40 protein-coding genes, 2 tRNA genes, 2 rRNA genes, 1 other RNA gene and 1 pseudogene (1 of these 46 running past the window's edge) are annotated in these 44966 nt (G+C 42.0%); 7 read left to right on the plus strand and 39 right to left on the minus strand.

Going from position 1 to position 44966, the window contains the following annotated elements:
* The 5 genes from OVN21_RS08300 to rlmD form a co-directional block, all read right to left on the minus strand.
* A 23S ribosomal RNA gene (locus OVN21_RS08300) occupies positions 1–127 on the minus strand (it extends 2774 nt beyond the left edge of the window).
* Between the two features lie 121 nt (positions 128–248).
* Positions 249–321, minus strand: a tRNA-Ala gene (locus OVN21_RS08305).
* 51 nt (positions 322–372) lie between these two features.
* Positions 373–1920: ribosomal RNA gene (locus OVN21_RS08310) — 16S ribosomal RNA — on the minus strand.
* The 16S and 23S rRNA genes sit together here with 2 tRNA genes alongside, the layout of an rRNA operon.
* A 230-nt stretch (positions 1921–2150) precedes the next feature.
* Positions 2151–2222: transfer RNA gene (locus tag OVN21_RS08315), tRNA-Glu, on the minus strand.
* 59 nt (positions 2223–2281) lie between these two features.
* The gene (rlmD, locus tag OVN21_RS08320) at positions 2282–3652 is read right to left on the minus strand and encodes a 23S rRNA (uracil(1939)-C(5))-methyltransferase RlmD (protein WP_267248032.1); all 1371 of its coding nucleotides are present in this window, start codon (positions 3650–3652) and stop codon (positions 2282–2284) included.
* Between the two features lie 37 nt (positions 3653–3689).
* Between rlmD and recX the strand changes: the two genes are divergently transcribed.
* Both recX and OVN21_RS08330 read left to right on the plus strand, forming a co-directional pair.
* Complete coding sequence (gene recX, locus OVN21_RS08325) at positions 3690–4466, plus strand: recombination regulator RecX (RefSeq protein ID WP_267248033.1); 777 nt, start codon at positions 3690–3692, stop codon at positions 4464–4466.
* Positions 4467–4554: 88 nt separating this feature from the next.
* A complete protein-coding gene (locus OVN21_RS08330) occupies positions 4555–5088 on the plus strand; it encodes a DUF402 domain-containing protein (protein ID WP_247928945.1) in 534 nt (177 codons plus the stop codon).
* A 356-nt stretch (positions 5089–5444) separates the two neighbouring features.
* On the opposite strand, the gene OVN21_RS08335 is transcribed toward OVN21_RS08330, so the two are convergent.
* From OVN21_RS08335 to zapA, 16 genes and pseudogenes are all read right to left on the minus strand, one after another.
* A complete protein-coding gene (locus OVN21_RS08335; RefSeq protein ID WP_267248034.1) occupies positions 5445–6302 on the minus strand; it encodes an Rgg/GadR/MutR family transcriptional regulator in 858 nt (285 codons plus the stop codon).
* An 11-nt stretch (positions 6303–6313) separates the two neighbouring features.
* Entirely contained in the window at positions 6314–7087 is a 774-nt protein-coding gene (locus OVN21_RS08340; RefSeq protein ID WP_267248035.1) for a class I SAM-dependent methyltransferase, read from the minus strand.
* A gap of 398 nt (positions 7088–7485) precedes the next feature.
* Positions 7486–8253 (minus strand): epoxyqueuosine reductase QueH, encoded by a 768-nt coding sequence (locus tag OVN21_RS08345; RefSeq protein ID WP_267248036.1) that lies wholly within the window; start codon positions 8251–8253, stop codon positions 7486–7488.
* Between the two features lie 113 nt (positions 8254–8366).
* Positions 8367–9989: a chaperonin GroEL gene (gene groL / locus OVN21_RS08350; protein WP_267248037.1), complete on the minus strand. Its 1623-nt coding sequence runs from the start codon at positions 9987–9989 to the stop codon at positions 8367–8369.
* 15 nt (positions 9990–10004) lie between these two features.
* The gene (gene groES, locus OVN21_RS08355) at positions 10005–10289 is read right to left on the minus strand and encodes a co-chaperone GroES (protein WP_267248038.1); all 285 of its coding nucleotides are present in this window, start codon (positions 10287–10289) and stop codon (positions 10005–10007) included.
* A 284-nt stretch (positions 10290–10573) separates the two neighbouring features.
* Positions 10574–10843, minus strand: a complete 270-nt coding sequence (locus tag OVN21_RS08360; protein ID WP_323744054.1) for a group II intron maturase-specific domain-containing protein — start codon at positions 10841–10843, stop codon at positions 10574–10576.
* 3 nt (positions 10844–10846) lie between these two features.
* On the minus strand, positions 10847–11842 hold the full coding sequence (gene ltrA, locus OVN21_RS08365; protein ID WP_267246954.1) for a group II intron reverse transcriptase/maturase: 996 nt from the start codon (positions 11840–11842) through the stop codon (positions 10847–10849).
* Between the two features lie 537 nt (positions 11843–12379).
* Complete coding sequence (locus OVN21_RS08370) at positions 12380–12775, minus strand: single-stranded DNA-binding protein (RefSeq protein ID WP_166731206.1); 396 nt, start codon at positions 12773–12775, stop codon at positions 12380–12382.
* Between the two features lie 77 nt (positions 12776–12852).
* Positions 12853–13614, minus strand: a pseudogene (locus OVN21_RS08375) (SDR family NAD(P)-dependent oxidoreductase).
* A 39-nt stretch (positions 13615–13653) separates the two neighbouring features.
* Complete coding sequence (gene ytpR / locus OVN21_RS08380; RefSeq protein ID WP_267248069.1) at positions 13654–14280, minus strand: YtpR family tRNA-binding protein; 627 nt, start codon at positions 14278–14280, stop codon at positions 13654–13656.
* 15 nt (positions 14281–14295) lie between these two features.
* Positions 14296–14613 carry a thioredoxin family protein gene (locus OVN21_RS08385; protein ID WP_267248040.1) on the minus strand — a complete coding sequence of 106 codons (318 nt, stop codon included), beginning with the start codon at positions 14611–14613 and terminating at the stop codon, positions 14296–14298.
* Complete coding sequence (locus OVN21_RS08390; RefSeq protein WP_267248041.1) at positions 14610–14909, minus strand: DUF4651 domain-containing protein; 300 nt, start codon at positions 14907–14909, stop codon at positions 14610–14612. The genes OVN21_RS08385 and OVN21_RS08390 overlap by 4 nt, the downstream gene beginning before the upstream one ends.
* Before the next feature lie 164 nt (positions 14910–15073).
* The gene (locus OVN21_RS08395; protein ID WP_267248042.1) at positions 15074–16681 is read right to left on the minus strand and encodes a CTP synthase; all 1608 of its coding nucleotides are present in this window, start codon (positions 16679–16681) and stop codon (positions 15074–15076) included.
* Positions 16682–16971: 290 nt separating this feature from the next.
* On the minus strand, positions 16972–19308 hold the full coding sequence (locus OVN21_RS08400; RefSeq protein WP_267248043.1) for an endonuclease MutS2: 2337 nt from the start codon (positions 19306–19308) through the stop codon (positions 16972–16974).
* 101 nt (positions 19309–19409) lie between these two features.
* Positions 19410–19958 carry a CvpA family protein gene (locus OVN21_RS08405; protein WP_267248044.1) on the minus strand — a complete coding sequence of 183 codons (549 nt, stop codon included), beginning with the start codon at positions 19956–19958 and terminating at the stop codon, positions 19410–19412.
* Positions 19955–20257, minus strand: a complete 303-nt coding sequence (zapA, locus tag OVN21_RS08410) for a cell division protein ZapA (protein ID WP_267248045.1) — start codon at positions 20255–20257, stop codon at positions 19955–19957. Before zapA ends, OVN21_RS08405 begins: the two co-directional genes overlap by 4 nt.
* Positions 20258–20343: 86 nt before the next feature.
* Here zapA and rnhC point away from each other — a divergent pair, with 86 nt between their 5' ends.
* From rnhC to OVN21_RS08425, 3 genes are all read left to right on the plus strand, one after another.
* Positions 20344–21231, plus strand: a complete 888-nt coding sequence (gene rnhC, locus OVN21_RS08415) for a ribonuclease HIII (RefSeq protein WP_267248046.1) — start codon at positions 20344–20346, stop codon at positions 21229–21231.
* Positions 21228–21842, plus strand: a complete 615-nt coding sequence (lepB, locus tag OVN21_RS08420) for a signal peptidase I (protein ID WP_267248047.1) — start codon at positions 21228–21230, stop codon at positions 21840–21842. The genes rnhC and lepB overlap by 4 nt, the downstream gene beginning before the upstream one ends.
* A gap of 62 nt (positions 21843–21904) precedes the next feature.
* Positions 21905–24274 (plus strand): ATP-dependent RecD-like DNA helicase, encoded by a 2370-nt coding sequence (locus OVN21_RS08425; protein WP_267248048.1) that lies wholly within the window; start codon positions 21905–21907, stop codon positions 24272–24274.
* A 156-nt stretch (positions 24275–24430) separates the two neighbouring features.
* On the opposite strand, the gene tig is transcribed toward OVN21_RS08425, so the two are convergent.
* From tig to OVN21_RS08520, 18 genes are all read right to left on the minus strand, one after another.
* A complete protein-coding gene (tig, locus tag OVN21_RS08430) occupies positions 24431–25714 on the minus strand; it encodes a trigger factor (protein WP_267248049.1) in 1284 nt (427 codons plus the stop codon).
* A gap of 90 nt (positions 25715–25804) precedes the next feature.
* Positions 25805–26461 (minus strand): DNA alkylation repair protein, encoded by a 657-nt coding sequence (locus OVN21_RS08435; protein ID WP_267248050.1) that lies wholly within the window; start codon positions 26459–26461, stop codon positions 25805–25807.
* A complete protein-coding gene (locus OVN21_RS08440; protein WP_267248051.1) occupies positions 26462–27094 on the minus strand; it encodes a response regulator transcription factor in 633 nt (210 codons plus the stop codon). It lies immediately after the preceding gene.
* A 9-nt stretch (positions 27095–27103) separates the two neighbouring features.
* Entirely contained in the window at positions 27104–28102 is a 999-nt protein-coding gene (locus OVN21_RS08445) for a sensor histidine kinase (RefSeq protein ID WP_267248052.1), read from the minus strand.
* Positions 28099–28797, minus strand: a complete 699-nt coding sequence (gene liaF, locus OVN21_RS08450) for a cell wall-active antibiotics response protein LiaF (RefSeq protein ID WP_267248053.1) — start codon at positions 28795–28797, stop codon at positions 28099–28101. Before liaF ends, OVN21_RS08445 begins: the two co-directional genes overlap by 4 nt.
* Before the next feature lie 166 nt (positions 28798–28963).
* A complete protein-coding gene (gene fni / locus OVN21_RS08455; protein WP_267248054.1) occupies positions 28964–29965 on the minus strand; it encodes a type 2 isopentenyl-diphosphate Delta-isomerase in 1002 nt (333 codons plus the stop codon).
* Complete coding sequence (locus tag OVN21_RS08460) at positions 29949–30956, minus strand: phosphomevalonate kinase (protein WP_267248055.1); 1008 nt, start codon at positions 30954–30956, stop codon at positions 29949–29951. Before OVN21_RS08460 ends, fni begins: the two co-directional genes overlap by 17 nt.
* Entirely contained in the window at positions 30943–31896 is a 954-nt protein-coding gene (gene mvaD / locus OVN21_RS08465; RefSeq protein ID WP_267248056.1) for a diphosphomevalonate decarboxylase, read from the minus strand. Before mvaD ends, OVN21_RS08460 begins: the two co-directional genes overlap by 14 nt.
* Positions 31878–32756 (minus strand): mevalonate kinase, encoded by an 879-nt coding sequence (gene mvk / locus OVN21_RS08470; RefSeq protein ID WP_267248057.1) that lies wholly within the window; start codon positions 32754–32756, stop codon positions 31878–31880. Before mvk ends, mvaD begins: the two co-directional genes overlap by 19 nt.
* A 117-nt stretch (positions 32757–32873) precedes the next feature.
* A complete protein-coding gene (locus tag OVN21_RS08480; protein WP_323744050.1) occupies positions 32874–34100 on the minus strand; it encodes an N-acetylmuramoyl-L-alanine amidase family protein in 1227 nt (408 codons plus the stop codon).
* Between the two features lie 17 nt (positions 34101–34117).
* Positions 34118–35446: a trypsin-like peptidase domain-containing protein gene (locus tag OVN21_RS08485; protein ID WP_267248058.1), complete on the minus strand. Its 1329-nt coding sequence runs from the start codon at positions 35444–35446 to the stop codon at positions 34118–34120.
* Between the two features lie 122 nt (positions 35447–35568).
* Complete coding sequence (locus tag OVN21_RS08490) at positions 35569–36258, minus strand: response regulator transcription factor (RefSeq protein ID WP_267248059.1); 690 nt, start codon at positions 36256–36258, stop codon at positions 35569–35571.
* A gap of 11 nt (positions 36259–36269) precedes the next feature.
* Complete coding sequence (gene gndA / locus OVN21_RS08495) at positions 36270–37694, minus strand: NADP-dependent phosphogluconate dehydrogenase (RefSeq protein WP_267248060.1); 1425 nt, start codon at positions 37692–37694, stop codon at positions 36270–36272.
* Between the two features lie 74 nt (positions 37695–37768).
* Entirely contained in the window at positions 37769–39205 is a 1437-nt protein-coding gene (gene mapZ, locus OVN21_RS08500; RefSeq protein ID WP_267248061.1) for a cell division site-positioning protein MapZ, read from the minus strand.
* A 12-nt stretch (positions 39206–39217) separates the two neighbouring features.
* Positions 39218–40375: a THUMP domain-containing class I SAM-dependent RNA methyltransferase gene (locus tag OVN21_RS08505; protein WP_267248062.1), complete on the minus strand. Its 1158-nt coding sequence runs from the start codon at positions 40373–40375 to the stop codon at positions 39218–39220.
* Between the two features lie 83 nt (positions 40376–40458).
* Positions 40459–40840: RNase P RNA component class B (gene rnpB, locus OVN21_RS08510), an RNA gene on the minus strand.
* 22 nt (positions 40841–40862) lie between these two features.
* The gene (gene gpsB, locus OVN21_RS08515; RefSeq protein WP_323744051.1) at positions 40863–41189 is read right to left on the minus strand and encodes a cell division regulator GpsB; all 327 of its coding nucleotides are present in this window, start codon (positions 41187–41189) and stop codon (positions 40863–40865) included.
* A 69-nt stretch (positions 41190–41258) separates the two neighbouring features.
* Positions 41259–41786, minus strand: a complete 528-nt coding sequence (locus OVN21_RS08520) for an SLOG family protein (RefSeq protein WP_267248064.1) — start codon at positions 41784–41786, stop codon at positions 41259–41261.
* A gap of 66 nt (positions 41787–41852) precedes the next feature.
* Between OVN21_RS08520 and recU the strand changes: the two genes are divergently transcribed.
* Together recU and pbp1a are read left to right on the plus strand one after the other, a co-directional pair.
* Positions 41853–42449, plus strand: coding sequence for a Holliday junction resolvase RecU (recU, locus tag OVN21_RS08525; protein WP_267248065.1), 597 nt, complete (start codon positions 41853–41855; stop codon positions 42447–42449).
* Positions 42446–44605 carry a penicillin-binding protein PBP1A gene (gene pbp1a / locus OVN21_RS08530; protein WP_267248066.1) on the plus strand — a complete coding sequence of 720 codons (2160 nt, stop codon included), beginning with the start codon at positions 42446–42448 and terminating at the stop codon, positions 44603–44605. Before recU ends, pbp1a begins: the two co-directional genes overlap by 4 nt.
* The last annotated feature ends 361 nt before the right edge of the window (positions 44606–44966 follow it).

Raw genomic sequence — 44966 nt, forward strand, 5'->3', positions numbered from 1 at the left:
GTTCCCCCATTCGGAAATCCCTGGATCATTGCTTACTTACAGCTACCCAAGGCATATCGTCGTTTGTCACGTCCTTCTTCGGCTCCTAGTGCCAAGGCATCCACCGTGCGCCCTTATTAACTTAACCTTATTTTTGACCTTTCAGTCAGAAACTCTTTTAATACTACAGCGTTTCGGTTTATTTTCTTGTTACTATTTGATATAGATATTCAATTTTCAATGTGCATTACTTGGTAATCTCTCACCAATGGAGCCTAGCGGGATCGAACCGCTGACCTCCTGCGTGCAAAGCAGGCGCTCTCCCAGCTGAGCTAAGGCCCCACAAGACCTCTCAAGACTAAACAAGACCAATGTGCAGTTCCTTATCCTTAGAAAGGAGGTGATCCAGCCGCACCTTCCGATACGGCTACCTTGTTACGACTTCACCCCAATCATCTATCCCACCTTAGGCGGCTGGCTCCTTACGGTTACCTCACCGACTTCGGGTGTTACAAACTCTCGTGGTGTGACGGGCGGTGTGTACAAGGCCCGGGAACGTATTCACCGCGGCGTGCTGATCCGCGATTACTAGCGATTCCGACTTCATGTAGGCGAGTTGCAGCCTACAATCCGAACTGAGACTGGCTTTAAGAGATTAGCTTGCCGTCACCGGCTTGCGACTCGTTGTACCAGCCATTGTAGCACGTGTGTAGCCCAGATCATAAGGGGCATGATGATTTGACGTCATCCCCACCTTCCTCCGGTTTATTACCGGCAGTCTCGCTAGAGTGCCCAACTAAATGATGGCAACTAACAATAGGGGTTGCGCTCGTTGCGGGACTTAACCCAACATCTCACGACACGAGCTGACGACAACCATGCACCACCTGTCACCTCTGTCCCGAAGGAAAACTCTATCTCTAGAGCGGTCAGAGGGATGTCAAGACCTGGTAAGGTTCTTCGCGTTGCTTCGAATTAAACCACATGCTCCACCGCTTGTGCGGGCCCCCGTCAATTCCTTTGAGTTTCAACCTTGCGGTCGTACTCCCCAGGCGGAGTGCTTAATGCGTTAGCTGCGGCACTAAACCCCGGAAAGGGTCTAACACCTAGCACTCATCGTTTACGGCGTGGACTACCAGGGTATCTAATCCTGTTTGCTCCCCACGCTTTCGAGCCTCAGCGTCAGTTACAAGCCAGAGAGCCGCTTTCGCCACCGGTGTTCCTCCATATATCTACGCATTTCACCGCTACACATGGAATTCCACTCTCCCCTCTTGCACTCAAGTTAAACAGTTTCCAAAGCGTACTATGGTTAAGCCACAGCCTTTAACTTCAGACTTATCTAACCGCCTGCGCTCGCTTTACGCCCAATAAATCCGGACAACGCTCGGGACCTACGTATTACCGCGGCTGCTGGCACGTAGTTAGCCGTCCCTTTCTGGTAAGATACCGTCACAGTGTGAACTTTCCACTCTCACACTCGTTCTTCTCTTACAACAGAGCTTTACGATCCGAAAACCTTCTTCACTCACGCGGCGTTGCTCGGTCAGACTTTCGTCCATTGCCGAAGATTCCCTACTGCTGCCTCCCGTAGGAGTCTGGGCCGTGTCTCAGTCCCAGTGTGGCCGATCACCCTCTCAGGTCGGCTATGTATCGTCGCCTTGGTGAGCCGTTACCTCACCAACTAGCTAATACAACGCAGATCCATCTGGTAGTGATGCATTTGCACCTTTCAATGGATTATCATGCGATAATCCATTTTATGCGGTATTAGCTATCGTTTCCAATAGTTATCCCCCGCTACCAGGTAGGTTACCTACGCGTTACTCACCCGTTCGCAACTCATCCAAAAAGAGCAAGCTCCTCTCTTCAGCGTTCTACTTGCATGTATTAGGCACGCCGCCAGCGTTCATCCTGAGCCAGGATCAAACTCTCATTAAAAGTTTGAGTTCTCACTCATTTCTGTCACTGACAGATTTATTGTTTTTTCATTGTTCAGTACTATAACCTTAGTTATAGTGCCCTGCACATTGGTTCGTCTTGTTCAGTTTTCAAAGGTCTTTGTCACTCACTCTCTCAAGCGACAACTATATTAGTATATCACAGCTCCCTGTCTCTGTCAACAGTTTTTTTAAACTTTTTTCAAGTTTTTTTCTACCACGATACACTCATAGTCCGTACGGGATTCGAACCCGTGTTACCGCCGTGAAAAGGCGGTGTCTTAACCCCTTGACCAACGGACCTTGAGCCTTTCAACTCTTTCTATTATACCTACTTTTCCCCCTTTGTCAAGAACTTTTTTTCAGTGAATTTGATTTTTTATTTTCTTCACTAACTTAACCACTGCTTCTGTCCGTGCTGTGTGGGGAAACATATCGACTGACTGGATATACTGGAGATCATAGACTTTTACTAGTTTAACTAAATCTCGCGCCAAGGTCGAAACATTGCAAGAAACATAGACCATTTTTTCTGGAACATAGGTCAGAATGGTATCCAACAGCTTATCATCTAAACCTGTACGAGGAGGGTCGACTATCAAGGCATCTGCTCGGTAGCCTTCTTTATACCAGCGTGGAATAATCTCTTTGGCTGTTCCAGCTTCGTAATGGGTATTGTCAAACCCCATTCTCTGAGCATTTCGCTTGGCATCTTCTATGGCTTCTGGAATAATATCCATCCCTCTGAGACTCTTGACCTTATTTGCGAAGGCAAATCCGATCGTCCCAACACCGCAATACGCATCAATCAGATGGTCTTCTTTGCTGACATCCAGAGCCTTAACTGCTTCACTATAGAGAATCTCTGTCTGTTCAGGATTTAGTTGATAGAAGGCACGGGGCGAGAGAGAAAACTCATAGTCAAGTACTCCTTCTTGAATACTCTCTTGGCCCCAGATAATTTCCGTCTTTTCACCATAGATTTCACTTGTTTTTGCTGTATTTGTATTGACTGCAACTGTGACGACTTCTGGAAAATCTTTAACTAAGTCTCTTACCAGCTGGGTTAAATTAAGCTGACGATTCGTGACAATGATTATCTGAACTTGCCCTGTTTTTCTTGCTCTTCGTACCATTATAGTGCGAACACCGAGCGTTTTTCTCTCATCTGTAATTGGAATTTGGTGGTAAGTAAGAAGTTCAGCTAGGCGATTAGCGATCACTTGGGTTTCCTTATCTTGCACCAAACAGTCTTTCAACTCTACTAGATAATGAGAGTCTTGCATATACAAACCTGCCTTGACCTGATTTTTAAATTTCCGAGTCTGAAATTGAAGCTTGGCACGGTAGTACTTTGGTTCCTGCATTCCGATAGTTGGACGGATTTCATAGTTTTCATATCCTGCAGGAGCAAATTTTTTCAGGGCTTGATGGAGCAGATCTGTTTTGAACTCTAACTGTTTATCGTAGTGGAGATGCATGATTTGGCAACCACCACATTCATTATAAATCGTACAAGCCGGTACGACTCGAAATTTAGACTTCTTATTAACCTTTAGCAATTTGGCTTCGACAAAGTTTCGTTTAATAGAAGTAATCTGACAATAGATATCTTCTCCTTTGAGAGCGCCAGGCACAAAAACGAGAGTTTTCTGGTAGAAACCGATTCCCTCACCATTGATGCCCATCCGCTTGATTTTTAAAGGTATTTTTTGTTTGACTTTCAGATTCATACCCCTATCTTATCACATTTTAGGCTATAATAGAACTATGAAAATCACAAAACTTGAAAAGAAAAAACGCCTCTACTTGATGGAACTAGATGAGCAGCAGACCTCTTATATCACGGAAGATACCATTGTTCGTTTTATGCTAACTCGAGATAAGGTCATTAGTAAAGAGGAACTTATCGAGATTCAGGACTTTGCTCAGTTTTCTTATGGTAAGAACCTCGCTCTCTACCATTTATCCTTCAAGGCCCGTACTGAAAAGGAAGTGCGAGAGTATCTGAAAAAGTATGATATTGATGAAAAAATCACTAGTCAAGTTATCGCTAATCTTAAAGAAGATAAGTGGATTAATGACCGTCAGTATGCCTACTCTATCATCAATGCCAATCAACTTTCTGGAGATAAGGGACCTTATGTGCTGACTCAGAAACTTGCTCAAAAGGGAGTTGCCAAATCAACTATTGAAGAAGTTCTGAAGGATTTTGATTTTTCAGAGGTTGCTCATCGTGTGGCGGAGAAACTACTTGAAAAATACGCTGGAAAACTTCCCGCTCGTGCCTTGCAGGATAAGATTATTCAAAGCTTGACGAACAAGGGCTTCTCCTATTCTGATGCTAAAAATGCCTTTGACAGCTTGGATAGTCAAGTTGACCAAGAAACGACTCAGGAACTCATTTTTAAAGAGCTAGATAAACAATATGCTAAGTATGCTCGAAAGTATGAAGGATACGAACTTAAACAGCGTTTAACCCAAGTTTTGGCTCGAAAAGGCTATGATTTTTCGGATATAGCTAGCGCTCTCAGAGAATATCTTTAACATTTTCGTGTAAAATTCAAAAAAATTAGACCAATTTATGATATAATAGTAGACGATAAACTTATAAATTGTAGAAAGTTGGTTAGCTATGAAACTTCCAAAAGAAGGCGACTTTATTACAATTCAAAGTTATAAGCATGATGGGAGTCTCCACCGAACTTGGCGGGACACCATGGTACTAAAAACAACAGAAAACGCCATTATTGGTGTCAACGATCATACACTGGTTACCGAAAGTGATGGTCGTCGTTGGGTCACTCGAGAACCGGCTATTGTTTACTTTCACAAGAAATATTGGTTTAATATCATTGCCATGATTCGTGATAATGGAATTTCCTACTATTGCAATATGGCTAGTCCCTACTATCTGGATGAAGAAGCACTGAAGTATATTGATTACGATTTGGATGTTAAAATTTTTACAGATGGGGAAAAACGTCTCTTGGACGTTGAGGAATATGAGCGTCACAAACGCAAAATGAAGTATTCTGATGACTTGGACTATATTTTAAAAGAACATGTTAAAATCCTTGTTGATTGGATTAACAATGGACGAGGTCCTTTCTCAGAAGCCTATGTAAATATTTGGTACAAGCGCTATGTAGAACTAAAGAATCGGTAAAGTTGTCAAAGGTCAGGAACAAAATCCTGACCTTGTTTTTTTGATAGTGTAAAATAAGTTGTGTAGACACAAAAAAGGAATAAATCCATTATAGTAGAGTTACAACACATTACTAGAAAGAGATTTATGCAGAATTCGCGAAATATATAAAATAAATAGACATATTAATATTTTTAATATTTTTGTTCCTTGTAAATTTACAATAAACATATATCGTTTAATGCAAAAATACGGAGATGATTAGTATAAAAATATAGGTCAACTTCGTATCAATTAATTTATTTTTTTATTTCCACATAGCATCAATCATTTAGTACAACATTTTAAAAATAATATCTTTACAGAGAAAATGCTATTTAATCTACCAACTCATTTAATCGTTTTTGAAAATATAAAGCAATATTTTTAGACTCAATAAACTCAAAATATTTAATAACATTTTGCATTTGCTTAATTCCAGATTCTTTAGATTCTGTCAGGTATATTTTATACCCTTCTACAAATTTGAATATAGATTTTTCAAAAACTTTTGTGTCATCTTTTAATAATTTTTTTAATTCCATTTCAAAGTAGTCTGCATATATTAGATGTGAATTTTCATGGCAACAGAACCAAAAATTTAAACAAGCTGACACAACTAAATTTCTATTCTTACCGATTTTTTCGTAATAATGTGTACGCTCTAGTATTTCTTTTCCAACTCTGTAAATATAATCTATTTCAAAAAGATGATATAAATTACCAATCAGTGTTATCTCATAGGACTCCCATCGTTCCTTCTGGAATAAATAGTCATATACTAAATTTAGATCATCTCTACTAACTACATGATTACAATCTATCTGATTTAATAATCCCTGAACCATTATTGTATTTATTTTATGAGTTTTCTCCCCACTCTTCTCAAAAAGTTTTTGTTGCTCATTTTTTATTTCCTCCAATCCTTTAGTATTCAAACTATAGAAATTTGGAGATAAGTTAACCAAAAAATCATCAAGCTCCGATCTTTTATAATGTTCTAGGTAATTACAAAAATTCTCTATCGAAACATTGATATTTGATAATAGTTTAAAGAACGTTGAAAGAGAAATTTCATTTTCTCCCCTTTCAAATCTAGAAAGTTGAGATTTTGATATAGAATTAGCTGCAGCATACTCTAAAGAGAATCCGTTTAATTTTCTAAAATATCGAAAAGCTTCTCCGTAATTTTTCACAATTCTTTCCCTTAACTTTCTTTTCGAGCGATAAACATTCCATATTCTTTAGGAATAATCAACATACCATTATTAAACTTACTTTCCAAGCTTTTACGAATTATTTCCTCTTCTAGTGAACCTATTTCTGAAATTCCTTTAAACGATTGGATGTATTTAACTAGGTCATCTATATTAGTTACCTGTAACTCATCATCATAGAGTAATGTATCGACAGAGTTAAAATACCTACTCAGGTACCTTTTACCATTTTGTAAAGTAAACGTTTTATTTTCTAAATCTTGATTAACCTCATCTTTAAATAAACTTGCCAAATAATTTACAACTCCATTTTCACCAAATGTAGCACAGTAAAAAATTCCTTCGGTTTTTAAGACTCTATTCACCTCAGAGAGCGCTTTAGGAATATCATTCACATGATGTAGAAGCATATTAGCAATAACAATATCAAACGTTTCATTCTCAAAAGAAATCTTTTGAATATCCATTATCTCATAGTTGACATTGTCTCTATTCCCAATCACTGACTTCGTTGATTTTACCATATCTTTAGAAAAATCTGTAACAATCAACTGTTTCATTTTATCTATAGAATCACTATTACTTTTCCACAGTTCTCCTGTACCACATCCCAATTCTAGAACCTTTACTTCATCAGTGATTTGGTAGTTAGAAAATATCCAATTATTAAATCTCAATTTATTTTTTGAATACTTCTTATGCAATTCTACTCGAATATAAAGATTATCATGACTTTTATATTGTTCAATTACTTTATCAATCATTTTAAATGACTTCCACTCTATAATTTGACATTATATCACAAGAATAAAGATAGTGTTAAATAAGTTGTATAAATGCAAAAAAGGAATATTCCATTATAGCAGAGTTGCAACACATTTCTATAAAGAAATTTATTCTCACGACTCAGTTTGGCATGCTTAACTTCCTAACTCAAAAACAAAGCATCGATTAATTTATCCGTTCTTCTTTTGAAACAGATTTGAACTGATAATTGCTCGTTTTGATTTAAAAAGCTCTTTTGAGCAAAACTTCATTTTTTAAGAGTCCAAGGCTTGTTGAAGACTCACAAGCCTTGGACTAGAAATTCAAAGATTGGTCCAACAATTTCTGTCTATCGCTTTTCTACTAGCAAAAAACCTACCTTGAGGCAAGTTTTCATTTATATATCTAATTTCGTAACAGTAAATTTGATGTGGGAATAGTCTTTTTCAACATCCTTATCCAGTAGAAACGCAGTGGCGTCCTTCTTAACTTGAACCAGGTCAATATTCTGGGCTTGGGCTGCATAGACACATCCACAATAACATTGACGGTAGATATCATACTCTTCACACATCTCTACTGAACGTTTGTAGCCCTGATTTTTCTTGAAATCACTTGGAAGATAGTGGGTGGTATAAATCTTTTGTACATCGATTCCGATGTTGTTGATGGTTTGAGAATTCTTATAGGGACTGATGGTCAAAGCTGAACCAAAGTAGTCAAAGCCCAAGTCCATGGCCACTTGTGCTGTTTTATCCAGACGGTAGTCGAAGCAAACCTTGCAACGGTCGCCACCTTCTGGTTCTTCTTCCAGTCCTCGGACCAATTTACGGTATTCACTGGGTTCATAAGGTGCTTCTAGATACTGGACCGTATTTCCTGTTCGCTCATTGAAATCACTGACAAATTTCTTGGTAACATAGGCACGCTTGTGGTATTCTGCCTTGGGATGGATATTTGAATTGGCAAAATAGATGGTCACATCTGCATACTGGGTCAGGTATTCTAAGGTATAGGTACTACAGGGGGCACAGCAAACATGCATGAGAATAGTTGGACGCTGCTCATTTTTCTCCCATACTTGTACCATTTTCTGCATGACACGGTCATAATTAATCTTCTGATTGGGGTTCATTTTGCTCAGAATTTCTTCTACATCGATCATGTTCTTCTCCTTTTTTTCTAGTCTTATTTTATCATATAAGTTAGGAGAGCTCAAATCTATTTAGAATAGAAAACCATAAAAGGAGGGAATACGCATCCCTCCTTTTGTGGTTTTTACATCATGCCGCCCATCATGCTTGAATCCATGGCTGGAGCTGGGGCTACTGGTTCTGGTTTATTGGCTACGACTGCTTCTGTTGTCAATATCAAGCTGGCTACAGATGCTGCATTTTGAAGGGCAGAACGGCTAACCTTAACTGGGTCGATGATTCCTTCTTCAATCATGTTGACCCATTCGCCAGTTGCTGCGTTGAAACCTGTACCAACTTCAGCATTTTTCAAGCGATCAATAACGATAGACCCTTCGAATCCCGCATTGTGGGCGATTTGACGAACTGGTTCTTCCAAGGCACGAAGAACAATACTACGTCCTGTTGCTTCATCACCTGTCAATTCCAAGGCAGCAACGGCTGGAATGACATTTACAAGAGCAGTTCCACCACCTGCAACGATTCCCTCTTCAACGGCTGCGCGAGTAGCGTTGAGGGCATCTTCGATACGGAGTTTCATTTCTTTCAACTCAGTTTCAGTTGCAGCTCCGACCTTGATGACTGCAACTCCACCTGACAATTTTGCCAAACGTTCTTGCAATTTTTCACGATCAAATTCAGAAGTTGTAGTTTCGATTTGAGACTTGATAACCGCAACACGGTGAGAAATAGCTTCAGGATTTCCAGCACCTTCTACGATGACAGTGCTATCTTTGTCCACAGTTACTCTCGCTGCTTGACCAAGCGCCTCAATTGTCGCATCTTTCAACTCAAGACCAAGATCCTCTGTGATGACTGTTCCTCCTGTCAAGATGGCGATATCTTCAAGCATTGCTTTACGACGGTCACCGAAGCCAGGTGCCTTAACTGCTACTACATTGAAGGTTCCACGAATCTTGTTCAATACAAGAGTTGGAAGAGCTTCGCCATCCACATCATCCGCAATAATCAAGAGCGGACGATTGCTCTGGAGAATGCTTTCTAGAAGTGGCAAGATTTCTTGGATATTGGAAATCTTCTTATCAGTAATCAAGATGTATGGATTTTCAAGGTCAGCCACCATTTTTTCATTGTCAGTGACCATATACTGTGATAGATAACCACGGTCAAACTGCATTCCTTCCACAACTTCAAGTTCTGTTTCCATACCACGTGACTCTTCAATGGTGATGACTCCGTCTTTGCCAACTTTTTCCATAGCTTCAGAGATGTATTCACCGACTTTTTCAGAACGAGAAGATACAGCAGCAACTTGAGCAATAGCTTCTTTATTGGCAACTGGGATAGCATGATTTTTCAAGGCTTCTACTGCTGCAGCAACCGCTGTTTCAATCCCACGACGAATGCCGATTGGATTTGCGCCTGCTGTGACGTTTTTGATTCCTTCGCGGACGATAGCTTGGGTCAAGACTGTTGCAGTTGTCGTTCCGTCACCTGCGATATCATTTGTTTTTGAAGCTACTTCTGATACCAACTTAGCACCCATATTTTCAAAATGATCTTCTAATTCAATTTCTTTGGCAATGGTCACACCGTCATTGGTAATCAAAGGTGAGCCAAATGATTTTTCAAGAACAACGTTACGACCTTTGGGTCCCAAGGTTACTTTAACAGTGTCTGCTAGGATATCGACACCACGGACCATAGCTGAACGAGCATCAGATGAAAATTTAATTTCTTTTGACATACTTACTTTCTCCTTCTATTCTTCAATGATAGCCAAGATGTTAGCTTCGCCAACGATGATGTACTTTTCATCGCCATCTTTGACATCAAGACCTGCGTGAGCTTCAACCAAGACACGGTCTCCAGGCTTAACGCTTGGAACAACCAAGTCACCATTCAAGGTACGAACACCTTGTCCAGTAGCTACAACTTGGGCTGTTTTTGTTTTTTCTTGAGCTGAGCCTGCAAGGACAAAGCCTCCAATAGTTTCTTCTTTTTCTTCGATTTTCAAGACTACACGGTCTCCTAATGGTTTCAGCATCTGTTTTCCTCCATGATGAAATACATATTATTAGCACTCTTTGCGTCTGAGCGCTAATTCATAGTTCTATTGTATCACTTGGTCAGAAATAGTCAAGAAAAAAGTTTGAATTTCTCAAGATAAAAAGCCTGAGACCAACTCAGACTTTTCAAGGCTTGTAGAGTAGGTCTCTAGTTTGAATTTATCTCTTCAACGCCCCCTCGTCAAACCGTGCGTAAGGTTTTCCCTTACACGGCTTTCCCAATATCTTCTTTCTTCGACGTTACGGCCTCAGTGCAAGTTCCCTACCTGCGATACCTCTGATTATTATTGTCAAAGTTCGTACATATCTTTTTCAGGCATACAAGCCCGAAATAGTCATAATCCCACGCAGGCGGATGTTCTCGCCATCCCTTGCCAGGTTTCTTGTACTTCTTTCTAAGCATTATCGTCAAATTGTATGTCACATAATTGTCAATACTCTTAAAGTGCTGCTTGGAATTACCAGATTTGAAATAGTTAGCCCAGCCTCGCAAGATAGGATTTAACTTTTCAACCACCTCAGATAATTTCAGATGTTACCCGTGTTGGGTTATATCTTTAATTTTACCCTTGATAGCTTTCATAGACTTTCTCGACGGATAGTAATAGGTTTTATACTTATCTGTCTTGAGTGATTTCCCTTTTCTGAGCGTGTATCCCAGAAAGTCAAATCCCTCGCCCGCATGCACAATTCTTGTCTTGTCTTCGTTCAATGTCAGCCCTAATTTACTAATACGCCGTTTGGCATAGTTATAGTATTTCTTTGGATTGTTTGAACACAGAATAACAAAATCGTCCGCATATCGTATTAGGTGAGCGTCATGACCTCTTTCTACCAGTCTATTGTTAGTCCAGTATCTGTCTAAAGCGTTTAGGTAGATATTAGCCAAGAGCGGTGAGATAACCCCGCCTTGTGGTGTACCAAGGATATTGCTTCTGACTTGATTATCTTCCATGATACCTGCTTCTAGCCATAGACTGAGCAGCTTGATAACTGACTTATCAATCACTCGTTCTTTGACCAGTAACAACAATTTATCATGAGGAATGGTATCAAAATACCCTTTCAAGTCTGTGTCAATGACCCATTCGCAGCCAAAATTTAGATATTTATATATCTCTCTTATGGCTTGGTTTGCACTTCGCTTAGGTCTAAACCCATAGGAGAAGTCCTGAAAGTCAGCTTCAAATATTGGCTCAATGACAATTTTCACTGCCGTTTGAACTACTCTATCCTTCACTGTCGGGATTCCTAAAGGTCGTTTCTTACCGTTAGCTTTGGGAATATAAACCCTCTTGACCGCTTTAGGTTGATACTTCTTGCTTTTCAGTTGCACTTGTATCTCGTCTAGGAAGTTTTGAACTCCTTTGTCTTCGATTTCCTTAATGGTAAGGTCATCTATTCCAGCAGAGCCCTCGTTATTCTTCACATAATACCAAGCTAGTCTCAAGTCTGACTTGGCTGATAGATATATCTTCCGTTGAAATACTCGAACCTTTTCAAAGATGTTTATAGCCTTTTGAGCAATCATCTAGTTCCTCTTTCATCGGTAAGAGTGATACAGGTAAGGCTCCTTCCCTATGCCGAGTTTTGTTGTCTCGTGCAATTATCGGTACTATGAACCTCTCCGACTCCCTGTTCCTACGTCAGTTAGAACTTCGGTGTTTGCCTTATATCTAACCTGACCCGCTGGGAAGGCGGGATAGAATAGGGTCTCTTTCGTTCCCCACTCATCTTTCCTAACATTCCATCTTCTATATGCCTATATGCCGGGAGTTCTGACGATAGTGTCCACCAGTTAAAACTATCATCAATTCCAGCTCTCTCAGTTATACCTGCTGGATTGACCTTAACGACACTTATCGGAAGTTCACTTTCGCTACGGACTGCAAGTTTGCTCGCTCCCACAGACTGAGTTAAGACTAATTAGCCACTGGGGACGCGTTAGTCGGCATTGCTTCCACATTTGGATTACTCCGCATATGTATGCCATAGCTACCTAGCCGAACTGGTTAATTGCTAGGACAGGACTTTCACCTGTAAGATTGAGTGAAGCTTGACGGAGCGCTCAAAATGGCAATTCTTCCTCTTCCAAGACCAAATCCGCCAAATCCTGGCCTGCATTATTTTCACGCATAGCACGTTGGGCACGACTTTCCAAGAGTTGGAATCCTGTCACAAGGACTTCGGTTACATAGTTCATCTGACCATTTTTCTCAAAGCGACGGGTACGCAATTCCCCATCAACGGAAATGAGACTACCTTTGGTTGCGTAGCTTGCCAAAGTTTCTGCTAGTCTGCCCCAAAGGACCATATTGACAAAATCAGCTTCACGTTCACCATTTTGGTCTTTGTAACGACGGTTCACAGCGATAGTTGCTCGCGCTACTGACTTGTCATTGCTGGTTTTGTGCAATTCTGGTGTAGACGTCAAGCGTCCGATTAAGATAACTTTATTATACATATTTTCTTCCTCCTACTTATCTATTCGTAGGAAATCAAAAAAAGTTACAGAAATTTGTAACTTTTCGAGGAAATTTTTTACTTTTTATGAACCATGAAACCTGTCGCTTGTTGATTGGCCATAATGGTCATATCTGTAATATGCACACGACGAGGTTGACTGGTCACATAGACCACTGTGTCTGCGATGTCTGGTGCCTGCAAGGCTTCGATTCCCTGATAAACTGTCGCAGCCCGCTATTTATCACCATGAAAACGAACAGTTGAGAAATCTGTTTCGACAATTCCTGGCTGAATGGTCGTCACCTTGATATCCGTTGCGATGGTATCAATTCGCAGACCATCTGAAAAAGTCTTGACAGCAGCCTTGGTAGCTGAGTAAACAGCTGCACCTGCATAAGCATAGATTCCTGCAGTTGATCCCATGTTGATAATATGTCCCTGATTGGCTTTTACCATTACTGGCAAGAAACAACGAGTAACTGCCATCAATCCCTTGACATTGGTATCCAACATGGTCAGCATATCCAACTCTTCATAGTCCTGATAGGGAGCCAAGCCAAGAGCTAGTCCAGCATTATTGACCAAGATATCAATCTGACCAACTTTTGCTAGAATATCGGAGCAGACCGTCTTTACCATGGCCATATTCGTCACATCCAGTGGAAAAGTCCAAACTGTTTGATTTGGAAAAGTTTCTGCAAACTCCGACTTGAGGTCCGCTAGTCTGTCTGTCCGTCGCCCTGTTAGAACGACATTCTCCCCCTGTTCCAGATAAGCACGCGCAATCGCTTCACCTATTCCTGAGGTCACTCCTGTAATCACTACATTTTTCGCCATCTTATCCCCTCTATCTGATCTATCAAATACTGACAATTTCTAGGTAGCCCAGTGTTTGGCTGGGTCAAATGGTGTTCCAACAACTTGGTCTTCTGATAATTCAATAATACCACGTTTTTGCGGAGCATTTGGCAAATGCAATTCACGAGGACTACACATCATTCCAAAACTCTTTTCACCACGAAGCTCGCCTGGGAAAATGAGATTGCCTTTTGGCATCATCGCTCCAGGAAGAGCTACAATGGTTTTCAATCCGACACGCGCATTGGGAGCCCCTGCAACAATTTGCACTGTCTTATCACTTGCGACTGAAACTTGGCAGATGTTGAGGTGGTCACTATCTGGATGGGCTACCATCTCGACAATTTCACCAACAACAAATTTGGAGTCCTTATCATTAACAATTTCTTCTGTAAAACCTTCCGCCTGCAATTCTTGCTTCAAACGAGCGACTTGCTCATCTGTCAAAAAGACTTGACCGCGCTCTGCAATTTCAAACAAACTTGAAACTTCGAAAATATTCCAAGCTACTGTTTCTCCATTTTCTTTGAGGAAAACACGGACTACCTTGCCTTTGCGCTCCACATCCAGTTTGGCATCTCCGCCATTTTTCACGATGACCATAAGGACATCGCCGACATGTTCTTTGTTATATGTAAAAATCATTGTTTCCATTTTCTCCTATTTCAGTCCTGCTAAAAAGTCATTAATTTGTTGCTTGCTTTTACGGTTGCAATTGACAAAACGACCGATTTCCTTGTCCTTTTCTAGCACAACAAGGCTAGGAATCCCGTAAACATCCCAGAGTTTGGCCAGATCCAGATACTGGTCTCGATCCACTCGAATAAAGGTGAACTCTGGATTGGTTTCCTCGATCCCTGGCAAGCCAGGATAGATATGACGACAATCGCCACACCAGTCCGCCACAAAAAGAAAGACCTTCTTACCATCTTGCTCGACAAAACCTGCGAGCTCTTCTATACTATCGGGAGTAATCATAAGACTTCCTCCTCATAGACCAGGTCTTCATTTTCATAGATAAAGGTATAATGGCGGCCATTCTCGAAAATAACTCCTCCAACAAGTCGCTCTAGGCTACTTTCGTAGACTTGAACATAGAGAGTCGCAATCTCACCCATATCTGAGAAAAGTTCGCGCACGATAGCGGTCAACTCTTCTTGAGTCTTCATGAGTTTGTGGTTATCTGCTACTTTTTTAGTCCCCAAAGCAAGGGCACTTAGACCAGCCACAGTCAAGCCAGTCATCCAGAATTTCTTAGCTTTCATACCATTCATTGTAACACAAAAAGGGCTCTAGGACAAATGAGGAAGCAATATATGAGCAAGGAAACTCTCTTCCATTACTGTGGAAAGAAAACTTCTGATTCTTATTGGCAAGCGCCTGAGTTCCTGAATGAATTAAAAAACCTCTGAGATTATTCTCAGAGATTAGAAGATAACTAGTTACTATTTTCAACCGCTGCAGTAACAAAGGCAGTATAGAGTTCTTCTGGACGGTTTGGACGGCTGGAAAGTTCAGGATGATACTGACAAGCCACAAAGAATTTATTTTCAGGAATTTCCACAATTTCGACCAAACGATTGTCTGGAGAAACTCCTGAAAAGACAAAGCCTGCTGCCTCAAACTGTTCACGAAAGTCGTTGTTAAACTCATAACGGTGACGGTGACGGCGTTGCACCACTTCTTGATTGTGATAAGCTGCTGCTGCCTTAGAACCACGTTTCAACTTAGATGGATAGAGTCCCAAACGAAGGGTTCCACCCATATCCTCAACATCAACCTGGTCACGCATGATATCAATGATAGGGTATTTTGTATCTGGTGCAAGTTCTGCAGAATTGGCCCCTTCAAGGCCCAAAACGTGACGAGCAAACTCGATACAAGTCAACTGCATTCCCAAGCAGACTCCCAACATTGGAACATCATTCTCACGCGCATAGCGAATGGCTTGGATTTTCCCTTCCGTACCACGTTGACCGAAACCGCCTGGTACGATGATTCCGTCCGCATCAGACAAGAGTTCTGCCACATTCTCGGCCGTCACATCATTGGCATTGATCCAATTAATCTTCACTTCTGCGTCGTTGGCATAACCAGAGTGTTTCAAGGCTTCAACCACCGAGATGTAAGCATCTTGCAACTCCACATACTTACCGACAAGGGAAATTCTAACTTGTTGCTTGAGGTTCATGACCTTATCCACCATAGCTGACCACTCTGTCATATCCGCTGCTGGTGCGTCTAGCTTCAAATGGTCACAGACAATTTGGTCCATAGCTTGTGCCTGTAAATTCAATGGAATTTGGTAAAGGTGTTCAACGTCCAACGATTCGATAACAGCTTCTGGTGCCACATCACAAAACTGAGCTAGTTTATTTTTAATGCCCTGCCCAGCTGGTTTCTCTGTACGAATGACCAACATATTTGGCTGGATTCCCAAACCACGCAATTCTTTTACAGAGTGTTGAGTTGGTTTGGTCTTCATTTCACCAGCAGCCTTGAGGTATGGAAGCAAGGTTGTATGGATGTACATAACATTATCTGCACCCACATCTGCCTTCATCTGACGAAGAGCCTCTAAAAATGGCAAGGACTCGATATCTCCTACTGTTCCACCAACCTCTGTGATAATGACATCAGAGTCGGTCGTTACAGCGGCACGCTTGATTTTTTCTTTCAAAGCATCTGTGATATGAGGAATGACTTGGACAGTTGCCCCAAGGTATTCTCCACGGCGTTCTTTACGAAGAACTTCACTGTAAATTTTACCAGTTGTCACGTTGGAATATTTGTTAAGATTAATATCGATGAAACGTTCATAGTGACCCAAGTCCAAATCTGTCTCAGCCCCATCATCTGTCACAAAGACTTCTCCATGCTGGTAAGGACTCATGGTTCCCGGATCGATATTGATATAAGGGTCAAACTTTTGAATGGTTACTTTGAGACCACGATTTTTCAAGAGACGGCCCAGGCTTGCTGCCACAATCCCTTTCCCAATAGACGATACCACACCACCAGTTACAAAAATATATTTCGTAGACATAGATTCCTCTTTCTAAAATGCTCAAGGTCTTGTTGACTACGAGGGGACATAGAAAACAAGACCCTACTAATCAGAATAATCTGGGACGACTGCACCAGATTCACAACTAAAATACAAGAAGATAACTTCTTGAAAAAACAAAAATAGCTCCCTAAGAACTAGGGAGCCCCGACCTCTAAAAGAGGTGCCCGAACAATATAATACCTTAAAGAAGAACATTTGTCAACCCGAATTGGTAAAATTTTTAGTTTTCATTTCTTTTTTTCAGAAAGGTTGACTCCTTCTTCTCTCTATCCTTTAAAGGTTACAATGGTGGCACCACTGCCTCCAGCATTCTGTGGGGCATAGCCGAAACTCTTGACATGTTTGTTTCTTTGTAGGTATTTGGTGACTCCTTCACGGATGACACCTGTTCCGATACCATGAATGATATCGACTTGGCCCATATTGTTAAGCAGGGCTTGGTCAATAAAGGCGTCCAGCTCCTTCATGGCTTCTTCGTACCGTTTGCCACGAAGATCCAGTCTCGCTTGTGGGCCACGACCAGATGCACGTTTCACAACATTGACTTGTTTTTTCTTGACTGGAGCCTCTTGCTGAGTCTGAACAAGATCAAATTCTTTCTCTTCCAAGGTCATCTTGATCAAACCGACTTGGGCTTCCCAACGGCCGTCCTTAAGCTGATTGGTCAAGGTACCACGCTGTCCATAACTGAGGACCACAATATCATCCCCCACCTTTGGAGCTCGTTTTTTCTTGGCCTTTTGAAGGACCTTGTTTTTGGACAAGTCCACTTTTTCAGGGGCCAATTTTTTCAATTTGGCCTTGGCTTCAATGATTTCGTGGGGTTTAAGTTGAGATTTACTATGGAGATTTTTGAGAATCTGGTCACTTTCACTTAGGGCTATATCCACAATCTCAGCAGCCTGTTCACGCACCTTGTTAAGCTCGATTTCCTTTTCACGATTGAGCTCGTTGTAGAGTTTTTTGAGAGCACGATTCATCTTGAGATTTTCTTGCTCCACCTCACGGATATTGTCCAAACGTTTACGACTTTCAAGCGTCTGCTCTTCCAGTTGCTCAATGATACGGTTGACGTCATTATCCTGATCAACCTGCTGGCTGGCATCCCCTACGATAACATCTGACAAGCCCAGGCGTTTGGCAATCTCAAAGGCATTACTTCGGCCAGGAACTCCCTGCATAAAGCGATAGGTCGGGCGAAGAGTTACAGTATCAAACTCCATGCTGGCATTTTGCACAAAGGCTGTCTCAATACCGTAGGCCTTGAGTTCTGGATAGTGGGTCGTCGCCATGGTCTTGACTTGACGCAGGCGAAGGTTCTCCAGAATAGCCATGGCGAGGGCTGCTCCCTCTTGAGGGTCTGTACCAGCCCCCAACTCATCCAAGAGTAAGAGTGAATGTTGATTGACCTTGCCAAGAATATCCACAATATTGGTCATGTGGCTAGAGAAGGTAGATAAGCTCTGCTCAATAGACTGCTCATCGCCAATATCAGCAAAAATTTCTTCAAAAATACCAACACGACTTCCCTTATCTGCTAAAATCGGCAAACCAGACTGGGCCATAATCTGCGTCAATCCGAGAGTTTTAAGCATGATGGTCTTCCCACCTGTATTGGGACCTGTAATGACAATAGCTGTTAAATCTTGACCAAAATGGACATCATTTGCGACGGCATTTTTGACCAAAGGATGGCAGACATGGAGCAGTTGAATTTCCTGATTTTCTGATAGCTGAGGCACAACTGCTTGTCTTTCTTGGATGAAACGCACCTTGGCACGAATCAGATCCAGATGGCCGATAATCCAAGCGTCATTAGCAATCTCCGCAGCATGAGGGCGGACCTGTTCCGAGAGCTCCTGTAGGATGCGAATCATCTCATAGCGTTCGTCAGCTCGCAGACTAGCAATTTCTTCGCTCAGTTTCACGACCTCACGTGGCTCGATATAGACCGTGTTTCCACTGGCAGAGATGTCATGAACAACACCTGCAATCTTATTGCGATAGGTGTTCTTGACTGGTAAGACTTGACGGCCATTTCTGCTAGCGATTATGCCTTCCGTCAACATCTGCGCTTTTTGTTTAAGTAAGTCTTGCAAGACATCTCGAACTTGACTCTCGCTATCATGGATTTTCCGACGGATGCGTGCTAGCTCTTCGCTAGCAAAATTTTCGATAAATCCTGCATCATTTAGGGTTTGGAGACTCCCTTGCAAGTGTGGGAAATCATGTAGTTTTTCAAACCATCTCGCCAACTGCTCCAAGCGTACGTTTTCGAGATTGGCATAAAAACTTTGCAACTCTCTGCTAGCAAGTAAGACCCGTTTGAGGAGTAGAAACTCCTCAATATTGAGGTCTGCTCCCATCTCCAGACGATTACAAACCGCTGATATCTCACGCATCGCTAGGATGGTAAAGTGAGGTTGCTCCACAAAAAGCGCCTGCATCTCCTCCATCTCTGTAAAGGCTTGCTTGATCTTATCCGCCTTGGCAGTTGGAGCCAAGCCTTTTAACTCCTCTAGTCCTTGTTCTGTCAAGAGATGAGGTTCAAACAAGGCTTTGATTTTATTGAATTCTAAGGTTTCTAGTATTTTTGTATTCATATTTTTTCCTTGTAATACTGGTTTACAAGATTATAGCAACTAGAGATTTTGACCTAGTCGTCCAATCTGTAAACAAAGGGCTAGGAAAAATCCCGCCCTTTTTATCCGATTAAATTTGTCACCCAGAGTTGTTTGAGAAGGTTTGTCGTAAAAGGGACACTTTGGATGATGTGTTTGGCTACTGTACTTTTTTCGAGTGAATTTTGAATGACTGCCAGAGGCACCGTTGCAAGAATGGTCAGAGCCATTTGCAAGACAAATAAGGTTCCCAATAGCGACAATAGGCCTGATCCGATACGAAACCATTTGATATCTAGCTTTTTAGTTGGAATCAAGTGCAGGAACAAACCGATAAAACGTCCGATAGTGTAACAAATTCCAAAAACTAGAAGGTAGGCTAGGCCCGCATAAAAGACCTTGTCTAGCTGAAACAGCTGGTCTGAAGGGAAGAAAAAGGTTCCCTGTCCTTCCTGAGGATTGGCATAAGGGACAAGCAAGTGGAAGTGATCGCCCAGTGATTTATAAAACTGCCCCGCAACAAAGGCTGAAATCACTGCAAGGAGGAAATAATAAACTTGCAGGACCAAACCTCTACGGTAGCCGATGTAAAAGCCCCAAGCCAGAACCAATAAGAGTAGGATTGAAATCATAGGGAGTCCTCAATCTTACTCTGTTCTTGTTTAACAGCAATCAACTTGTGGCGGAGCTCTATCAACTCTTGCTCCTTGTCATCAAATTCAATCTCACGGTTGAGTTGTGTAGACAGACAATTGATCGCCAAAAGAAGCGCAATGGTTTCATCATCCGCCCCAGGCATTTGTTCTTTAATTGCTTGGTATTTTTCAGTCGCAACCTTAGCAATTTCCTCCATAAAGAGGTTGCCATGCTCGGTTGTCAAGGTTAATGTCTTTTTCCCGAATGTAAACTTATATCGATTTAGATTTGCCATAAAATTCACCTCACGATATTATACCAAATTTCGCTAACTTTGTCAGTTTTTACCAATTCTCCTGCTTTTGTGGTACAATAGAGACTATGGCAAGTATCACACTCACACCAAGTGAACAGGAAATTCAGAGCTTTTTAAGTCAGTATGAGAAGACTCTCAGTCCTAGTAAAAATCCTTATATTCGCTATTTTTTGAGACTGCCTCAGGCAACGGTTTCCATCTATACTTCTGGAAAAGTCCTCCTGCAGGGCGAAGCTGCCGAGCAATACGCCAGTTTCTTTGGCTATCAGGTTCAACAAGAAAACAGTGGACAAGATTTTCCTATGATTGGGACTGATGAGGTGGGAAATGGTTCCTACTTTGGTGGGCTTGCAGTTGTGGCTTCCTTTGTCACACCTGACCAGCATGCCTTCTTGCGAAAACTAGGTGTGGGGGATTCTAAAACTCTGACCGACCAAAAGATCCGTCAGATTGCCCCTATCCTCAAAGAAAAAATCCAACACCAGGCACTGCTTCTCTCACCAAGCAAGTACAACGATGTTATCGGAGAGCGTTACAATGCTGTTTCTGTAAAAGTTGTCCTTCACAATCAGGCTATTTTTCTCCTGCTTCAAAAAGGAGTCCAGCCAGAAAAAATCGTGATTGACGCTTTTACAAATCCTAAAAACTATGACAAGTACTTGGCGCAAGAAGCCAACCGTTTTCCAAATAAGATCACTTTGGAAGAAAAAGCCGAGGGCAAATACCTAGCTGTTGCGGTTAGCTCTATCATCGCGCGGGATCTCTTCCTTAAAAACTTGGAAAATCTTGAACGAGAACTAGGCTATCAACTGCCAAGTGGCGCTGGAACTGCATCTGATAAGGTTGCTAGCAAAATCCTTCAAGTCTATGGTATGAAGGGACTTCATTTCTGCGCCAAACTGCATTTTAAAAACACTGAAAAAGCAAAAAACTTCTATAGAGGTAAACCATGAACTATTTAAAATCATTTATAAAAGAATGGGGAGTTATCTTCCTGGTTATCGCACTGGTAGGCCTTAGCCGCATCTTCCTTTGGAGCAATGTCCGTGTGGAAGGACACTCGATGGACCCTACCCTAGCTGACGGAGAGGTTCTCTTCGTCGTCAAACACCTCCCAATTGACCGCTTCGACATCGTTGTTGCGCATGAGGAAGACGGAAATAAAGACATTGTCAAAAGGGTCATCGGCATGCCTGGAGATACCATCCGCTACGAAAATGACAAACTCTTTATCAACGGTGAAGAAACGGATGAACCCTACCTAGCTGAATACCTCAACTTGTTCAAAACAGAAAAGTTGCAGAACACCTATACTGGAAAAGGATTTGAAGGCAATAAGGGAGTTTACTTTAGAGAACTTGCTCAAAAGGCACAGGCCTTTACAGTCGATGTTAATTTCAATACCAGCTTCAGCTTTACTGTCCCTAAAGGTGAGTACCTTCTCCTCGGTGACGATCGTCTAGTCTCTAGCGACAGCCGCCATGTCGGTACCTTCAAGGCGAGCGATATCAAAGGTGAAGCAAAATTCCGTTTCTGGCCACTTAACCGTATCGGAACCTTTTAGTCTTCTAGCTTGTTGAAAGAAGCTAAGGGTCCAACTCTCACGAACTCAAGCAAAGGAAACCTATGGAAGTTTATTTTTCAGGAACCATTGAACGCATTATTTTTGAAAATCCCAGTAATTTTTATCGCATTCTCCTCTTAGATATCGAAGATACGGACGCAGAGGACTTTGACGATTTTGAAATCATCGTTACAGGAACCATGGCGGACGTGATTGAGGGTGAAGACTACACTTTTTGGGGACAAATCGTTCAGCACTCTAAGTATGGGGAACAGCTTCAGATCAGCCGTTATGAACGGGCAAAACCAACCAGAAAAGGGCTAGTCAAGTACTTTTCGAGTAGCCATTTCAAGGGAATTGGTCTCAAAACTGCTCAGAAAATCGTGGATAGCTATGGTGACAATACCATTGACGAAATCCTGGAGCATCCTGAAAAGCTGGAAAGTATTGCAGGACTCTCTGCCAAAAACCGTGAGGCTTTTGTTTCCACCCTCCGTCTCAACTATGGGACAGAAATGGTCTTGGCTAAACTTGCCAACTACGGTATTCCCAATAAACTAGCCTTTCAGATTCAAGACTTTTACAAGGAAGAAACGCTGGATATTGTCGAAAATTATCCCTACCAACTGGTTGAAGATATCAAGGGATTGGGTTTTACCATTGCTGACCAATTAGCTGAGGAGCTAGGCATCGAAAGTCAAGCTCCTGAACGCTTCCGTGCTGGCCTTGTCCACAGTCTCTTTCAAGGTTGTATGGATACGGGCGATACCTATATGGAGGCTCGAGACTTGCTGGAAAAGACACTTACTCTCCTCGAGTCTTCCCGTCCCGTGGAACTGGATCCCAGCCAAGTAGCCCAAGAACTCTCCTACCTGATTGAAGAAGACAAGGTTCAGCAGATTGATACCAAAATCTTTGATAACAGCCTCTTTTTCGCCGAGGAAGGCATTCGCAGTCACTTGGTTCGTATCCTTGAAAAAGGAAAACAGAAGAGCCAGGATCTAGAAACCATTCAAAAGCATATCGCTACTGTTGAGGAAGAATTAGGTATCCAATACGATAGCATCCAAAAACAGGCTATCTGTGATGCTATCCAGAACAAGGTCTTTATCCTAACAGGTGGACCTGGTACAGGTAAGACGACCGTTATCAATGGGATTATCGCTGTCTATGCCCTTTTAGAAGGACTTGACCTCAGGAAGAAAAGCAACTTACCTATCCTTCTCGCTGCTCCGACTGGTCGAGCTGCTCGACGTATGAATGAATTGACAGGCTTGCCTAGCGCTACTATACACCGTCATTTAGGAATGACAGGGGACGATGATACCAGTCATCTGGAAGATTATCTGAATGCTGACTTTATCATCGTGGATGAATTTTCCATGGTGGATACTTGGCTGGCCAACCAACTCTTCTCCAATATCTCTTCTAACAGTAAAATTCTCATCGTGGGCGACAGCGACCAGTTGCCTTCTGTCAGTCCTGGACAGGTTCTAGCGGATCTGCTTCATATTCCTTTAATTCCTCAGACTCGCTTGGAAAAAATTTATCGACAAAGCGAAGAATCAACCATCGTCACCCTAGCTAGTCAGATTAGACAGGGCATCTTGCCAGCTGATTTTACCCAGAAAAAAGCAGACCGTTCCTACTTTGAAATTGCTAGTGGTCATATTCCTGCCACCATTGAGAAAATCTTAGGCGCTGCTCTCAGAAGTGGTATCCCTGCCCGTGATATCCAAGTTCTGGCGCCCATGTACCGCGGGACTGCAGGGATTGATTCCATTAACCAGCTCATGCAAGACCTGCTGAATCCTTACCAAAAAGGACAAGTAAGCTTTGAAGCTCCTCAATGCTTCTATCGCAAGGGCGACAAGGTCATTCACCTAGTCAACGATGCCGAAGTCAATGTCTTTAACGGAGACCTAGGCTACATCACAGACCTGATTCCTGGAAAATACACCGAGTCCAAACAAGACGAGATTATCATTGATTTTGATGGCAATGAAGTCGTCTACCCACGTAATGAATGGTACAAGATTCGACTAGCCTATGCCATGAGTATCCATAAGTCTCAAGGAAGTGAGTTTCCTGTTGTCATCCTGCCCATCACCAGTGCTAGCAAGCGCATGCTGGAGCGGAATCTCATCTACACAGCTATCACACGGGCCAAGAGCAAGCTCATCCTTCTTGGTGAATTACAGGCCTTTGACTATGCAGTCAAGCACATCGGGACTGCTCGTAAGACCTATCTGATTGAGCGTTTCAGTGATTTAATTGAAAATAATATTGAAGAAAGTAAACAAGCCCTATCTGAAACTGCCACATCAAGTGACTCTGAACAATCCTACATCCTCACCGAGGAAAACTGGTCTAGTATTCCCGCTATGATTGGGATTACAGACGCAGACTTAAAAGAAATTTTTGGAAAATAGTGCAACAAAAAGCTCACCTAGTCAGGTGGGCTTTTTGTTTATTAATACTCAATGAAAATCAAAGAGCAAACTAGGAAGATAGCCGCACGCAAGCTGTACTTGAGTACGGTAAGGCGACGCTGACGTGGTTTGAAGAGATTTTCGAAGAGTATAAGATTATTTAACTGTTGCTGTGCTTGTGATTAATTCAACAGCTTTTTTGATAGTGATATCGTGTTTCAACATGTCAGCTGAAAGCAAGTTTTGTACTTGTGCAACTTCCATGTTGTAGTCTGCTGCCAATTGCTCGATTTCTTTTTGGATTTCTTCTTCTGAAGCGTCAAATCCTTCAGCTTTGGCAACTGCTTCGATAACAAGGTTAGTCTTCGTACGTGACTCAGCTTCACCCTCGTATTGTTTGTGAAGGTCTTCTTGAGTAGTTCCAGTGATTTGGAAGTACATGTCAGGGTTGATCCCTTGACGTTGCAAGTTTCCAAGGAATTCATTTACTGAACGGTGAACTTCTTCGTGGATCATTTCTTCTGGAAGTTCTACGATTTCAGCATTTTCTACAGCTTTATCGATTGCTGCACCTTCAACGGCATCTTTGTATGCTTCTTCTTTCGTAGCAGTCAATTCTTTGCGGTATTTTTCTTTCAATTCGTCAAGAGTTTCCACTTCTTCGTCGATATCTTTTGCAAGTTCATCGTCAAGAGCTGGAACTTCTTTTGCTTTTACTTCGTGGATTGTTGTTACGAATTTAGCTTCTTTACCCGCAAGGTCTTCTGCTTGGTAGTCTTCTGGGAATGTTACAACAACATCAACAGTTTCGCCAGCTGAGTGTCCAACCAATTGATCTTCAAAACCAGGGATAAATTGACCTGAACCAAGTCCAAGTGAGAAGTTTTCACCTTTTCCACCGTCAAATTCAACACCGTCGATAGAACCAACGAAGTCGATGACAACAGTGTCGCCATTTTCAGCAGCGCCTTCTTTTATAACCAATTCAGCCAAGTTGTTGCGTTCGCGTTCGATACGTTCTTCAACGTCAGCGTCAGTTACTTCTTTTTCTACATCAACTGATACTTCAAGGTTTTTGTAGTCACCCAATTTTACTTCAGGTTTTGTCACGACTTCAGCAGTGATAACCCAGTCTTGACCTTTTTCCATTGAAGTTACGTCAATTTTTGGTTGCGCAACCACTTCAAGACCAGCTTCTTTTACTGCAGCTTCATAAGCGTCTGGCAAAAGTGCGTTCATTGCATCTTGATAAAGAGCTTCTTCACCAAATTTTTGGTCGAAGATAGGGCGTGGAAGGTGACCTTTACGGAAACCAGGAACGTTAAGAGTTTTCTTTACTGAGTTAAATACACGGTCCAATTCTGGTTTGATTTGGTCTTGAGAGATAGTGAAAGTCAAGACACCACGGTTTGTTTCTTTGTTTTCAAATGATACAGACATTCTGTCATTTCTCCTTAAAATTTTTAATACAGTCCATTATACCATATAATAGCGACTTTTTTCAAGTAATGAATGCGCTTTTCGATAGTGCTAGAGGTACATACTCGCTTCTCTGACACTAAGTTCAGACATTCTTTTCTTATTTTTATCAATAAAGCGTGCTACCCATTCTGGATTGGTTTTAGAGTAGTCTCTTAGAGCCCATCCGGTGGCTTTGTTGATGAAAAATTCTGTCCGGTCCAGATTGTTGAGCAGGATCTTTTCCATCAGTTGGACATTCGTTTTCTCTTTCCTTAACAACTGGTGGTCAATAGCGACTCGCCTCAACCAGATATTGTCCGATAGGCTCCATTTTAAAAGCACTTCTTCAAGTTCCGGATGGTTAGCCACCAAACTTCCTACTACTCGGTCTAGGATATCTACCGTGTCCCACCAAGACTTGAACACGACCAGACGCTCAAGTTTAAGCAAATCATCCTTCGCTAGATAAGATTGCATAGCTTTCAAATAGTTGGCAGCTACATACTGGTATTCTCTAGACTCCTTTTCCCAGCAGATATCTACAAAATCCCAGTCAATAACTCTTGTTTTTTTCGCGCTTGGAAAGTATTTTCTATAGAGCACATTTCTTTCAGAACCTGCAATGCCTAGAAAGGGAAATTGATGACGCATATAGGCTTCCATGAGGCCTGCTTTCTCAGGGGCTTTTATTGCTTCTATCTCCTCAAGTAAATCTGCAAGACTCATCTAAAAGTCCTCCTGCCCGACCAAGTGGTGCTGAAAGGCATAGACCGCTGCCTGGGTGCGATCACTAACCTCAAGCTTGGCAAGAATGTTGGACACATGGGTCTTGACCGTCTTGAGAGAGATGAAGAGTTCCTCTGCGATGCGCTGATTTTCGTAGCCCTTGGCAATCAGTTGAAGCACATCTCGTTCACGCGCAGTCAATTCCTCATGAAGTTCCATATGATTGCGGTGGTATTCGACCTTCTTACTAACTTCTTGCTCAATAGCCAGCTCGCCAGCAGCAACCTTACGAACTGCATGAAGCAGTTCGTCTGCACTAGAAGTCTTGAGCATATAGCCTTTGGCACCAGCATTCAAGACCGGCATGATTTTTTCATTGTCCAAGTAAGATGTGACAATTAATATCTTGGCTTCAGGCCATTCTTTAAGGATGGCTAAAGTTGCATCAATCCCATTCATCTCAGGCATGACGATATCCATGACAATGACATCTGGACGCAATTCCAAGGCCAAGTCAATACCTTGAGCCCCATTGGCAGCCTCGCCAACAACTTCTACATCGTCTTGGAGATCAAAATAGCTTTTCAAGCCCAATCGAACCATTTCATGGTCATCTACCAGCAAAATTTTCATCTCTACTCCTTATAATTCCTTATCTAACAGGGGAATACGGATATCAACCGCCAGTCCTTGCTTTGGAGCTGTCAATAGTTGAACCGTTCCTGCCATATCTTCGACTCGCTCCTTGATATTTCGCAGTCCATAACTCAAGTCATCTAAACTCTCTAACTGGAAACCAATCCCATTATCCACCACTTTCAGCTGCACTTCAACATATGTCTGATAGAGGTAGACATCTAGGCAAGATGCCTGGGCATGGCGAAGGGTATTGCTGATTAATTCCTGTAAAATACGGAAGATATGTTCTTCAATCTTCTTAGGCAATTTAGACACATTTTGCTTGAGACTAACCTTGAGATCACTCTTGTCCTCAAGCTCTTTTAAGAGGATTTGAATCCCCTCAACCAAACTCTTCTCTTCCAACTCAACAGGTCGCAAATGTAGGAGCAAGACCCGCAAATCTTTCTGGGCTGTTTCTAGGATGGCTGCAACACTTTGCAACTGGATCTGCATCTTTTCTCTATCCAGCTTCAAAGCCTGCTGACTGACACCTGACAAAATCATGTGGGCCGCAAACAATTCCTGACTGACGGTATCATGCAAATCTCGAGCAATCCGCTTTCGTTCTTTCTCGATGATTTCCTCTTTCTGGGCAAGACTTTGATTTTCAGCCTTTTGAAGTGCTTCTGTCAAAAGGTTAAGTTTGCCAGACAAGGATTGGAAACTGGCATCCAAATCTGGATCTGCAACCTGAACCACTTCTTGCCCTGCCAACAAACGCTTGAGATTGGCCTGCATTTTTCTTAGAGAAAGCTCTTCCACACCTCGCCAAAACAGGGCTAAGAGACAGGTCATGGACATACTGAATACCAACAACAAAAAGATAAATTTTTCTGTTTTTTCGACATCGTGCAAGAAAATAGACCAGTCAAAGTCAAGGATGTCCAGCAAGCTGTGGGACAGAAATAAGACAAACAGAAAAGAGGTGAGGGCAATGATTACATAAGCTTGTTTTTTCATCCTCTGATCACCTCCACATCTCCAATCATAGTAGTCAAGAGAATCTTGACACTCTTGTTACTCTTGAGATAATCTCTCGTTTCCTGATGATAGTGTTCATTGCGGAGGGCACGCTTGGGCTGACTGAAAAAAGTCAAATCCCCATAGAGACAGTTAACACTGAGACTAACTTCCACATCAACAGGCACAATGATTTTGGTCGTTCCTATCATCTTTCTAAGGATAATAACATTATCATGATTGGTTAGAATCACCCTCTCCAGATGAATGGTGTCTTTACCCATAAGACGAAAAAGATTGATATCATCAAACTGGCAAGTCTGGTAACTTGAAAAATGATGGAGATTGCCAAACCAAGGATTGCGTTCATTTTTTACCGTCACGACTTCTTCAAAAACCAGGTCAGTCTCCTCTTTTTCTTGGTTCATCATTGGGTAGAGAAGAAAGAGGCTATAGATAACTGCCACAAAGATCGCTAGAATCACAAAGGGATTGATCATGACGATGAAAAAGAAAAGAATGGTCGCCACAAGGAGGAAAACATTGTTGCCTTCTTTCCCTGTATAATAGCGTAGCAAGAGCAAAAAGAGGAACAGAATCAGCAGGAAACGCGAAAAATGCTCTGATACCATCAAAATCAGAGCTCCCGTCAAAAGACAGGCTTCAATAAATAAAAAGATTTGAAATTTTTTCATAGCTGCATCCTCTCCCTTCTATTTTATCACAATTCAAAAAAGTCACCTCGGTCTGAGGATGGAAAAAGGCGATGGGACAGAAATTGCTCTTAGAAGCTAGGTTTCATCAACCCACCACAGTTGACAAAAGGCTACAAAAAAAGGCGGGATTCTTGTCCCGACCTCTCTACATCTGATCTTTTGCTTCTTTTAGTTTGCCATAAAGTATATAGTCTACTTTTTGCAGATCTGCTATGGTGGCACAGTTAAGGGCACACATGATCAAACGTAAATCTGCTTTCCATCCTTGGACAATGCTAATCACTTCCTCTACCGAGTAGGTTTCAACCAATTCCAGAACGGTTCGTGACAATCCCACAGCCTTGGCACCAAAGACCAGGCACTTAACCATATCCAGCGGATTCCGAACGCCTCCGCTGACCAAGAGTTCGACCTTGTCTTTCCAGCCTTGGGCATTGAGAAGGGCTTGCATGGTGGATTGTCCCCATTGATTGAGGTAATCACGCTGACCACTGCGACGGTTTTCGATATAGGCAAAGCTGGTGCCACCACGACCTGACAGGTCAAAGGTTCGAACACCCAGTTCATAGGCTCTCTCGATGGTCTTCACATCCATTCCAAAACCCACTTCCTTTAAAATGATGGGAACGGGGATTTGCTTGCTATAATCTGCTAGATGCGATTGCCAGCTTCTGAACTTCCTTTCTCCCTCCGGCATGAGTAATTCCTGCATAACATTGACGTGCACTTGCAGGAGAAGTGGATTCATCTCTTGCACAGTCTGAAGTCCTAACTCAACAGGCTTGTCCAATCCAATATTGGTGCCAAGGAGGAGATTTGGATGGCTAGATTTGACAGAAAAAGTGTCGTCTGTTGGATCCTTGAGAGCTGCACTATAAGAGCCCGTTACAAACAAAATCCCACAGGTTTCTGCCACCTGAGCCAGTTTTTGATTGATTTCTTTACCTTTTTTGCTCCCACCCGTCATGGCATTGATATAAAAAGGAAAGTCCCACTTTCGACCTGCAAATTCTGTAGACAAATCAATCTCATCTAGGTCATAGAGCGGTAGCGAAGAGTGGATTAACTCAACCTCATCAAAGCTATTATAGGAGCTTTTTTGCTCAAGGGCATAGCGGATATGCTCGTCCTTACGATTTGTCGTCATGTCCTATCCTTTCTTGGTATAAGAGCTCAATCCCCAGATCAGCCCAGCGATTTTTTAAGGTTTCGGTTGATTGCATATCAAAACTCAAGGCAATGCCACAGTCACCACCACCAGCCCCGCTACTCTTGGCAACAGCCTGCAAATCTTGACTGGCTTCTTTCAGCTGTCTCAGCGAAGGCGTGTAAATATCTGCGCTCAAGCCTTCTAAAAGCTGACTGGCTGTTTCCATCTGCTTGATGATTTCTTCTGCTTTTCCTTGTTCTAAGGCTTCTACCAAAGCAGACACCGTTTCTTTTGAGGAAGTTAAAAAGTTCTGGTCTATGTTTTGCTTGATTTGCTGGATCATGTCAGTCGATACGACCACTTCTTTGGTCCATCCCACTAGGAAATCACATTCTAGGGCAGGTTGTACGTGTGAGATAGAAAAGCCCCAATCACGCTCCAAAACTGTTGCCAAGCTTTCTTCTTGCAACCAAGCAGCCACCTTTTGGCGATCAAAAGACTGGTAGAGAACCAAATCTTCTGCCACAATACAGGCAAGGTCTCCCATAGAACCATTGTCGCCTCGCTTGAGCAAGACAGTGCTAGCCAGCTTGAACAAGAGATCCTGATCAACCGAAAGCTTATACAGAGCTAGCAGAGCCTTGACAACCAAGACAACGACGCTGCCACTAGAGCCTAAACCAAACTTTTTCCCTTCTCGTTCCATTTTTCCTCGAATTTCCAAAGAAAAAGGTCGCAAGGTTTGCCCACAATCAGCGAGGAAATCATTCATCAAAGCAATTGTTTCTTGAATCAAGCTATAGTCAGGATTTGGCGTCAAATCTACTGCGAAATCAAACATATCCGAATAGATACGATAACTATCAGAAAAAGCAATCTCGCCTTTTATATAGATAGGAATGGCCTTTATCAAGGCCAACTGCCCTGGCTCTAAAATAGCATATTCACCTGCCCAATAGAGCTTTCCGCAAGTTTTAACAGCAATCATCTTGGTTCAAATCCTTTGTTTTTGACACAATCAAGCGATAACGTTGACCGAAGATTTCTGATAAATGCTCCAAGTCTTTCTCTTGACAGAGGACTTTGACATTGGGACCAGCATCCATAGTAAAGTAGCAGGCTTCCCCTTGCTCACGAAGCTGGCGAACAAAGTCCATGGCTTCATAGCTTGCATCCGTTAGATAAGAAAAGGCTGGTGATGCTGTTTTGGTCGTAGCGTGCATAGCAAGGGCATTTTTCTCCGTCAATTCCCCAACCTTGGCAAAATCATTTTCCTTGAGATAGACCAGCATATCCTGATAGTCTTTCTCAGACTGCCGCACCCAGTCGGCAAAAGTCGTCGAAGTTTCCACACAAAGTTTCATCCCATCACGGCTAGAGATTGGTTTTTTCCTGTCTTCTAGCACCAACATAATCATAGCTAGTTTCAAGTCTGTCTCTACAGGGTAAATTTCTCCACTATCCTTATCCCAGGCACCTAGTGGTCCATAAAAACTCCGAGAGGAAGAACCTGAGGCAAACTTAGCCTCCTGCGCCAACTGACTCCGATTCAAACCAAGCTTGAAATAAGCATTACAAGCCTTGACCAAGGCAGACAAACCACTAGAACTAGAGGACAAGCCCACCGCAGTCGGCATATTGTTTTGAGTATCGATACGGACAAAACCTTCCCCAGCTGGACGGTAGCGGTCAATAATCTTACTCATCTTGGCATGCTCCGCCTCATTTTGTAGCTGACCATTGATATAAAAGGCATCAGCTGTCGCATCCGTCGGTAGAGATGACAAAGTCGTCTCTGTGTACATATTTTCCAAAGTCAAAGAAATACTACTAGTAGCAGGAACCATCTCTTTTTCTTTTTTCTTTCCCCAATATTTGATAATGGCAATATTTGCGTAGGAACGTACTGTTACAGGCTCTCTATCCATGTCTGAACAGCTCCTTTCTCTTCTAATCTTTCTGCTAGTTCTTGTGCGTGTGTTAAATTATCTGCCAAGGCTATAATACAGCCTCCAAGCCCGCCACCGCTCATCTTGGCACCCAGAGCACCGTGGCTAAGAGCCGTTTCAACGAGGGAGTCTGCCTCAGGGCTACTAACACCAATTTCTTTTAAATGTAAATGCGCTTGACTGAGGATTTGTCCCAATCCTTCAGCATCTTTTCGTCTAATCGCATCTTCTGCCTGCTGGGTCAATTCTCCCAAAGCATGCAAAAACGGTAGGGCATCCTTCCCCTTGCTTTGAACCATTTGGATGGCTTCACGAGTGTGACCATAAACACCCGTATCGGCAATGACCAAATAGGCAGATAGGTCCATCTCAAGCTCTGTAAATCCTACGTTCTTGATAAAACGAATAGGTCGGTCACTTAAACAGGTCTTAGCATCCAAACCACTCGGATTCATATGGGCAATCATCTCAGCCCGATTGACCAGGATTTCCAATATATCATGAGGCAGGTCGGCTTGATAGTAGTCAAATACCGCACAAATAGCCGCTATGCTAATAGCCGCTGACGAACCCATTCCCCGTTTTTCAGGGATAGCCGAGTCAATCACACAGCGAATGCAGGCTTCTTTAATCTCTAAATATTCTAACGAAGCATACACAGCCATGGACAAGGTGTCCTCCTCATAGAGGCGCCAAGGACTTTCAGCAGGAACTACCTTACAAGTCACCTCCACCTCTAAAAGAGGCAGGGAAATGGCAGGATAACCGTAAACGACCGCATGCTCTCCTATTAAAATAATCTTACTATGTGCCTGACCGACACCAATTTTTTTGGTCATGTTTTCCTTTTACTAGACGAAAAGACTGTCTCACTTTTCACAGTAGTATTTTCTCCTATCTATTTTATTATATTTTCACAAAAAAAGCGATTGTTTCCTTCACAATCGCCTCTTTCATTATTGGACCCATTCGCCATTATAGTTGACGTAGTAGCCATCCACTCTTGTACTAACTGCTAAAGCACCTGAACTATAGGCGTAGTACCATTTACCGTTAACTTGGAACCAGCCTGTCTTCATATCGCCATTACTTGCATTGAGGTAGTACCAAGTGGAGCCGTCTTGAAGCCAGCCTGTCGCCATAGCTCCTGATGAACGGAGATAGTACCACTTGTTACCAACATAAGCCCAGCCTGTCTTCATATCGCCATTACTTGCATTGAGGTAGTACCAAGTGGAGCCGTCTTGAAGCCAGCCTGTCGCCATAGCTCCTGATGAACGGAGATAGTACCACTTGTTACCAACATAAGCCCAGCCTGTCTTCATATCGCCATTTTGAGTATCTAGATAATACCAAGTTGAACCATCTTGATACCAGCCAGTTTCCATAGCTCCTGATGAACGGAGGTAGTACCACTTATTGCCAACATAAGCCCAGCCTGTCTTCATATCGCCATTTTGAGTATCTAGATAATACCAAGTTGAACCATCTTGATACCAGCCAGTTTCCATAGCTCCTGATGAACGGAGATAGTACCACTTATTGCCAAAATATTTCCAACCTGTTTGCATAATCCCAGTTGTTGGATCTAAATAGTACCAAGTCGAATCATCGTTTATCCAACCCGCACGTCTCTCACCACCAAGGTAGTCTTTCCCTGAATAACCTGTTTTTGCTAAGTAATACCAGTTAGATTGATCGTAGAACCAACCTGTCTTTAGAGAATGATCTTCATTAAAGTAATAATTTGCTAATTTAAGGACTTCTGGGCCTTCAAAGCCTTCACCATATTTTTTGCCAACATTTAATGAATCCTTAAGTTCTAACTGTTGCCAGCCAACAAATTCTTGGAGAGTCCCATCTTGTCCAAAGTAGTACCACTTCTGTTGAAGGCCAATTTCGAAAACTGGACGGTTATCAAATAAATCATCACGATACCCCGTCCCAGGAATTTCTAAGTATTGCCAACCGACAACCATCTCCCCTCCATCACCAAAATAGTAGGTTTCACCGTCTATTTTATGCCAATAGATCGCTTTGTGGTCATCTTTTATATAGTATTTTCTATTATCCTTATCAACAAACTGTCCACCCGTGGTATCCGCAAATACTGTATTTGTAGCTAGCAAACCAAAGAAAAATGCTGTTAGTGCAACTTGCATCATTTTTTTCAAAAGTTTCACTTATATCCCCTCCAATATTAAATCCACTTACCAGATGAAGCAAAGTTATAAACTTTACCATCAATCGTCTGACTACCTGTAACCATAGCACCACTTGAATTGAGATAATACCATTCACCTGATACTTTTATCCATCCGGTTTTCATATCTCCATTAGAAGGATCTAGATAGTACCATGTTGAGCCATCTTTGTACCAACCAGTCTTCATGTCTCCATTGCTCTTATCTAAGTAATACCATTTACCTCGGAGGTATTTCCACCCCGTTGCCATTTCACCAGAGGAATCAAAATAGTACCATTTGCCACGTATATATTTCCAGCTTGTTGCCATTGCGCCAGAAGATTCAAGATAATACCATTCCCCAGATACTTTTTGCCAATCTGTGAGCATCTTACCAGAAGCGTCTAGATAGTACCAAGTGTCATTTATCTTTTGCCAACCTGTTTGTTTCGTACTATTCTTATAATAATACCAAGTACCACTAATAAACTTCCACCCATCAATAGAATGTCCTTGAATAACAGAATAAATAAAAGATAGAGCCTTCTCATTTAACTTAACAGCATAGTTCATTTGTCCAGCAGAACTACCAGATACATGAACACCGACCATTCTATAACTACTATCATATACGGCAGATCCACTAGCTCCTCCTAAAGTATCTATTTGATACATTAGAAAATCTCCCGTATCTTTTACAACATCCTTAGAGTCAGTATACATTTGCTTTGCACTACTCATAGCTGGATATCCAGTAATAGTAGCCCCTGTACCTTCAAGATTTCCTAAATTACTCGGAAGCCCCAGCGTACCTAATTGAGAACCAATTGGTTCTTCCAGAATTAGAACTGCTAAATCATAGGTAGTAAGCTCATTTGAAGCTGTGTTTTGAAATTCTTTTAGATAACGAACTTCTTTTACCTTTATTTTCCCAATAGGATTCTTGCTTGGGGTAGCCGCAGGAATAACATGAGCCGCTGTAATCAATATGTTATCTTTTACGAAACTAGCACTTCCTCTAAAACTAGCATTCATACCATTAAATTCTGCTTCCACGTAAGCTGATGTAGAATAAGGATATTGTAAAGTATTTTTTACCTTAATTAAATCATTTTTGCCAATAATGACTTCTGACTGATTTGTATAATATTGACCATAAGTTGGTGAAATATCGGGAAGTGAAAAATTATTATTTCCTGGACTCTCTTGTAATGTTTCACTTACCTCATATTCTTCACCTGTACTAGAAATAACAGTCAAAGCAGATACTGCCGGTAGCTGACTAGCTAACAAAGTACTAGCAACAATTGAAATCCCCAATTTTTTATAAAAAGTTTTCTTCATTAATTTTATCCTCCAAAAAAATTGTAACATACCTGTTCGTCTCTGTCAACACAAAGAAAAAAACGAAAAGACATCCCTTTCTCCATTTGAAAAAAAGCAGTTACACGACTGCAACTGCTTTCCTATTCTTGCATGGTGTACCCAACACCACGCACGGTTTTAATGTAGCTTTTTTGACCTTTTACATCAAGCTTGCTACGTAGATAACGGATATAAACATCCACGATATTGGTCTCTGTCGCACTTTCGTACTTCCAAACACTTTCCAACAACTGCTCACGAGTCAAGACTTTCTTGCTTCCCATAAGAGTAGCCAGAAGGTCATACTCACGACGCGTCAGAGCAATCATCTCCTCGCCACGATAGACTGTATGTTGTTCAACATCCATACGCAAATTGCGGTAAGACGTTGGGACTTTCATCTGACTACAGTGTTGGTCGATAAAGTCCCGACCTCGGAAAATCGCTGAAATACGAGCTACCAAATTATCAATAATCACTGGCTTATAGATGGAAGAAACGGCGAAGCGCTGGATTGTCTCAATCTGATCTTGCAATTCTTCGCGATGGTCTAAGACCATGATTACTGAGGCTGGTTTTGTCCGACTCAGCTTGTCTGCAAAATCCTGGGCCGTCATGTCCCCCAGATGAACATTTAGTAAAATCAAGTCATAGTCCGTCTGAAGAGCCATGGAAAGGGCTTTTTGTCCCTCTTCTACCTGATCAACTCGGTATTGCTCTTTTTGGAGTTTCAGACTTAAAAAATGAGCTAGATTTCTTTCTTTCTCAAGTAATAAAATCCGTTTCCCCATGGCAGGCCTACTTATTTTTCGTCATACCAAGAGTAGTGGAAGATGCCTTCTTTGTCTTTACGTTGGTAAGTGTGGGCACCAAAGTAGTCACGTTGTGCTTGGATTAAGTTAGCTGGAAGAACAGCTGAACGGTAGCTATCAAAGTAAGTGATAGCTGCTGAGAACGTTGGTACTGGTACACCAGCTTGAACAGCAAGAGCTACGATATCACGCACTGCTTGTTGGTACTTAGCAGTAACATCCAAGAAGTACTCATCCAAGAGAAGGTTTGCAAGATCAGCATCGCGGTTGTAAGCATCTGTGATCTTTTGCAAGAAACGAGAACGGATGATACAGCCATCACGCCAGATAGATGCGATGTCCGCAAATGGCAAGTCCCAGTTGTTTTCTTTAGAAGCTACACGCAATTGGGCAAAACCTTGTGCATATGAAATGATTTTTGAGAAGTAAAGAGCTTGACGGATTTTTTCAATCAATTCAGCCTTATCTCCTTCAAATTTGAAGGCAACTGGTTTTGGAAGGACCTGGCTAGCATGCACACGTTCTTCTTTGTAAGTTGAAATGTAACGTGCAAATACTGACTCAGTGATGAGTGACAATGGCACACCAAGGTCAAGTGCTGATTGGCTAGTCCATTTACCAGTTCCCTTGTTACCTGCGGCATCAAGGATGTAGTCTACGATTGGGCCATCTTGACCCTCATCGTCTTTACGGTTCAAGATATCGGCTGTGATTTCAATCAAGTAGCTGTCCAATTCGCCCTTGTTCCACTCAGTAAAGATTTCCGCCATATCTTCTGCGGAAAGGCCTAGCAAGTGTTGCATCAAGTCATAGCTTTCTGCAATCAATTGCATGTCACCATACTCGATACCATTGTGAACCATTTTCACATAGTGACCAGCTCCATCAGGACCGATGTAAGTCACACATGGTTTGCCATCTTCTGGTGCTTTAGCTGAGATCTCTTCAAGAACATCCGCAACCAATTCGTAGGCCTCTTTTTGTCCACCAGGCATAATAGAAGGACCTTCAAGGGCACCTTTTTCACCACCAGAAACCCCTGTACCGATAAAGTTGATACCTGAGTTTGCCAATTCTTCATTGCGACGGATAGTATCTTTGTAGAAAGTATTTCCTCCGTCAATCAAGATATCACCCTTGTCAAGGTGTGGAAGAAGGGCTTGGATAGTAGCATCTGTACCAGGTCCAGCTTGAACCATCAGCATGATACGACGAGGTTTTTCGATTGAGTTTACAAAACTTTCAACGTCATAGCTTGGTACAAAGTTCTTTTCAGGATGGCAAACAATCACGTCTTCTGTTTTTTCTTTACTACGGTTGTAAATGGCAACTGTATGACCACGAGATTCGATATTTAGGGCAAGGTTACGACCCATTACGGCCATACCTACGACACCAAAGTTAGCTTTTGTCATTTGACACTCCTCTTGTTTCATTTGTTTTATTTTATCATTTTTACCTATGAAAGGAAAGAATTTTATAACGCCTCCTAATAGTCCAAGTCATCTGCGTGGCCAGAGCCATTCCCTACAAAGTAACCAGTCTTACAGTTGAGGGTGAAGAGGTAGGTTCCATCTGGTTTGTAAAGGTTGTAATAGCCGTTTCCGTTTACAATATTGACACGTTCGAGAATGTATTGGTTGCCAGTGATATAGCCACGAGCACGTGAGGTTGCTAGGATTTGTTCCAATACACCATCTGCAAAGGTCCAGGCAGGATTGTTGCTATCGTCTACAGCTGATTGGTTGTAGGGTACACGACTAGCACTTCTTTGAAGATTAACCCCATCGCCAGACAAACCACCATTTGTATCTCTAGCTGGTGCTGTGGTACTTGTTGAAGGCGTCGTACTGCTTGCATTGTTTTCTGTAGTGGAACTTGAACTTGCTTGACTTGAGCTTGAGCTGGAAGCACTTGTTTGCTGGCTCTTACCTAGACTAATAGCCTTATCTAGCACTTTGTCAATCTCAGTATTCCCAGTTTTAATCTCTGTAAATTTAGCATCAGATTGAGCTTTGGCATTGGTATCCAGAACACCATCCACAATAGCTGGTTTTTCAAATTGTGCATTGACATCTTGAATGGCCTTGATTTGCGTTGCTAGACTATCATACTTAGATTTTGAAAGCGTATGTTCACGGCTACCTTCTAGCTTATCAAGCAAGGTCTTGAGTTGGCTCAACTTATCAAACTGGCTATTTTTTAAAGCAGTCTTATTGGCATCTGTATAGAAGGCATCATAAAGCGTATTGAACTCTTGCAAGTCAGTTTGCGATTCTTGATTTCCTGAAGATGATTGAGAAGACTGGATTTCTTGGTTTGAACGAGATACCTGACGGTAAACATAATACGTCCCAGCAAGAACAAGAATCGCAGCTACCACAGAAACGATGGTAATCACACGTTTCTTTTTAGAGCCTGTTTCAGGTTCCGTCTGTACTGATCGTGATAGGGAAGTATAGGTTTCTTCTTGTTCCTCATTTTCCTCATTCATTTCCTTGGATGCTGTTTCTGTTAAAACAAGAGACTCTATTTCAGTACTTTCCTCATCTTGAAGTGGGGAAACAAACTGAGTAGTTTCTTCATTATCTATCTCTTCAATAGATTCCTCGGAAACCACATCTGAACCTTCTACCTCTCCAGAAAGTTCACTTGTTTCACGAACTTCTTGGATCAATTCCTCTAAGTTTCGAGTAGAAGCCAATTCTTCTTTTTCAAACTGACGAGTTTCGAACTTATCTGCCTCGATCTCTTCGCGGTGCTGTTTGATGTATTTGTCCAAGATATTGTCTTCAGGCAATACTCCAGCCTCAACCTCTTCATTCTTACGAATTGCTTGACCAACAGTCAAATCTTTTGCTTCATCAAAGTCGAATTGTGGCTCTTGCTGTTCTTTTTTATGACGATCATGTCTTTTCTTGCTCATGAGTTTACCTTTCTATTTTACCTCTTGGCGTTTCACACGCTGACCAAAGTATTGATACAAATCCACTTTTAAGGTCCCGTTATAGAGTTTTCGTTTTTTATCTGCTGGACTTCCGTACTTACTTTCAAAAGCTTCATCACTCGTCAGGATAAACTTACTCCAGGTTTTCAGTGGTGCAAAGACCTGTCCCATCTCAGCATAAAGTTTCGTAACTCCTGCATCATCGGACAAGCGCTCCCCATATGGTGGATTGGAAATGATAACGCCATCGATCTTGTCTGAGCGCAAATCTTGTACCCGCATTTGCTTAAAGGTGATATCTCCTGCAACACCTGCTCCTTGGGCATTTGCCTTGGCAATTTCTACCATACGAGCATCAATATCACAGCCCATGATATCCAGCTCTATCTCACGATTGATTTTCTTAGCAGCATCAGTACGGACCTCTTGGATTAATCGATCGCTGACCCAGTTCCATTCCTCAAAAGCAAAGGAACGGCGAAGACCCGGCGCCATCTTTCTAGCAATCATAGCCGCCTCAATACAGAAAGTTCCTGAACCACAGGTCGGATCAATCAAGGGCTTATCTGGATACCAGTTGGAAAGTTGCAAAATGGCCGCTGCCATGTTTTCCTTGATAGGAGCTCCACCCTTTTCCGTACGATATCCACGTTTAAAGAGGCTAGAACCTGTCGTGTCAATCATAACAGTTGCCACATCCTTAAGAATGGATACCTCGATCTTAAACTCGGGGCCAGTTTCCATCAAGGGAACTCCTTCTGGGCGGGCATAGTGTTTTTGTAATTTCTTCACAACAGCCTTCTTAGAAATAGCCTGAACACTGGGCTCGTTGTAGAGTTTAGACTTAACACATTTGGCTTTTGAAATCGGGAATCGAGCCCCAAGTGGTAAATAATTTTCCCAATCTAGGGCGAAAACTCCCTGAAACAGCTCTTCAAAAGTCTTAGCTGGGAAAGTTCCTACGATAATTTTGATACGATCTGCTGCCCGAAGCCAAAGATTGGTCTCAATGATTGCCTTCACATCTCCCTGGAAGCAGGCACGCCCATTTTCAACCTGGCAATCATAACCAAGGGCTCGCACCTCACGTCCAACAACAGCCTCAAGACCCGCCGCAGCAGTTACGATTAAATTAAATTGTTCTTTCATTTCTAGTCTTGCAAGACCTTTCTCTTGTTCACTTTAAAAAATGAGGTTGAGAAAGATTTCTCAGCCCCAACCTATATGCAATTTTCTATAAGCCATGTTTTGTTCCAGAAGTGACTAGGCCCACTTCCTTCGATAATCATCTGTCTACCGCTAACAGCATGAAGCTGCCAGCAGTCAGAGTACTACGTTCGTTTCCGTGCACTCCATGCCCCGACCAAAATTTGGGTTGCTAGCTTGAGGGGTTTACCGCGTTCCACTCTCTCCGTTTCCAGAAAGACTCCGTCACTGTGGCACTTTCAAGCCTATTCTGACCTATCCGAAGACTTAGCCATTTCGACTGCCGTAACGATTACTCGTCCCTAGGCTTATGGATTCGCCTAGCACAAACACTACAGGCATCACAGCCTGTGCTAGCATGGACTTTCCTCATGAAAAGAAATTCTCTTCACGCGATTATCCAAAAATTGCACTCATCCCTTACTCAATATCAATCTCGATTGTCTAAGATTTGCTTACCAAATACTTCTTTTTCAAGACGATTTAAGCGTTTCAAAATATCAAAGTTTGTCATTGAAGTAGAAGCTGTTACTTCAATAGAGTCTGGTTGAGTTGGAGCCGCCTGTGGTTTACGAGACAACTTCTCCTTCAAATCAGCAATTTCTTGGCGAAGGGATTTAACCAAAGCTGCGTAGGTTTCATAATCCTTAATCACATCATCGAGGAATTCATCCACCTCTGATCTGCTATATCCACGTACTTCGCGTCCAAACTCTTGTTCAAAAATATCTTTTGCCGAAAATATAATACTTGCCATGTCTCTCTCCATTCTGGGTTACTAGTATTATTATATAAAAAAAGACAAATAAAAATCAAGGTCAAAGGGTTACTTTTCAGAAAAATTTTCTGCTAGTTCATTTAACTCATCAAATGTTAATTGCCTTGTAACATAGTTCGCTTGATTTTTCATCATTTGGTAAAAATATTGTAACTTAGTTTTGTTTTCTTCATCATAAAAAAGATAGCAAATATCTGTGTTCTCCAGTAAAAATTTCTGATAATCACGTAGTTGTCCCTTGTGTTCATATTGTGAATAGGCATATTTGACAAAATCAACTTGCTTGAATTCGCTCAACTTCATTTGATTGACTTCATTCCAGTTACTACCATGGGTTTCAAAATCAAAAATGGTCGCCAGCTGAAATCCACAGTCTATTTTCATGTTTTTCGCCACCTGAAGCACCCAGTACTCAAAGCCCAGAGACCCAGTAAAGACAAGCCAGGTCACCCCTTCCTCCGCTAAACACTCCAGGCCTCTCCGAATAGCTGTTTTGATAATATCAACGCGAATATCCTTGTCATTAAAGAGACCAAGGTCGAAGGCAGAATAGCCTGAAATCAAGGCTGTTGTCATTTTTAACCCTTTCTTTGTAAATTTATGATATAATAAAGTGATATTATTGTACCAATAAGGAGAATTATGGTCAACTATCCACATAAAATTTCATCACAGAAGAGACAAGTTCCCCCGTCACAAACTAAAAAGTTCGCAAATCGGGGAATGTCTTTTGAAAAGATGATCAACGCTACGAACGATTATTACTTGTCGCATGGGTTGGCAGTGATTCACAAGAAACCAACTCCCATCCAAATCGTACATGTCGATTATCCCCAAAGAAGTCGAGCCAAGATCGTCGAAGCCTACTTCAGACAAGCTTCCACCACAGACTATTCAGGGGTTTATGATGGATATTACATCGACTTTGAAGCAAAGGAAACTAGGCAAAAACATGCGATTCCGATGAAAAATTTCCATCACCATCAGATTCAGCATATGGAACAGGTTCTTGCCCAGCGAGGAATCTGCTTTGCCCTTCTTCACTTTGCTTCTCAGCAAGAAACTTATTTATTGCCGGCTATTGACCTGATTCGTTTCTATCATCAAGATAAGAGGCAAAAGTCAATGCCACTTGGATATATTCGAGAAAATGGATACGGGATTGAACTGGGTGCCTTTCCCCAGATTCCCTATCTCGATATTATCAAAGAACATTTACTAGGTGGTAAAACAAGATGAATAAACAAACTATCTTGCGAATAGCTAAATATATCAGTATCTGCTTCTTAACTGTATTTATCGCAGCTATTATGCTGGGTGGAGGTCTCTTTCTCTACTATGTTAGCAAGACCCCAGCCCTATCTGAAAGTAAACTAGTCGCTACAACGTCTAGTAAAATTTATAACAGCAACAATGAACTCATCGCTGATCTTGGTTCAGAACGTCGAGTCAATGCACAAGCAAACGAAATACCGACCGATTTGGTCAACGCTATTGTTTCGATTGAAGACCATCGCTTCTTTAATCACCGAGGAATTGATACTATCCGTATCCTAGGTGCCACCCTACGAAATCTTCGTGGTGGAGGCCTTCAGGGGGCTTCAACTTTGACGCAGCAGTTGATCAAGTTAACCTATTTCTCTACGTCAACTTCTGATCAAACCCTTTCTCGTAAGGCTCAGGAGGCATGGCTCGCCGTTCAGCTAGAACAAAAAGCGACTAAACAAGAGATCTTGACCTACTACATCAACAAGGTTTACATGTCAAACGGTAACTACGGAATGCAGACGGCTGCTCAAAGTTACTATGGCAAAGACCTCAAAGATTTGAGTATCCCTCAATTGGCCCTCCTTGCTGGAATGCCTCAGGCTCCAAACCAATATGATCCATACTCGCATCCGGAAGCCGCCCAAGAACGTCGTAATCTCGTCCTCTCTGAGATGAAAGGGCAAGGCTACATTACAGCTGAGCAATATGAAAAAGCGATTAATACTCCTATTACAGATGGACTTCAAAGCCTAAAATCAGCTAACAGTTATCCTCCTTACATGGATAATTACCTCAAAGAGGTGATTGATCAAGTTGAACAGGAAACAGGCTACAACCTTTTAACTACGGGTATGGAAGTCTATACAAACGTTGATTCTAAGGTTCAACAACATCTCTGGGATATTTACAATACGGACGAGTATGTCAACTATCCAGATGATGAGTTACAGGTGGCCTCTACTATCGTTGATGTCACAAACGGGAAAGTCATTGCCCAATTAGGTGCTCGCCACCAATCAAGTAACGTTTCCTTTGGAATAAACCAGGCTGTAGAAACTAACCGTGACTGGGGTTCTACCATGAAGCCTATTACAGACTATGCTCCTGCTTTGGAATATGGCGTTTATGACTCAACTGCTTCGATTGTTCACGATAGTCCTTATAATTACCCTGGAACCTCTACCCCTGTCTATAACTGGGATAAGAGTTACTTTGGAAACATAACACTCCAGTATGCTCTCCAACAATCACGGAATGTGCCGGCTGTAGAAACGCTAGAAAAAGTAGGACTCGATCGTGCCAAGAACTTCCTAAATGGACTAGGTATTGACTACCCAAGCATACACTATGCTAATGCTATTTCAAGTAATACAACCGAATCTGATAAAAAGTATGGAGCAAGCAGCGAGAAGATGGCTGCGGCTTACGCTGCTTTTGCCAATGGCGGTATCTACCGTAAACCTATGTATATCAATAAGATTGTCTTTAGTGATGGCAGTTCAAAAGAATTCTCCGATTCTGGTACACGTGCTATGAAAGAAACGACAGCCTATATGATGACAGATATGATGAAAACCGTCTTGGCATACGGAACTGGTCGAGGAGCCTACCTCTCTTGGCTACCACAAGCTGGTAAAACTGGTACATCAAACTATACAGATGATGAGATTGAAAACTCCATCAAAAATACGGGTTATGTAGCTCCGGACGAAATGTTCGTTGGCTATACTCGCAAGTATTCAATGGCTGTATGGACAGGTTACTCAAACCGCCTTACTCCTATCGTTGGTGATGGCTTCTATGTCGCTGCTAAGGTCTACCGTTCAATGATGACTTATCTCTCTGAAGATGATCATCCGGGTGACTGGACTATGCCTGAGGGGCTCTACAGAAATGGAGAATTCGTATTTAAAAATGGTGCTCGTTCTACGTGGATCTCACCTGCTCCACAACAAACTCCATCAACTGAAAATTCAAGCTCATCATCAGATAGTTCAACTTCACAGTCTAGCTCAACTACTCCAAGCACAAATGATAGTACGACTACCAATCCTAACAATAATACGCAACAATCAAATACACCCTCTGGGCAACAAAACCAGAATTCGCAACCAGCACAACCGTAACATTTAGAGTCTGAGACGAAAAGATTTTGATTTTAGGAATGCTTTATTATAAATTTTTAAAATCGATAGATTAGACAAAAAAGCGAACAAGACAGAATTCCGAGTGTGAGATAACTCGTTTTGTTCGCTTTTTATACTTAAGATTAGACTTTTGTTCCAGACTCATTTTCAGCTCTATAATATTTGTAGTGGGTAAATCCCCTAAGGATATTATGGAGCCTATTTTGTTGTAGAAAACATACTATCTGGCTAAATAGCGGAGAAATATCTCTAACTAGTTGGCAATAAACAAAGAAAGGACGAAATTTGTCCTTTCTCGTTCTTAGCTGACTTCAACCCATTACAGTTGACAAACATACTA

This window comes from Streptococcus sp. Marseille-Q5986 (genome assembly GCF_946902915.1).
Lineage (GTDB): Bacteria > Bacillota > Bacilli > Lactobacillales > Streptococcaceae > Streptococcus.

What these genes read in the sequence shown, in the direction of transcription:
- rlmD (WP_267248032.1), bottom strand. Translation starts at nt 3,652, where the DNA reads ATGAATCTGAAAGTCAAACAAAAAATACCTTTAAAAATCAAGCGGATG.
- recX (WP_267248033.1), top strand. Translation starts at nt 3,690, where the DNA reads ATGAAAATCACAAAACTTGAAAAGAAAAAACGCCTCTACTTGATGGAA.
- OVN21_RS08330 (WP_247928945.1), top strand. Translation starts at nt 4,555, where the DNA reads ATGAAACTTCCAAAAGAAGGCGACTTTATTACAATTCAAAGTTATAAG.
- OVN21_RS08340 (WP_267248035.1), bottom strand. Translation starts at nt 7,087, where the DNA reads ATGATTGATAAAGTAATTGAACAATATAAAAGTCATGATAATCTTTAT.
- OVN21_RS08345 (WP_267248036.1), bottom strand. Translation starts at nt 8,253, where the DNA reads ATGATCGATGTAGAAGAAATTCTGAGCAAAATGAACCCCAATCAGAAG.
- groL (WP_267248037.1), bottom strand. Translation starts at nt 9,989, where the DNA reads ATGTCAAAAGAAATTAAATTTTCATCTGATGCTCGTTCAGCTATGGTC.
- groES (WP_267248038.1), bottom strand. Translation starts at nt 10,289, where the DNA reads ATGCTGAAACCATTAGGAGACCGTGTAGTCTTGAAAATCGAAGAAAAA.
- ltrA (WP_267246954.1), bottom strand. Translation starts at nt 11,842, where the DNA reads ATGATTGCTCAAAAGGCTATAAACATCTTTGAAAAGGTTCGAGTATTT.
- OVN21_RS08370 (WP_166731206.1), bottom strand. Translation starts at nt 12,775, where the DNA reads ATGTATAATAAAGTTATCTTAATCGGACGCTTGACGTCTACACCAGAA.
- ytpR (WP_267248069.1), bottom strand. Translation starts at nt 14,280, where the DNA reads ATGATTTTTACATATAACAAAGAACATGTCGGCGATGTCCTTATGGTC.
- OVN21_RS08385 (WP_267248040.1), bottom strand. Translation starts at nt 14,613, where the DNA reads ATGATTACTCCCGATAGTATAGAAGAGCTCGCAGGTTTTGTCGAGCAA.
- OVN21_RS08390 (WP_267248041.1), bottom strand. Translation starts at nt 14,909, where the DNA reads ATGAATGGTATGAAAGCTAAGAAATTCTGGATGACTGGCTTGACTGTG.
- OVN21_RS08395 (WP_267248042.1), bottom strand. Translation starts at nt 16,681, where the DNA reads ATGTCTACGAAATATATTTTTGTAACTGGTGGTGTGGTATCGTCTATT.
- OVN21_RS08400 (WP_267248043.1), bottom strand. Translation starts at nt 19,308, where the DNA reads ATGAATACAAAAATACTAGAAACCTTAGAATTCAATAAAATCAAAGCC.
- OVN21_RS08405 (WP_267248044.1), bottom strand. Translation starts at nt 19,958, where the DNA reads ATGATTTCAATCCTACTCTTATTGGTTCTGGCTTGGGGCTTTTACATC.
- zapA (WP_267248045.1), bottom strand. Translation starts at nt 20,257, where the DNA reads ATGGCAAATCTAAATCGATATAAGTTTACATTCGGGAAAAAGACATTA.
- rnhC (WP_267248046.1), top strand. Translation starts at nt 20,344, where the DNA reads ATGGCAAGTATCACACTCACACCAAGTGAACAGGAAATTCAGAGCTTT.
- lepB (WP_267248047.1), top strand. Translation starts at nt 21,228, where the DNA reads ATGAACTATTTAAAATCATTTATAAAAGAATGGGGAGTTATCTTCCTG.
- OVN21_RS08425 (WP_267248048.1), top strand. Translation starts at nt 21,905, where the DNA reads ATGGAAGTTTATTTTTCAGGAACCATTGAACGCATTATTTTTGAAAAT.
- tig (WP_267248049.1), bottom strand. Translation starts at nt 25,714, where the DNA reads ATGTCTGTATCATTTGAAAACAAAGAAACAAACCGTGGTGTCTTGACT.
- OVN21_RS08435 (WP_267248050.1), bottom strand. Translation starts at nt 26,461, where the DNA reads ATGAGTCTTGCAGATTTACTTGAGGAGATAGAAGCAATAAAAGCCCCT.
- OVN21_RS08440 (WP_267248051.1), bottom strand. Translation starts at nt 27,094, where the DNA reads ATGAAAATTTTGCTGGTAGATGACCATGAAATGGTTCGATTGGGCTTG.
- OVN21_RS08445 (WP_267248052.1), bottom strand. Translation starts at nt 28,102, where the DNA reads ATGAAAAAACAAGCTTATGTAATCATTGCCCTCACCTCTTTTCTGTTT.
- liaF (WP_267248053.1), bottom strand. Translation starts at nt 28,797, where the DNA reads ATGAAAAAATTTCAAATCTTTTTATTTATTGAAGCCTGTCTTTTGACG.
- fni (WP_267248054.1), bottom strand. Translation starts at nt 29,965, where the DNA reads ATGACGACAAATCGTAAGGACGAGCATATCCGCTATGCCCTTGAGCAA.
- OVN21_RS08460 (WP_267248055.1), bottom strand. Translation starts at nt 30,956, where the DNA reads ATGATTGCTGTTAAAACTTGCGGAAAGCTCTATTGGGCAGGTGAATAT.
- mvaD (WP_267248056.1), bottom strand. Translation starts at nt 31,896, where the DNA reads ATGGATAGAGAGCCTGTAACAGTACGTTCCTACGCAAATATTGCCATT.
- mvk (WP_267248057.1), bottom strand. Translation starts at nt 32,756, where the DNA reads ATGACCAAAAAAATTGGTGTCGGTCAGGCACATAGTAAGATTATTTTA.
- OVN21_RS08485 (WP_267248058.1), bottom strand. Translation starts at nt 35,446, where the DNA reads ATGAAGAAAACTTTTTATAAAAAATTGGGGATTTCAATTGTTGCTAGT.
- OVN21_RS08490 (WP_267248059.1), bottom strand. Translation starts at nt 36,258, where the DNA reads ATGGGGAAACGGATTTTATTACTTGAGAAAGAAAGAAATCTAGCTCAT.
- gndA (WP_267248060.1), bottom strand. Translation starts at nt 37,694, where the DNA reads ATGACAAAAGCTAACTTTGGTGTCGTAGGTATGGCCGTAATGGGTCGT.
- mapZ (WP_267248061.1), bottom strand. Translation starts at nt 39,205, where the DNA reads ATGAGCAAGAAAAGACATGATCGTCATAAAAAAGAACAGCAAGAGCCA.
- OVN21_RS08505 (WP_267248062.1), bottom strand. Translation starts at nt 40,375, where the DNA reads ATGAAAGAACAATTTAATTTAATCGTAACTGCTGCGGCGGGTCTTGAG.
- gpsB (WP_323744051.1), bottom strand. Translation starts at nt 41,189, where the DNA reads ATGGCAAGTATTATATTTTCGGCAAAAGATATTTTTGAACAAGAGTTT.
- OVN21_RS08520 (WP_267248064.1), bottom strand. Translation starts at nt 41,786, where the DNA reads ATGACAACAGCCTTGATTTCAGGCTATTCTGCCTTCGACCTTGGTCTC.
- recU (WP_267248065.1), top strand. Translation starts at nt 41,853, where the DNA reads ATGGTCAACTATCCACATAAAATTTCATCACAGAAGAGACAAGTTCCC.
- pbp1a (WP_267248066.1), top strand. Translation starts at nt 42,446, where the DNA reads ATGAATAAACAAACTATCTTGCGAATAGCTAAATATATCAGTATCTGC.